Origin of the sequence: Methylosinus sp. Sm6 (assembly GCF_019802345.1) — a bacterium.
In the GTDB taxonomy this organism is placed as follows: Bacteria; Pseudomonadota; Alphaproteobacteria; order Rhizobiales; family Beijerinckiaceae; genus Methylosinus.
This window is the reverse complement of the sequence record NZ_JAINDZ010000004.1, coordinates 1-55,376: the sequence shown is the minus strand read 5'-3', so window position 1 is coordinate 55,376 and position 55,376 is coordinate 1. Positions and strand designations below refer to the sequence as shown.

The window sequence follows — 55,376 nt, the reverse complement described above, 5'->3', positions numbered from 1 at the left end:
GTGCTGTCATCTTTGCGCGCTCCGAGCTTCAGTGCGGCATTTACCCGAAACGCCACACCCAGGCGGGCAAAACGCTGCCGACGAATATCGCTGGGCGAGAAAGCACATCCGCTGCGAACAAAATAGCGCGCACCGAAAAAAAACGCCGTCAACATTCGCGCGCGCTTATCCGAACCTCTGGTCGAGGGCGTCACGGCTCTCGCAATCAGAGGAGATGAACGTTGCATTTCACGTCTTCCAAACTCAAATCCATAACTCTCCCATGTTGCACGATCGCGGCGATGGTCGCGCTCGGAATGTCGGAAGCTCACGCGCAGGCCGCCGGCCAGACACTCGGCTCGCAGGTGCAGAGCATCGCGAAGGAGTTTTCGACCGCGGGCGGCTTCGCGGGCTCGACCGCCATGTATGTCGCCGCTCTGGTGACGTTCGTCGCCGGCGTCTGGTTCCTGTGGCAGTCGCGTCAGCCGGAAAACCGCGAGAGCGGAAAGGTGGCCGCCGGGCTCACGGGTCTCGTGCTGACCGGCCTGTTCGTCGCGGGCGGCTCGTGGATCCAGAAGGCCTCCTACACGACCACTGGCGCGGGCGCGAAAGTGACCGATCAGGCGGGCGTCATCACCTTCCAGTGACGTCCAGCGCTCTCCTGTCCTTCGTTGGCGTAACGCAACGGAGGCGCAGGAGAAAGATGGCCCTCGCCGGTTGTTCGGTCGCAGAACCGAAGGCCGGCGAGGGCCCATCAGCCTCTAAGATCGGCGCGCCGCAATGCTCACCCTCTCACTATCGGCTATGCGCCATAGGATGTTGCCCGCTTCCGCAGCGATGGGGCCGCGCGCAAGAACATTCGTCGATCGCTGCCCGCATTGTGGATGCGGGATCGTGAGCTGTTCGGAAGAAGGGCCGGACACATGGCCGATGGACCCGCTCTCCAACGAGCAACCGTGTTGCGCTCTTTGTCACCTCGCGCAAAACCTCGAACGCTCCGAAATCGATCGCGAGGCGGTCCTGATCTGGGCGCCAGAATTCACGCAAGGCGCGCTCAACGCGCTCGTGCATTGCATCCATCGGATCGCCGCGACCCATGGGAAGCCCGTATTTTGGTCGCCCGATCCGCCTCCCGCGAACAGTCCCGAAGATCTGTTCGCCTCCAGCTCGGCCTATGCCGCTCTCGTCGAGCGCAGCGTGATCGCGAAGCAACGCCTGGGGACGTCGTCGCCACGCGATCTCGCCCAAGCTCTGTCGTTTATCTCGCCGAGCTCCTACGCCCGTCGTCGCGAGCTGCTCGGCGGAGTTCGCTTGCTGCCGCTCGGACGATTTTTTGTCGACGGCCGCGATGTCTATCCGCGCTTGCTCGCCAACAAGGGGCTCACTTCGATCTCCGCGATCAGCTCGCGCCGCAGCCCGACGATAAGGAGATAGAAGATGCTCCATTGGATTTCTCGCGGGCTCGCCGCGGTGTCGCTGATGGCTAAGCAGCCGCTCGCGAGCTTTTGCGATATCGAATCTTCTCACGGCGACGCGCTCGTCACCAAGCACGGCGACTATGTGAGCTTTCTTCGTCTCGGCGGGATGCGCCGAATGTCGACGCGGGCCGACATCGATCGCTTGGCCAACGCCATGCGCGTCGACATTTCGGGAACGCTGGAGAACAAGGGACATGCGATCGTCGGATGGTACGCCTCCGATCCCGATCTCGCGGCGGTCGAGATCGAGCGCGTCAATATGTCGGCCTGCCGGGAGATCGCCAGGGAGATCGGACTGGAGCTGGGCGATATCTTCGAGGAGCGCAAAAAGCTCTGGGCCGGCATGATGCGCTGGGAGGCGGCGTATTTCATCTTGTGGACCCGCGCGACGACGCTCACCAAGGAAGAGCGCAAGCAGATGAAGGAGGAGCAGGCGGCGCGCGCCAAGAAATGCCCGAACATCGGCGACGCTCAGAAGTTCTATCTGCGCAGCGACGTCATGGCGGCGCGTCACACCGGCTTCGTCTCGCGCGTCATGTCCTCGCTCAAAGGGCTCGATGTCGCCGCGACGGAGATCTCGGCGCATGACGCTCTCTCGGTCGCCCGCGAGGCCATGTATCGCGAGACTGTAGGATCGGCCTGGCGTCCGACCTTGGTTGGAGACGCATTTCGCCCGCGTTGGCCGGACGAGCCGGATGACCTTCCGATCCTGGAGACGCTGATGTGGCCGGCGATCCGCGATCTCTTCTTCGACTCCGACGCCGTCGTTCATGACGGGCAACGCGTGGAAATCGGCCTCTATGATTACGGCTGCGTCGATATGACAATGGGGCCGGAGGATCCCCGGCCCTTCGTCGAGCTGTCGTCGCGTCTCGGACATGACCGAATCCCATGGCGCGTATCCTTCGTGATCGAGGGCGGCGGCAATTCCGACATGCTGTTGAAAAACGCCGGCGCGCAGTTCTTGTGGATGTTCCCCGGCAACCGGGACATCACCCGCGCCTTCGAGCTTTTGAAGCGTGAACGCGAAAACAACAACCATATCGCCGTTCGCCTGCGGGCGTCCTTCGCGACTTGGGCGCCGTTCGGAGAAGTGGGCAAGCTGCGGCTACGACTGTCAACGCTCAAGCAGCGCCTCGAGGCCTGGGGCAATTGCCGGGGCACGACCGTCATCGGCGATCCGCTCGAAGGCGTCATGAGCAGCGTGCCGGGACTGGCGCTGGCCTCGACCGCGCCGCCGTCGGTGGCGTTGATCGGCGACGTTCTGGCGATGCTGCCTTGGGGACGAACGGCGTCCCCCTGGGACCGAGGCAGCGTGCTGTTCCGCCAGCCGAATGGGGCGATGTGGCCCTATGACCCCTCCGGCGGCTCGAAACGCCCGCAGGTCCTCGACACATTCGTCGCGCCGCCACGTTCGGGAAAATCGGTTCTGGCCAATACGATCAATCTCGGCCTCTGCCTCAGCTCCGTCGCGCTCGGGGCGATCGGCGCGAAGCTGCCTCTCATCGGCAAGGTCGATATCGGGGATTCGGCCGAAGGCTTCGTGCTTCTCATTCAAGAAGCCCTCGGGCCACAGCGCCGGCACGAGGCGATCTACACGCGCATGCAATTCGCGCCGGGCTTCGAGTTCAACGTCTTCGACCTGCAGGTCGGCTGCGAATATCCGCTGCCGCTCGAAAAAGCCTTCCTGCAGAATTTTCTGGCGCTGATCACGCTGCCGCCCGACCAGAGCACGCCATTCGAAGGCATGAATCAGATGATCGGCATCGTGATCGACGAAGCCTATCGGCTCTGCACCGATGTTCCGGGGGCGTCGCCCAAGCGCTATCGTCGCGGCGTCGAGCCTCTTATCGATGCGGCGATCGAGCGCCACGGCATCGATCTTCACCACGACGAGCCGCATTGGCGAGACGTGGTGAAAGCGCTGTGCGGGGTTGGAGATTATCGTCTCGCGGAAGTGGCGCAGCGGCATGCCGTCCCACTGTTGCAGGATTTGGTCGGAGCCGCGCGCACCGACCAGGTCAAGGACATGTTCGGCAAGCTCACCATCGTCATGACGGCGGAGCAGGCCTCGGACCTCTTCGAACGCTACATCTATGACGTCATCCGAAAGTTTCCGACATTGAACAGTCCGACGCGGCTGGATTTCGGCGCCGCGCGGATCATCGTCATGGATCTTGCGGAAGTCGCGCCGACCGGCTCGGCGGCAGCCAACCGCCAGACCGAGATGATGTATATGCTGGCGCGCCACATCATCGGGCGCAACTTCTTCCTGAAGCCCGACTATCTGCCTTTCGTGCCGGAAGAGGCGCGCGGCTTCCATCAGCCGCGCTTTCAGGAAATCTATGAATCGGTGAAGCGGCTCGACTATGACGAGTGGCATCGCACCCAGGGTAGTCCGCAGGTGCGCGCGCAGGCCGAGTTCGATGTACGCGAAGGCCCCAAGCACAATGTTCAGCTCGGCTTCGCCAGTCAACGCCTGAGCGACATGGGCGACGCGATCGTCAGTCAATCGACGGGCCGCTTCGTGCTGCGGGCCGGCGATGATGTGGAAGCCGAAGAGATCGTGCAGCGCTTCAATCTCTCCGAAGCGAGCGCCGACATCGTTCGCCACCGTCTCCATGGGCCGGGTCCGGCCGGGGCGCCGTTCCTGGTGGTGCTGCATGCGGACAACGCCAAATATGAGCAGATGCTCGTCAACACGCTCGGTCCGATCGAGCTGTGGGCGCTGTCCACGACCCCTGGCGACCGAGCCCTGCGCAATCGTCTCTATGACCGCATCGGGTTTCGGGAGGCGCTGCGGCGTCTCGCGAGGATATTCCCCGGCGGATCGGCGGAAAAGGAGATCGAGGAACGCAAGGCCAAGCGCATGCGACGCGGCGAGCTCGACGCGCGTGCAGAGACCGGCGTCGTCGACGAATTGGCGAACGAGCTGGCCGATGCGCGAGGGATCGGCGCGAAGCTGCGATATGAAGGCGGCGGCTCCGAACTCTCGGTCGTCGCGGCGCAGTAGGCTTTTCGGTGAGACTTTACCGGTTCGAGCGGCTATCGCCGTTAGCTTCCGGTCACGCTTGAAGGTAGGTTCGGTCCATGTCCAAAAGAATCGACACGTCGTGGGTGGTGTTCGCGAGCGTTGAGGACGACGAACACGGGAAGTGCGTCGATGTTTTTTATCGGCCTGATGGCACTTTTGGATTTGAGGAATTTCGGCGAGATGTCGAGGACGCTGGCGAGTGGACACCGCTCGGCTATTATTCGGGGTCGACCTATGCCTCATCAATGGCGGCATATGAGGCTGCCGAAGCCGCTGTTCCTTGGCTCGCTGACATATTGCGTCGCAATCCGGCCCTGCGGCGCCATCTTCGCCTGTAGCGAATGCCCGGTACGACGACAAACGAATCCGAGGAGCCGAATTCGACTGCCCGTCGCCTAAAGGGGCATGTTCACATGCGGTCGGCGGACTGACTTGGTAACCAATGGCTGCTTTCGGTCGAGAGCGAAAATTTAACCCGAGACCCGACCCGTCGCCAACATCGCTTTGAAGCCGGGCGGGAAAGTCGCCGCGGAAAATCCGCGCGCGTTCTCTCGCGACCCTGAAAGAGAATTCTTCCTCCCCAGCGAGTTGGCCGCACGCAGGCGGCCGTTTCCTGTCGACGCGGTGTTTGGCATTCGCGCACTGTCGCATCAGCATCGTCGAAGGGGATCGAATCGCCCTTCGAGAGGGAATGCCATGCCCAGCTTTCGTATCCAGCTTCGTCCGAGCGGCGTCGTCATGTTCGGCTCGGGGACGCGCGACGTCGCTCGAATGGAGCATCGCGGCGCCTTCGAGCTCGATAACGCCGAATCGGTCGCGATCGCCGAAGAGGCCGAGCTGCGGCGTCTCATCAAAGGTCGCGACAAGCGGCCGAGACTTCATCGTCATTCGCGCCGACGCCGAATAGCGTGATCGCGCAAAAATACGGAGCAGATCATATGAGCGCCAACCGTCCATGTCGCGGTCTCGTCTTACTATTGGCGTCGAGCATTCTGGGCGGCTGCGCGCATGATGTTCCGGCGACGGTCGATGTCGCGGGCATGCCGAATGCGGAGATCGCCCTTCGACGAAGCGTCGACCATGTCGACAAGGAGATGAACGAACTCGGTCGGATACGTCCGGCGCCGCGTCAGGGTCCGGCCGTCGTGCCCGCCGAGCTCCAAAAGATCGTCGCCTTCGAATGGGAAGGGCCGCTCGAGGGGGCGGTGGAAAAGCTCGCCGGCGAGGTCGGATACGATGTCGTCGTCGACTCCGCCTTCAACCTCCAAACGGTGTCGATCGGCATCAAATCGGGCCCGCGCCGCGTCTACGAGATTTTCCAGGCCATCGGCAGCGCCGCGGGCGACCGCGCGACCGTGCAGGTCGATGCGCAGCATCATCGCATCGAGGTGATCTATCATGTCTAAGCTCGCGCTCCGTAGGCTCGTCCCGACATTGCTGGCCTCGTCTCTGTCGGCGTCGTCTCTCCTGGCCTCGACCTTCCTGGCTCCGTCCGCCTTCGCCGCCGATGGCGGGATCAAGGTCTATCCGGTCCCTCCGGCTCCGTCCCCCGAAGAGATCGACGCGGCGGCGCATGGTCTCGGCAGTCCGCTGAACAAGCCGATCACCGGAGCGGCGCAGGAGCCGGCGGTCGTCGGAAGCGAACGCCCGCCGTCGCTCGAGGCGCTGCAGGCGGTGCGCGCCGGGCGCGGCGATCCCGGGGTCGGACTGGAGCCGGGGCGAGAGGAAACGCTGTATCAGGCGGCGCTGAGCTTCGGCGCGCAAGGCGGGCTAGCGGCGCGGTCCTTCGCGATCAACGACATGCTGCGCCGCTATGAGCCGACGCTCGACAGGAGCTATGACTTCAGCGCCGTGGTGCTGCCGCTCGGCGGCGGCCGAACCCTGCTGCGCCCGCCCGTCGTAACCCAGGGACAGCTCGCCTTCGCGCTCGGCGACAATGCGCAGGTCGCCCGAGAGACGGACTGCGTCTATCAGATCACGCGCGAAGCGCAGCTCGCCTCCGCCCCGCCGAATTGGCGGGCCTATCTGGTGCGAAATTGGAAAGCCGCGACGCGGCCGCATGACGCCGTGCTTCCGCGCACCGAGCAGGAGGCCGCCTATTGGAACAAATGGGTCGCCGAAGGGTGGACGCAGGGCGAGAAGCAGGCGGTGGAGATTTTTCTCTCCGACCTCGGCCGCTTGCAGCGCGACATCGTCGGCATGGCGCGGTTCCGGGTGCTGCTGCGCGCGGGTCTCGTCGAGCATCCAAAGGTCGCCTTCCAAAACAGTGTCGTCAACGGGGGGCGCGACGAGCTGCGCGCCGGCGATCGAATCGTCCGGATCACCGATCAGCCCGGCCTGCGAGCCGACACGCGCCGCTGGGCGCCCAAGCGCCGCGGGCCCTGCCCGAAGTAATCCCCGAGCGGACTCGTGAACGTCCGACGCAGGAGAAAATGGTGGTCGACGAACCTTGGGATAGGGCCGATCTTTCCTGGGTGACGGACCCGCGAAAGAGCGCGCCCGGCTTGGATTCTCTCCTGACCTGGGCCTATCGCTCGGGGGCGTCGCGCGTCTCGTTTCAGACGGGGCATTGTCCTTGGCTGAGGATCTACGGCCGCAATCGCAAGATCGGCGACACGACGCTGGACGAGGCCGAGATCGCGCAGATCGTCAATCACCTCTATGGCGCCGACGGCATGGCGCGTCTGCAGGGCTGCGCCGCGCTCGACACGACCTATGAGATCGCCGTGAGCCGCACCGAGCGGCTTCGCTACCGTCTCAATGTCACATCGACGCGCAGCAGCCGTCGGCTCGGCGTCAATGTGGTGCTGCGTCCAATCCCCGGATTGCCGCCATCGCTGGAGGAGCAGCTCGTCGAGCCGGGGATCATGGAGGCGTTCCGTCCGCGAAACGGCATGGTGATCGTGTCGGGCGGGACGGGATCAGGAAAATCCACGCTGATCGCCGGCATGACCATCGCCAAGCTGCTCGACCCGAACGGGCATTACGACATCGTCGAAGGCGCCGCCCCAGTCGAGTTTCTGCTCGATCGCGTCAAGAGCCCCAGCTCGACGATCAATCAGAGCGAGATCCCGCGCGATCTGCCGACCTTCGAGGAATTCATTCGCGGCTGCATGCGACGCGAGCCGACCGACATTATCGTCGGCGAGTGCCGCGAGACTGCGACGATGAGCGCAGCCATTCAGGCGGCGATCTCTGGACACACGCTGACGACGACGATCCATGCCAATGACGTCGCGCTGACGATGCAGCGCATCGCGAGCCTCTGCCCCTTGGCCGAGCGCGAGAATTTGATCGGCGCGGTGGCGCAGTCGCTTCGGCTCGTCGTCAACCAGAGGCTGACGCCGTCCCTGGACGGCAAGCGCACGGCGTTGCGGGAGTTCCTGGCGTTCGATCGCAAGCTCCGCAATCGCTTTCTGGAGACAGACCCGGCGCAATGGCCGGGCCTGACGCGCGGCGCCATCGAGGATCAGGGGCAGTCGTTCGCACAGGCGATCGACAAGGCGCTGCAGGATGGCCGCATCAGCGAGGAGACGGCGGCGTACGAATTGAGGGAGGAGGGCTGATGTGGCGAAGCACCGCTCTGCCGACACGGATCTTGCTTCTGGACGGGCGCGCCTGCCTGCCCCTGCTGGTCTTCGTCGTCTATTGGAGCTGGCTCACTTTCTACATAGCGATCGGCGGCGTGACCTTCTTCATCGTCGTCAGCTGGGCGGGGCTGACCGTGTCCTCGGTCTTGCGGCTCCTGCGGCGCATGCTGATCGGGCCGATCCGAACCGCTGTCCCGACCTGGAAGCGCAGGAGGGCGGCATGATCCTGGACATAGAGGATGTCGAGGCGGTGCTCGAAAACCTTCTGCGGAAGGGCGGACAGCCGGTGCTGTTTCATGGCGTGACCATCCCTTTCGATTGCGCGGTCGCGGCGGACGGATTGCTGCCGCTGTTTCTGCTGGCTGGCGAAGCCTTGTGGCGGGAGGTGAAAGGGGAAGGCTTCGGACTGACGACCGAGCCCGACGAAGGGGCCTTCCTCGGCTATCGCCTCGCGGTGATCAACCCCGGGTCTTTCACAATGGTGTTGCTGGCGACGATGGAGGCGATCTCGCAGGCCTGCGGGCCGAAGGGGATCGTGGTGGAAAAGCTCGAGGAGGTCTGGGCGGCGTCGAACGAACGCTTTCAGGCCGATCGACGCATGACGGGGCAAAGCCAATGAGACGCGCCCTCGCCATTCTCGCTGTCTCCCTCGTCGCGGCCTGCGAACCGGCGCGCACCGCCGACGATCTGGCGAAAGGAACCTTCGTCAAGGAGTGCATCGACGCGGCCGCGCACGCCCACTCGATCCCCGCCGAGGTTCTGCTGATCCTTCTGAATGTCGAGAACGGGCGGCTCGGCGCGGTGAGCCAGAATAAGAACGACACCGTCGACATCGGGCCGATGCAGGTCAACCAGATCTGGTTGCCGAAGCTCGCGGAACATTGGCGCGCGTCGCGAGCCGCTGCCTATCGCGCTCTGCGCGATGAATTCTGCGCCAATGTCGAAGGCGGGGCCTGGATTCTTCGACAGGCGCTCGACGAGGCGGATGGAGATCTCTGGGAGGGTATCGGGCTCTATCATTCGCACAATGAACGACACAAGACCGACTACCTCCGCCTGGTCCTGGCGCAGGGTAGGCGTCTGCAGCGGCAGGCCGTCGCCTCTGGGGAAAAGTAATGTCTGTTTCGCACCCTTCGCAGGGCAGTGTGAGCGACGGCGCCGCCTTTTTGATGAGCGTCGCCGTCTTCATTGTCGGCGTCGGCGTCGGCGGCTGGTATCTCTGGGACGAGCAGCACGCCGCGATCAGCGCGATCGTCATGCAGGGCCTGCACGGCCAGATGAGATTCATCCATCTGTTCACTGATCGCTACGACGTCGCCGACGCGCAGGTTATCGCGACCAATCCGGCGACGGTGAAATTTCCGCAGCTGCTGCGGCTCGCCCGCGAGGTCGGGCGCTTCTTTCTCCTGCCCTCGATCGGCGTCATTCTGGCTCTCGCCGCCATGTGCGCGAGCCGCGCCGGGGCGAAGCGCTTTTCCCGAGCACTCGATCTCGAAGCTTTGATGCGCGAGCAGCTTCGATCCTTTCGGACGCCCTCCGCCTTCGTGCGCAGGCGGTTGGGGCTGGTCGATATCGACCAGGCCAAGCCGCGTCCCGCCGATCGCGCTTTGACCCGCGCCGAATGGATCGAGCGCTGGGCGACAGACGACAAGGGCGCCTTCGTCGAGGGCCCGGCGCGGGCGGAGCTCACGCGTCAACTCGGCTCGGCGAGGCGCGAGCCGGAAGACGCGCCGGCGCATGTCCGGTGCATATTGGCGGCGCTTGCCCTGCATCGCGCCCGGCGCCGCGACGAAGCGCAGCGCTATCTCGGCGATCTCTCGTCGGCGCTGGGGATGAGCGGCAAGGAAGGGCGGGCAGGCCCCGATCGGGCGCTCGCCTTCCCGGACGCCCTCGTCGTGCGAGCCGATCATTGGCTGGGCGAACGAGATTTGCGCCAGCCTCTGGTCGAGACGATGGCGGCGCATGGGTTCACCACACCGGCCGCCATGAGCGCTCTCCTCGCGGCGCGGGCGGAAGGGGGCGTTTTCCCGCCGGCGCAATTCGGATTCCTGAAGCTCGTCGATCGACGGCTGTGGTACGCGCTGCACTCCTTGGGCTATCCGGCGGACATGTTCGACCCTCTTCTTCACCCGACGCCGCTCGTCGAAGCGATAGGGGCGCGCGACCATTGGGCTTCCGAATTGATCGCGGGCGCGCCTTTGCGCACGGCCGCGATCGACAATGCGCTCGCGGCGGTGCGGAAGGTCTGAAGCGCCTTCTCATTCGCGCGGCTCGGCACGAACATGAGGTTCAGGAAAGATCGAGGAGGCCCTGATGGACGAAGCCATTTCCACGCAAGAGACGAAGGCCGTGTCGGAGCCGCCGCATATTCACATCGACGTTCATGTGCATCTGGACGGCGCGATCGTCGCGACCTCGGCCAGCCAGCGTCACGCCCTCGGCGCCGAGATCGAACGTCGCAGCGCGTCCCCCTCGCCGACGAGGCGGTCATTGCTCACGACGCTGCTCGTCGGCTTCGGCGTGTCGGCCGTCGGCTATGTGGGCTTTCGGGCGGGAAGCGTCTCGTCTCAGCAAAAGGCGTTCGGCGTGAACCAGGCAGTGGCGTCGCCGGAGCCCGCCGCACCGTCTCCGACGTCATTGCCGGAGACGCTTGCTCGCGACCTGCAGCGGCCCCCGCAGATCACGCCCGCTCCGGGCGCATCGGCCGACGCCGGCCGATCCGGTCCCGCCGCCTTCGGGCTGCAGCAATGACACGAGCCCCATCGTCGCGGAGAGCGGCATATGATCCCGCGTGAGATTTCCGGACCGCAGGAAAGGTTCGAACGATCGGGCGCGCAAGCGCTGCGCGATCTGCGGCCGATGTCGACGCGCGTCTGGGGCTCGCTGATGAGCGAGTTTTCCGGCGCCGTTCTCTGCGTCGGGGCCGGACTCATGCTGCTGGAGCCTGCTTCGGTCGATCTGATTCTCCCGGCGGCGATCGGCTACGCGGCCCTCGTCCTGACGCGGCGAGTCGAGCTGCCGATGCGGCTTCCAAAGAGCGCCGGCGTCGCGGACTGGAACTATCCCGATCCCAAGAACCGCGCGCCGCGCATGGCGGCGGGCATCATCTATCTCGGACGTGACGTCTCCGGCCGGGAATTGTGGATCACCGCCGAGGACGGGCGACAGCATGCTACCATTCCGGGGACGACCGGCGCCGGCAAGACGACCGCGATTTTGGGCTTCGTCTCCAATGCGCTGACCCATGCGAGCGGCTTCGTTCTCGTCGACGGCAAGGCCGACCACACATTGTTCGGCGAGGTGATGGCGCTCGCGCGGCGGTTCGGTCGCGAGGACGATGTGCTGCATCTCAATCTCCTGGTCGCCAGCGGGAGCAAAGAGAGCAACAGCTTCAATCCCTTCGCAACGGGCAACGCCGACGCGATCCGCGAGATGGTGGTGAGCCAGCTCGGCGAGCAGGCCGCCAATGACTCGAACGGCGTCTTCCGCAGCCGCGCCGTCGCCTTGATCGGCGCGGTGATCCCCGTCCTGACATGGATCAGAGATCACGCCGGCATTCCGATCGACATCGAGAAGATCCGGGATGCGCTCGAGCTGCGGGTGATCTGGAAGCTCGCCGTGAAGGGTCACTATGAATTGCGCGACCCCGCGACCGGCAAAGCGAAGGACATTCCGCTCGATCTGCCGCAGGACGTGGTCTATCCGCTGCTCGCCTATCTCGGCGAGCTTCCCGGCTATGACACGGACCTCGATTACAACAAGCAGAAATCCGATGATCCGTCCAAGCAGCACGGCTATGCGCGGTTTTATTTCACGGAGATGTTCACGCAGCTCGGCGTGTCGCTCGGGCACATATTCAAGGTCGAGCAGGGCGACATCGACATGCGCGACGTGGTCTTGAACCGGCGCATTCTCGTCGTCTCCCTGCCGGCGCTGGAGAACTCCTCCGACACATTGGCGGGCCTCGGCAAGATCGTGGTGACGTCGCTCCGCGGAATGATGGCGCAAATGCTCGGCATGCCGAAAGAAATGCTCGGCATGGAGGCTCCCTATCATATCGTGCTGGACGAGCTCGCCTATTATGCGACGAGCGATCTCGACCGGATGATGGCGCAAGGCCGCAGCTTGAATATCGCCTTCTGGCTCGGCTTTCAGGAGGTTTCGGGGATCTTCGCGCGGCTCGGGGAGAAGACCTATACGCTGCTCGGCAACGCCAATCTGACCGCGGCGATGCGCCAGCAGGACGCCAATCGCACCCGCGAATGGATCGAGGAGACCTCGGGCATGACGGATGTGGCGCAGGCGACGAGCTTTCGCGGCGGCGACATCGGCGTCTATCATGACACGCGCCAAGCCGATGTGCGCCAGGTGTCGCGGGTGAACTGGCGAGACCTGCAGAGCCTCATCGAGGGCGAGGCGATCATGCTGTTCGGCGGCCGCCGGATCTACGCGAAGGTTTTTCACGCGAATGTCGACAATTCGGGCCCCAAGCGCCTCGTAAGGCGGATATCCCTCGCGCCGCCCGCCCACGCCGAACTGGAGGCGAGGCTCGACGCGATCCGCGAAATCACGGCCAGAATCGAGAATGGGATCGTCGCCGCCGGAGGCCGCGAGACCATGGCGCCGACGTTGAAGGCGATATTCGAAGCCTTTCGTCTCGCCAAAGCGAAGGGCGGCGACAGGGAGGCTTGCGTCGACGCGGCGATCCGCGCGGCGGGCGAGGTTCCGTTTGTCGCGCGCGAGGAGCGACAGGGCGCGGGGGGGCGCTTTTCTCTCATGCTGAAGTCGGCGCTGCACGGAACGAAAGGCGAGGCCACGGGGGACGTTTGGCCTGTCGAACCATTCGACAAGGCGCTCTTCGAGAAGGTCGTCGAAATCGAGGCGGCGATCGGCGAGGATGGAGCGGCGGCGCGAGAAAGGGCCGCGGCCCTTCTGGGTAAAATCGAGGCGGCGTTGCAGGAGACCGAAGGGACGTTGCCCACGCGGGAAAATCGGGAGAAGCTGCAGGCGGATTTGGCCACGGTCACGGCGGTGATCGTCGGAGGAGCCGAGGCCGCGGAAAATCCGGCGGCGCGGCGGCGGGCGGAGATTTCCCCTTGAGGGCGCCGGCGCGGATTGTCGACCTCGAACGTGTCGCGGCGCTGGCGCCGCTCTACGTCCTATCGAGCGCGCTCGCCGGCTGCGACGACAAGGAGAGATTCCCGCAGGCTCGACAATGGGCGCGCCGAAAGGAGACGCGATGAACGGCGATCGCGGCGCGGGGATCGGCAATTTTATCGAGGGGATATCGGGCGGCAATGGCGCCCTTCTGGTCGCGCTCGGCGTCCTCCTTCTGGCGCTTCTCGCGTTCATCGGCTTGGTCGACCGTCGGCCTGCCTATCGGCGTGGGCGATTTCTCACGGCCAATGAAAAACGGTTCCTGAGCGTCTTGGACGAGGCGGTCGGGGAGGGCTTTCGCGTGTTCGCGCAGGTGCGGCTCGCCGAGCTGGTCGACGTCGATCTTCGGGTGAGAAATTCGAAAAGGCGTGCGGCGATGAACAAGGTGTTCGGAAAGAGCATCGATTTCGTCATCTGCAATTCCAGCACCTTGGAACCCGTTGCAGCCATCGAATTGGACGACAGGACTCATGCGCTCCCGCATCGCAGGGAGCGCGACATATTCGTCGACGCGGTATTCGGGGAGATCGGAATTCCGCTACTGCGGGCGAGGGCGCGGCGCGCTTACTCCGTGGCGATGCTCGAACCTATGCTGCGAGAGGCCGGCGTCGTTAGAATGGCCCGACCCGATCTCAGATCGATCGAGCGAGGATGAGACGTCCACTCATCGGGGCGCGTCAAAATTCAGGGGAGCAATATCGAATGCCCTTCCGACAGTCGCTTTACGCCAGCGTCTTCGCTTTGGCGGCGCTCGGCCCCGCGATGGCGGCCGAACCGGTCGAGATCCATTTCGCCCCTGCCGAAAACCTGGAGCGCTTCGATGTGGCGCTGCTGCGCGCAGCGCGCTCGACCATCGATCTGGCCGCCTATGTGCTGACGGACTGGCCCGTCATCGACGCGTTGATCGACGCCCATCGGCGTGGCGTCGCGATCAGGGTCGTTCTCGACCCCAGCCAAGGGAGCGATCTCGACCGCCTGCGAGAGGTTTCGCAGAACCTTCGCGTCAGCCCGCCCGGTCCATTCATGCATCTGAAATCCTATTCGGTCGATGGCGCGCTGCTACGTTCGGGCTCTGCGAATTTGACGGCGTCGGGCCTCAAACAGCAGGACAATGATCTCCTCGTCATCCGCGATCGAGCGGCCGTGCAAGCCTTCGCGGCGCGCTTCGAGCAGATCTGGGCGGCGGCGAAGCCGGTGGGCGCGCCCAGGCCGGTTTTCGCATCGCGGTCCATCGGTTCGAATGCGGCGAAGGCAACGGCGCCGGCGAACTGCGAGATCAAAGGGAACATCAGTCGCAATGGCGAGCGGAGATTCCATAAGCCGGGCGAACAGTTCTACGACCGCGTCAAGATCGACCAGAACGCCGGAGAACAATGGTTCTGCTCGGAGCAGGAGGCAGTCGCCGCGGGCTGGAGACATGCCGTCGGACGTTGAGGCGTGCATGGGCGTGTGAGCCGCCGCTCGGAGCGGACCGCTCAAGCGCCATGCGACGGAGATGACGGACGCGCCGGAGTATTGGCCGTCGCCGTTTCTTCGATCGTGCGATGATCGGGGCGCTGCACGGAATGTTTGCGACGGAGCGCCGACTCGACGCTCGCCAACGCGTCGTCGAGAATCGCCGCGTTTCTTTTCGCGGCTTCCGCGATTGAGGCGATGTGAGGCGCAACTTCATCGGCTGCGATCTTCGAACGTATGCGTTCCCGCGCTTTTCGGCCGGGATCTTTGGCGTCGTCGGGGCGCCTGTGAAACGTGCGGCCCTGCTCGATGAAGGAATCGATCGACCGCTCTCGCGTGCGCCGGCAGGCCTCGACGAGATCGAGGGCGAGCGACTTATAGGGCTTGGAGGCCATATCGGCGGCGACCCGTTTCCAGAGGTCTTCCGCCTCGATCGGCTTGGCGTCGCCGAGCGCGCGGCTTCTCTTCTCGGCATCAAAGACGGCCGCTTCGGAAATCATCGTCCAGGTCGTCCCCCTGGCCCGGCTTTCCGCGACATAGGCTTTGAAGGCCGTGATGCCGGCGCTGCCCCGCGGCAGCGCGTCAATATGCTCGTCCGAGGTGACGCCTTGCGCCGCGTCGATCGTGAGCGCGTGGCCGAAGCCGAGCATCAGCCTTTTGCTCACAGGGTCGATCAGACGGCGCCACTCGACCTCGCCGACCTGGCCCTTGGCGTTTTGCAGGAGGAGGCCGCCGGCGGTCTTGCCCATCACCTTCACGACATGGCCGTTATAGCCGATCGGGCCGTCCTTGCCGTCGATCTTCGACCATGTGTAGCGATAGAGCCGCAGATGGTCGCCGGTGGCGATCGGCAGATCGAAGGCGTGCGGCTCCTTCGCGCCGCGCGGCGCGATCGCCTTGTAAATCGTCTCGTCGGCGCCGATCTCCCCGCGCCCCTTGAGCCGCGTCCGGATCGCCATGCTGATCGCGGCGGCGTCCTCATTGGTCGGAGCGGAAATGGTGATCCCGCGCTTCGAGCCGGCGGCGTTCAGAATGTCGCGCCGGCTCACATAGAAATCGGCGATCTTTGCGGCGACCTGATCGAAGTCTCCGCCGACCAGCATCGCGGTTCCATCGTCGCGTTTCATCGCGAGGGCGGTCTCGGCCTCGGAGTCACGGAACATGCCGGCGATCTGGCGGTCGTGCCGATCGACCTGACGGACGGCGGTGAGCAGTTCCGGCTGCGCCGACTTCGGCATGGCGCGGCGCAGGATTTCGATCGTATCCCCGGCTTCGATCGCCTGCGCCTGCTCGCGGTCGCCCAGAGCCTTGATGGTCATGCCGGTCTCGGCCTGCAGCTCGAGCAGCCGCAGCATCGGCCGCGGCGCGATCTGACTGATCTCGTCGATGACGAGGATCGTGTTGCGGGTGGGCGTGAATTCGCCGGCCTCGACGGATTTCAGCAATGGCTCGAGGGCGCTGGTCCGATCGATGCCGGCGTCCTGCAGCTGATCGGCCTGTCGCCACGCGGTCGAGACGCCGACGAGCTCGCGGCCCGCGGCCTCGTAACGCGTGTCGGCCTTCCAGGCGGCGACGAGGGGCCGCAACAGCGTGGATTTGCCCGCGCCGGCGACGCCGGTGAGGAGCGAGAGCGCGCCGCCCTGGCCGAGCGCATAAATCGCGGCCTTTTGAGCGGCTCCATGCTCCGGCTCGCTGTCGAAATCGAGGCCTGAAGCCTCGACGGCCCGCCGGAGGTCGCCGGCCGCCAGCGCGCCGGATGTGTCCAGCGCCGCGCGCGCGGCATAGCCGCGGAGGCCCTCCTCGACGCCGATTTGCGCGGAGTTGGTGACGCGGAGCACCTGTCGCGGCTCGTCCTCGGCATTCTCGCGCTTTGCCCAGGCGGCGACGAGATCGACATGCTCGCCGTGAATCTCGATCCCCTTGCGCTCGATCTGCTCGACGACCCTGTCGATATCCTTGACGCCACCGGCGACGCCGGCGCCGATCAATCCGCGGGCTGCGTGGACACGAAGCCGGTCATGGTCAATGACGGCCGCCGTGTGGAATTCCTCGGCGAGATGCTTCGCCGCGAAGGCGTAGGCCCGCTCGATCCGCTCCTCGCTCGGCAGCTCTGCGATCTTCGCGCCCTCCATGACGGTGACGTGTTCCCAGCCCATCGCCTCCGCCTGATCCCGCCAGATTTTGTGATCCGTCTTCTCGCCATGCTTGGCGAGGCGAGCGGCCGCCGCCGCCTCGCGGAGAATCTCGGCTTTCTTTTCCGCAGATATGTCGTCCCAATCGATCCCTTGGCCGGCCGCGAAGACCTTGGCGTTGCGCAGAACCTGATGCGTGCTCTTGCTGAAGGCCTCATTGGCGAATTGCGGGATGGCGAGAATGACGGCGGCCTGCTCCTTCTCGTCATAGGCGACGCGAATGCCGAGCGCGCGCAATTCGTCGGCGAGGACGGCCTGGGCGAAGGCGCCAAACTCGTGGACGCGGGCGTGCAGCCGCTGGGTGTCGAGCGATCCGATATGGCCTTCGCCAGTGACGACCAGATTGAACAGCGCATTATGGATGTGGTCGTGGGGGTCGCCCGCGATCGGCGCTTCGAGGAGATAGGTCGCGCCCGCGCGGCCGTCCTGGACCGGCAGGGTCGGGCGAGCGATGTAATGTCGGAAGCTGACCCAGCCGACAGCGCCCGGATCGGCGCCGTTCTCCCCCGCGCGCCCGCGCCGGGCCCAGCCGATCTCGCGGGCGACATAGCGCATCGCGGCGTCATTGGCGCGGTAGATGGCGTTGCGGATGGCGGCGGCCTCCGCTGGATCCTGCGCGAATTCGGCGGCGAGCGTCACGGATTTGTGGGGCGAGAAGGTGAAGTCGTAGCCGCTGATTTCTCGCTTGTGCTTGGACCAGGCCTCTCCCGTGTCGGCGCGCTTGCCCTCGAACAGCCGGTCGAGCTCCTCGTCCTTGGGCGCGTGATGAAAATTGATGCCGAGCGCGCGGGCGACGGAGAGGGGCATGTCCTGTCGCCAAGCCGGTCCGGCGTCGCGGCCGGTGTAGTAGCTGGTGAGGCGCGAACCCGGCTCCAGTTGCCGGCCGAGGGTCTCCGACGTCTGTTGCGCCTGCTGCGGGTCGAGCCTCGCCTCTGTGAAATACATGCGGACGAGCTTGCCGTCGGAAGCGGCGGCGAATTTGCGGAAGGTGATCATCGATCAGGCTTTCGAAAGGGACGAGAAGCGCTTTTCGAGAGCCTCGACGGTCTTGTCCGGAAGGTTTTGCTGCATGTCGACGAGGATATCGACGGTTTTCCGCGTGAGAATGAGCTGCTCGCGGTTCTGCGCGATCAGATGGGCGAGCAAGTCGCTCAAACTCGGCTCGCCGGCGTCGTCCTTGGGCGTGAGAAGCGCGATGATCTCGTCGAGGCGGGCGATGGTGATCCGGATCTGCTCGTTCTGAAGGCCGACCGCTTCGACGATCTGGTTGGCTTCGACCTCGACGCGGGCGAGCCCTTCTTTCAGTTCCTTGGACATGATTTCGCCTCCTCCACGGAGGCGGAGCGTCGCTGGACTCTGCGCGAATGGAAAACCGCCGAGTTCAGCGTCGAAGGCCACGCGCCGATTGCTGTCCCGAAAGGCGCCGTGAAGCTGGCGTCGTCGCCATCGCCCGAGCGATTATCTCGGCGCGAGACCATCCGTACCCGCAGCGCGCACGCGCGCACGGGCCAAGCCGACGATAGCGGATAGCGACGCACGAAATATCGGGCGCGAGCTGGCTTTTTGGCAATTGGAATCGCGGTCTCAAGACGGATCGCCTGCCGGGACCGTACGCGTCGGCGCCACCGCCAATTTCAGATGAGGCGCCGCCCGGAACGCGACAACCCGGCGCGGTGAGACGAGAACGGAGACGCCGGTTTTCGGATTGCGGCCGGGGCGGGCGTTCTTGGAGCGGACGCGGAAGGCGCCGAAACGGCGGAGACTTACGTCTTCTCCGCGCACCACGGCGCACAGTATTTCCTCGAGCGCGCAATCGAGCAGGGCCTTGGCGTCCGTGCGGGAGAGGCCGGGGAGGCGGGCGTAAATGGCGTGCGCGAGGTCGTCGCGGGTCACAGTATGCTTGGAAACAGTTGCGTCCAAAATCGTATCCGGCTTTTTCGCCGCTCCCTCGAAAACACACCGCAGCGGCTGCGGCGAGGAGAGCGAGCCAGAGTGCCGCAGCGAAATTCTACCGCGCAGGCATGGGGAAGACCAGCGCCCCCCGCGTCCGGTAGTTGGTCGGTATGGGGTTTCGTTCATGATCCGTGGCGACCGGATTGGAGGGAGCTGATTGCCCCAATTTCCCTGTTCGCCTATGGCAAGAATGCGCCACAACCAATCATCGCCCGGCCGCCTGTGCGACCCATGCGGGTCGTGTCCCCGCCGGTGGCGCAGCCTAAAATCTTGAAAAATGCCTCCAACGGAAGCTGTCCACGCCGAACCACAGAGTTTTTCAACGAAATCGGCCATCGAATGGCCTCCCGCGCCCTTCCGCTTGTCGGGAAACGCGGCGCAGGCGTCATGCAGCTTGGCGAGCAGTCGGTCGGGAATCGGCACCACCACCTCGAATCAGAAAGCCGAGTCTTCGAAAGTCGAAAAAATGCATCCCGGACAGGGCCATTTAGATTTGCTGTTCGTCCACATTGCCGAGCGACGCGCATAGTGATACGAGCATGACTCACGTCATTGCGTCCAGGCTTCTCCGTTCCGAACGAATTGCGATTTTCGTGGCCTGGGCGGGGCGAGGTTTCGAGAATGGTTTGGTTTCGCAGGAAACGCGGCGCTTCGGCGGAGCGCGTGGCAACGGCCGCCGTCACGCCGGTCGAGGTCGTCGCCTTAACGTCCACGCAGAGCTTTTCGACCGCCGACGTCCACTCCACCGCCGAATGCGATCTCGCGAGCCTCGCCGCTCTCTCGGCCATGGCGTCCGACGCCAACACCATCGTCGGCTGGGTGACGCACGACATTCGAGCCGTCGCCGAATCGGGCTCGACCATCTCCGAGGCCGTGGCGGCGCTCGCGGAATCGGTGTCGCAACTCGCCGACGCGGGCGTCGGCAGCGCCGCGGAGGCCGAGCAGGCGCGCCGCGCCACCGACGCCTGCGTGCGCAATTTCGCGCTCTTCGCCGGCTCGATGAAGGGCATCGCCGCACAGGTCGGCGAGATTCGCGAGCGGCTCGGCGTGCTCGAAGCGGCGGTCCGGCAGATCGCGGAGATGGCCGGCGCCATCGAGAAGATTTCGAGTCAGACCAGCCTTCTCGCCTTCAACGCGACGATCGAGGCCGCGCGCGCCGGCGACGCCGGCCTCGGCTTCGGGGCGGTCGCGAATGAGGTCAAGGCGCTCTCGGCACAGACTAGCGGCGCGACCGATTCGATCAGAGCGCGCCTCGCCGTGCTGCATTGCGAGATGGCCTCCATTCGCGAAGTCGTCGACGACAGCGTCGCCACCGTCACCGACGGCGACGCGCAGCTGCGCGACGTGGAACGGCAGATCGGCGCCGCGGGCGCCTCGATCTCGTCCATCGCCGAGCGGATCACGGAGCTCGCCGATCTCCAGCGTCAGCAGCGCTCGACCGTGCATTCGATCTCGCTCAACGTCACGCAGATAGTCGATAAGGCGAGCAAGACGAGCGGCGAGTTCGACGCCGTCATCGAGCTGCTGACGGCGGCGGAGAGAGACGCCGGGGAGATTCTCGACAAGGCCGAATCGCGCAGCTTTCAAGATTACTTGAGCCTGCGCTTCCCCGCCGACGCCGCCGCCTTCCGGCGCAGGCTCGCAGCCATGCTGGTCGGGCGCGCCCGCGCCGAGCCTCACGCGCTCGGGGGCGGCCGGCGCGGCGCCTCGACGGCTTTCGCCGCGAGCACTCTGGTGAAGGACCCGGCCTTCCGACGCCTGCTCGAGCGGGTCGATCTCGGCGCGTCCGTCATGGCGGCGCGTCTCGACGCGCGCGACCGGGCGGGCGCGATCTCCGCTTTCCGCGATGTCGAGGAGGCGTTGGAGGAAGCAGCCTCGCGCGTCGTTTTGCGCCGGCGCGGGGAAGCGCAGAGCGGCGGGCGCGACGAGTTTCTCCCGCTGTGAAGCGCGAGTGCGGCGGCTCCTCGCGGCCGTCGCCCACAGTTTTCGCCACGTCGCCGCAGGGAGATTTTGCCTTCCGTCACATTGGCGCCACTCGCCGACGCGCTGTTTCTGATGACGCACCACGGCATCTTCGGCATTCCGCGCGACATCGAGCGCGACGTGCGCACCGACGGCGAGCATATCTTGGGCGACATGTTCGCGAGGGCCGAGCGCGCCACCCTCGACGCACCTATTCTCGAGATCGCCCTCACCCATGTCCGCGCCTATGAGATTGTGCGCTGCGCCTCGCCCATGACGTGACGGTCACCAGCGAAAGCTTGCACTATCGAGCGGCGCATCGTTCGGGGGCGGCTCATCGATAGCGCCACCGGAGCTCCCCGCCGTGTTTCTTTTTAGCAACAAATCAGAAAAATAGTTTCTAATTTGTTACAATATTTCTAAACTGTGTCGCCGATCGATTGACGCCGCCCCTCCGCAAAACTACGCAGCAAACCTGTCCTTTGCCGTTCGTGGCTGAAAGGATCGACTGCGGAGCGGGAAGATGAGCGGAGTCGATACGTCGACCGGGAACGGGGTTCGTCGAGACAAAGGATCGCTTTGCGGCAATATAAGCGCGGCTCGCAGGGCTCTCCTGAGCTCGGCCGCCGCTCTGGCTCTGGCGGGCGGCGCTCGCGCCGAGCCGGCGGCGACAACGCCACTTCCGGCGGTGAGAGTCGATGCGCCTCAGGAGAAGGCGCGGCCGGCGCCTCGGCCCACTCCCCATGCAAACGTCCGGGCGCGCGCCGTTCGCCACGCCGCGCAAGCGCCGCGCGCGCCGGCCCAGCCGATCGCCCCCGCGCCTGTCGCGCTGCGTGTCGAGAAGACATTCTGGGACTCCGCCACGGCGAGCGGCGTCGTCCTCGGGCGTGGCCCGATCGGCGTCCAAGGCTATGTCGCCGCGGGCACGTCCTCGGCGACAAAGACCGCCACCTCGATCATGGACATCCCGCAGTCGGTCTCGATCCTCACCAAGCAACAGATGCAGGATCGCGGCAGCGTCAGCCTCGGGCAGGCTCTGACCTATGTGCCGGGCGTGACGGTCGTGCAGGGGGAAGGCAATCGCGATCAGATCACCATCCGCGGCCAGGACACGACCGCTGACTTCTACACCGACGGCGTGCGCGACGACGCGCAATATTATCGCGATCTCTACAATATCTCCGCGGTCGAGGTGCTGAAGGGACCGAGCGCGCTGATTTTCGGGCGCGGCGGCGGCGGCGGAGTCGTCAATCGCGTGACCAAGAAGGCCGACGGCGAGACGATTCGGGAACTCGGGTTCAGCACCGGAAGCTGGGGCCGCAAGCGCGCGACCGTCGATCTCGGACAGGCCGTCTCCGACACGGTCGCCTTGCGTCTCAACGCGCTCTATGAACAGTCCTACGGCTTCCGCGACTTCTTCGATCTCGAGCGCTATGGCGTCAACCCGACGCTGACCTGGCGTCCGGAGGAGAACACCTCTGTGACGCTGAGCTACGAGCATTTCCGGGATCATCGCACGGCCGACAGAGGCATTCCCTCGATCGGCGGCTCTCCGGTGGTTCCGGCCTATCCGGCCTCCACGCCGATCAATTCCTTCTTCGGCAATGCGGACGCCAGCTATTCCAAGGTCGACCTCAACCGCGCGTCGCTGGTCGTCGACCATAAGACGGACTTCGGCCTCGAGATTCGCAACCAGACCGTCTATGCCGATTATCAGAAGCGCTATCAGAACACATTCCCGGATCAGCCGGTGGCTCTCGCGACGGGGCTCGTCAGCATCGACGGCTATGTCGCCTCGAATCCGCGGCAGAACATCTTCAACCAGACCGACTTCACCTATAAATTTTCGATGACGCCGGACATCCGGCATACGCTTTTGTTCGGCGCCGAAATCGGCAATCAGAAGAGCGACGATTGGCGCGATCTGTCGCGGTGGAACGACCCATTCACAGGCCCCCGGCGTGTGAACACGCCGTTCTGGTTTCCGAGCGTCTATAATCAGGTCTTCTTCACCAATCCCAACCGCAGACGGCACACTGACCTCGACTTGGCGGCCGGCTATGTCCAGGACCAGATCGAGATCACCAAATATGTCGATGTCGTCGCCGGCGTGAGATTCGACAGCTTCGACCTCGCATTCGCCGACGGGCTCAACGGGCAGCAGTTCCGCCGCGCCGACAATCGATGGTCGCCGCGCGTCGGCCTGGTGGTGAAGCCGTTGGAGGAATTGTCGCTCTATGGCAGCTGGTCGCGCTCCTTCCTGCCGAGCGCCGGCGACCAGTTCAACGTGCTGAACGTCACCACTGCGTCGCTCGGGCCGCAGGGCTTCGAGAATTACGAGGTCGGCTTCAAGGCGCGGATTCTGCCGCGCCTCTATTTCACTGGCGCGCTCTATCAGCTCGATCGCACCAATCAGCAGCTCACCGTCGGGCCGATCGGCACGATCATCGGCGACACGCGGACGAGAGGCGGCGAGTTCGGGCTCGTCGGCAATGTCACCGACGAGTGGCAGGTCTCGCTCGGCTATGCGCATCAGGCCGCCGCGATCATGAGCGCGCAGAACGCGGGCGCGATCGGCAAGGTCGTTCCCTCCGTGCCGAGGGACACATTCTCCTTCTGGAATCGATATGACATCACGCCGATGTTCGGCGTCGGCGCAGGCGTGGTGCATAATTCGAGGTTCTACCCCACCATCGACAATGCCGTGATCGTTCCCGGCTACACGCGCGTCGACGGCGCGGTGTTCTTCAACCCCGGCAAGAATTTCTTCGGCCTCGGCGAGGAGATCAGCGCGCAGGTGAATATCGAGAATATTCTCGGCGCGACCTACTACGCCTCCGCGCATAACAACAACAATATCATGCCGGGAGCGCCGCGCTCCGCTTATGTGACGATCAACGCGAGATATTGAGCACGGTCGGCACGATATTCGCCTTGACATCGGTCGCCGGCAGCAGTGCCGGCGACCGGAGACGATCATCATGGCTGCGCCAAGCGAGAGCGGCGCCAAGGCCACGGTGCGGCGCGCATTCGCCAGCTTCTTTCGCTGTAAGGACATAGGCCAGGTTCGGCGTCGACGTCTCGCTAAAGGCGATCGCCGTCGAGCAGAAGGTTCTCGGCCTCGTCTTCGTCACGCGACCACTGAACCGGTGGAGGTTCCAGGGCCCGACGATCATGCTCGGCCACGCGAAATTCGAGCGCGAGGTCAAGGTGATGGACGAGAAGATGGGTCGTCCCCGCGTTTGCGTCCAGCGTCGCGTTCGCGCTGCTGTCGCTGCTGGCCTAGCCCCTCGCCGCCCTGTGGCGGCGCTGGCACAAGCGATCGTCGGGCCTGCCGGCCGCGGATCGCCGTCGGCTCGCTTTCGTCAGATCGTCGCTGCTCGTCGATCTCCTCGTCGTCAAGGCTCTCACCATGCTCGCCGTGCGCGACGCCAGCCTTTTGAACAACTCCGTCGATCCGGCGCTTATCACTATCTATGTTCTTGGCTGGCTCGACGTTATCGGAGCCGCGGTCGCCGTTTTCATCGACGTCGATTTCTGGCGCAGGTGGGTCGGCGGGACTTGGACACGTCTCCACCAGAGCGGGCTGGTGGCTACTGGGCTCGTCATCGCCTATGTCTTCCCGATCTTCCACACCGCCGGAACGACGTTGAATTGTTGAGAGCGAAGGCGCGTACCGGGTCGCGTCCATTGCCTTATCCGCCCGGTCCCCTGGATACCGCGCTGCAGCGAGATGGCCCGAGAACACGGGACGCATGGGCTTCAAATGTGGAATCGTCGGCTTGAGCGGCTTAGGGCGTCCAAAAGTCGACGCGAAGGTCGGACGGTCATAGTTCAATCGAAACCGTGACAACGGCAGCGAAGAGTCCATGCCTTCCCGAACGGGAAGGTCGCGCCAGAAGTGGACTCCTATGCGCCGGAGCAGCATCCGGCGGCGCGGCCATGCTCTTTCGCTTCCTGGATCGGCGGGCACGGCTCATCGCCGTATGAGCAAAAAACACAACAGTCTCCTGCCTTTGGCTCGAGAAGCACCCCGCAGCTCTTGCATTCGTAGAAGAACTGGCAGGCGTCGGTTGGCATCGTCTCGGCTGTTCGATGGCCGCAGTTCGGGCAGGTGATTATCGATTCGAGTTTCATTCAATGGCCTCGAACGAGCTCGTGCAGTACGGGGTCGATATAGCTCCAGCCTGCCGCCGCCGATACGATCGCCGACGCGCACAGGAGCAGCGCCAGCGTTGCGCGTGATCGCTCCGGCGACGCGCAGGACGAACCCGCGACGCATGTTACGGGATGCTTCCACCACCATGCGCCCCATCCTCCGATCATTCCCAAGGCGCTGACAGAGAGAAGCGGCGCGCGCCACGCTGCGACAGTTTCAAGGCCGCCCAGAACACCCGCGCCCGCGCCGAGCGCGGAAAGCCCGAGCGGAACGACGCAACATGACGAGGCGATAACCGCGCCAAGGCCAGCCATGAGACCCAAGGCCGCAAGCCATTTCGGCGCGGCGGGCGGGACGGGGGAAGCCGAAACGGCTGGCTTTGTTTCTGGTGCGGCGTCGTCGATGGTCATGGCTCGCCTTTCCTCGAAGGTCCGGTTATCCTGCACTCCGTAGTCACTACGGGCGCAAGAGAAAATTCCATGCGATCCTTGACGATTGGGCGGCTCGCGGCCGCGACGGGCGTCAACCTCGAGACTGTGCGCTATTACGAGCGCATCAAGCTTATGCCGCCGCCCGCCCGGACGCCGAGCGGACACCGTGCCTATGAACAGGCGCACGTCCGAAGGCTCGCCTTCATCCGCCGCGCCCGCGAACTCGGATTCAGCATCGAGCAAATCCGCGCTCTCTTAGCTCTCTCCGCTCCATCTCGCGCCTCTTGTGCCGAGGTGCGAGAGATTGCGCGCGCGCATCTCGACGAGGTGCGGGCAAAACGAGCGGACCTCGCCAAGCTCGAACATATCCTTGCCGAGACCGTGGCTGGCTGTTCCGGCGACGCCGCCCCGTCGTGTCCCGTCCTAGATATATTGAAGATGCCGGACGCCGAGGAATGGCCGATATGATCGGATCAACCTTCTAGGAGCACAAAAAGCCATGGGCAGCGGAAGCCAGCAGGCTCATTGGGACAGCGTTTATGCCGCCAAAGGCGAAACCGAGGTAAGCTGGTTTCAAGAGACGCCCTCCCCCTCTCTGGAATTGCTTCACCTCGTCGCTCGATCATCGTCCGCGGTCATCGACATCGGAGGCGGGGAATCGCGCCTTGTCGATAGTCTTCTGGCGGGAGGATTTGAGAACATCACGGTTCTCGACCTGTCAGCGAAGGCGCTCGCCGCAGCGCGTGCGCGCCTTGGCGATAAGGGCAATAAGGTCAAATGGATCGTAGGCGACGTAACAGAGTGGCGTCCGTCGGAAACCTATGACGTATGGCACGACCGCGCCGCCTTTCATTTCCTCACCGACCAAAACCAGCAGACTGCGTACATCCAGCGGCTCCAGGCCGCCCTGCGGCCCGGCGGCCACGCGATTTTTGGCACGTTCGCTCTCGACGGTCCCGAAAAATGCAGCGGGCTTCCTGTTACGCGCTACAGCGCGGAAAGCCTCAGCGTGCTTCTCGGGGCAGACTTCGTGCTGATCGACAGTCGCCATCATGAGCATTCAACGCCATGGCAAACCGTTCAGCGGTTCCAATTCAGCACCTTCCGCCGTTGCGCATAAGAGTATTGCTCGTCGGCGCGCCTGAATTTTCAGCCCGTTAGATCGAGCACAAGATATTGCGAAAGTCGAGCGTCATTTTAGCTCAGAGACAGCGGCGGTACGAGGGGATTGTGGACGCCCCGGCGTCCCGCGTTTTTGCAGTCATTCCGGCGCTGACCGCGACCGATGATCCCATCGTGCGCGCATTTCTGGCGATACGCGAGGCGCCAGCGCGACTTATGGGCGAGATTTCTTCCCCGCCCTTTGGAATGCATCGCTTCACCTTGCTCGCGCAAGGCGAAAGCGAGATGGTGTTCGGGCTCTGCGGGCGTTTCTGGAGGGCCGATTTCGGTATTGCGTCCATTCCAGACGGTGCGACGTTCAAGAGCTTCGACGAAGCGGGCGTTCCGAAGCTCGTGATGCGCTTCTGGATTAGAGGGGCGGACGAGGCACGGCTCGCCTCGTCACCGAGACGAGAATTCATTGCGCCGACAAGCAAGCGAAGCGCGCCTTCACGCCTTATTGGCTTGCGATCCGCGCGGCGAGTGTGCTCATCCGAAGACGCATGCTCTCGACCATTGCTCGACTGACGAATTCGTGTTGAGCTGCGTGCAGACCGTTCCGGGTAATTCTTTCGCGCTCACGGACGGCAAGGTCCTCCAAGGAGCGATCATTTGTCCGGTTCGATATTGAGCCTTGCCGGGATGGGTGCGGCAGAGCAGCATCCATCGTCTCGGCTATGTTCTTCCGCCACTTGAATCGGCGGACATGGCACATCGCCGTAAGAGCAGAAAACGCAACAATCCCCCTGCTTCGACTTGAGAAGCGTTCCGCATCCGTCGGCATTGCTTCAGTTGAGCGACGGCCGCAGTCCCGGCAGGTGATTGTCGAGACGAGTTCCATTCTATGGCCTCGATAAAACGTGAGCAGCACCGGGTCGATTTGGCTCCAGCTTACGGCCGGCAATAGGCCGACGCACTCAGAATTACCGCCAGAGCCGCGGGCCGCGCCGACTCTGCGCGCCACTGTGCGATAACATTTTTTTCGCGGTGGCGAATCTTTTTTCGGTTTCCCTCCCTCTTGTCGGTCGAGGAAGGATCCTCCGACTACGATGGGAGTGGAAAGATGCTGTATGCGAAGAATGTTCCCGGCTGGGAGCGCGTTGTCAGGGTGGCGATGGGCGTGGGGCGGCTGACCGCCTCCGTCGCCTATTTCGGCGCGACGCCGACTGGATGGGGCGTCGGCGCCATGGGACTTATGGCCGCGATGAGCGGGCTGCTGGGCTTCTGCCCTGCCTGCGCCATGGTGGGACGTCGGCTCGATCACTGAGGGGGAAAGCGATGGCGGCTTGCGCCCATGATCTCGTCGTCCGCGCCCAAGGGGGCGACGCCGCCGCGCTGGACCGGCTGCTCGCCGAATGCCGGTTCGACGCGCGCCGCTACGCCAGACGCCATTGCATGACCAGCGAAGTCGACGATGCGGTGCAGGAGGCCCTTCTCATCGTCGTGCAGCGCCTGCGTTCGCTGAGAACTGCGGCGTCCTTCGCCGGCTGGCTGTTCACGGTCGTTCGTCGCGAATGCCAACGGCTGTCGCGACGAATGTTCGCCCACGAAGAGCTCGACGAGGAAAGGATCGCGGACAGGATCGCGGCGCGCCCGATGGACGAGCTTCGGGTAGAATTGGCCTTCGCGCTCGAATCCTTGCCCGCGCATTATTTGGAGGTGATCCTTTTGCGTGATTTCGAGGAGCTGACGATCGCCGAGATCTGCGAGTGCCTCGACGTCAGCGTCCAGACCGCCAAAGCTCGCTTGCGCCGGGCCCGCTTGCTGGTCCGAGAATATCTCATCGGCACGGAGTCGTCGGCGGCCGATCTCGCGCCGGATCGCCTCTGACCGGCAGTATCGGTTGCGGGATTGGAGTTCCGCGCCGCGAATCGTTCGATACCCTGAACAGGCTCGATTTCGAGCCGAACCGAAGAGGAAATCACAATGAAGATGAAAGTCGTATGCGGAGCGTCGCTCGCCATCGCGGCGGTCGCCCTGGCCGTCACTGGCGCTGCGACAAGCCCTGCGCTTGCGAAGAAGGCGGCGAACTCCGTGCATTGCGCGGGCATCAATTCCTGCAAAGGAATGAGCGCCTGCAAGACTGCGAGCAACTCATGCAAGGGCATGAACTCTTGCAAGGGTCAGGGCTGGGCGCCCGCGAAATCAGCCAGGGCTTGCGAAGCGCAAGGCGGCACGATTGCCGAGATGTGACACCCGGGACCAGCCGATCGGCCCCAGTCCCTCTCATCGCCGCAGTAGCCGGGCGTTGTCTTGCGCGACCGCCCGGCCTCCGAATGTGATCGTCGCTGCTCGGCTGCTCCTCGCCGTCATGGTCGCCAGTCTTGTCGGCGTTGTGATAGCGAGTTCCGCGAAAGCCGGATCGGAATTAGACGCCGCGCCTCCGCTCACATCGGTCACGTCGCAGTTCATCGAGCTCAGGCCGCTGGTTATGGCGCCGCCCCTGACGTTCGAACGGATCGATGGCAAGCTCACCGATCTCCGCTCGCTTCGCGGAAAGGTCGTGCTGCTGAGCTTCTGGGCGACATGGTGCCCGCCATGCCGTCGGGAACTGCCAATGCTGGAACATCTATCGCGCGTCGAAGGGGCCCATGTCGAAGTGGTGGCGGTGTCAGTCGATCCGCTGGGCAGGTCGGCTGTCGCGCCTTTCCTCGACCGTCTCGGCGTCACGCATCTCCTTTCGTTCCTGGATCCCGAGGGGCGCGTCGCCGCGCCGCTGTCCGACCCGCAAAAGGCGCCCTTCATCCTCTACGGAATGCCGATTTCCTTCGTGATCGACCCTCGGGGGCGCATCGCGGGCTACATAATCGGCGAAGTGGATTGGCGCTCGCAGGACGGAGTTGCGCTCTTGCGCCATTATTCCAAAGCCCGATGAAGGAGCCGGCGGTCCGCGCGTCCAAATGGCGGCCGCTTAGACGATGATGATGGAGAGCAATTCCGGATAAACGAGGCAAGTCGCAATGATCTACTCTGTCAATTCTGTCAGCGCGAACCCAGAACTACGAACTTCGGATCCTGCGTCTCCGGGGCCCACGAGGATCGCCTGGGTGGATCATGCGAAGGGCTTCTGCGTCACTCTGGTCGTCATGATGCACTCCACCTTGGGGGTGGGCGAAGCGATGGGGGCCGAAGGGTTTCTCCACACCTTCGTCGCATTTGCAAAACCGTTCCGTATGCCGGACTTTTTCATGATCGCGGGACTGTTCCTGTGTCGAACGATCAATCGGGACTGGCGGACGTTCATCGACCGCAAAGTGGCGCATTTTGCTTATTTCTATCTGCTGTGGTTCGCCATCCAGTGGATCTTCAAGGGCAGACTGCTCGAGGGACCGAGCGCGAGCGCCGCCATCGATCGTCTCGCGCTGGGCCTGGTCGAACCCTTCGGAACGCTCTGGTTCATTTATCTCCTGCCGATTTTCTTCGTCGTGACGAAGTTGCTTCGGCATGCGCCGGCCACCGCAGTGCTTTTCGCCGCGGCGCTGCTCGAAACAGCGCGCATTCGAACCGGCTGGACGATTCCCGACGAGTTCGCTGCACGATACGTCTACTTCCTGTTCGGCTATATCTTCGCGCCACGCATTTTCGCCCTTGCCGAATGGGCGTCTTCGAATCCGGCGAAAGCCACTGTCAGTCTTTTCGTTTGGGCCTGCTGCAACTCGGCGCTTGTATTTTCGCCCGCACCATTGCCCGACTATCCGAATCTCGCCGATTTGCCGGTCGTGAGTTTAGTCGCGGGCATAGCCGGCGCCGGCGCCGTCGTGGTGTTCGCAACCCTGCTTTCTCTCGTCGCTTGGAACTCGTGGCTGGAATATTGTGGCCGAAACTCGATCGTCATCTACCTCTCCTTTTTTCTTCCCATGGCCGTGACCCGCACCGCGATCACGACGTTTCATCTCGTCTCGGATGTCGGAACGGCTTCGCTCCTCGTAACGCTCGCTGGCGTGACGATTCCCATCGTCCTTCATCGGCATGTCAGGAACGGACGGCTGCGATTTCTCTTCGAGAGGCCAGAGCGATTCAGCCTGAGCTCGCTCAAAGCCATTTCAACCACCTTGTGAATCTGGAGGGTTATGTGAGGTCCGCGGCGCAATGTTTGGTCTGCCCGGAAGCGGACCTCACATAAGCCGGATTGAACGAAGGCGCGGGTCGTTAGCCACTATGGGGAAAGCGCGTCTCGTCGCCGATTGGCGCAGGGCCGCGGTGGGGCCGCTGGCGCTCGTAGCAGGAGCCGAGAACTCGGCGGACCGGCGGGACGCGATCGCTGGAACCGTGGTTCGTGGTCTTCTGACGTGAGATCGGCGTCATCATCATGAACAGTGTCGCGCTCGGGACGCGAGACGGCCTCCCGTCGGCACATGGTGCGACGAGCGAAACGGGGTGCTGTCCGGAGCTCTGGGCGGGAGACGATGGCCTGGTTCATGACGTGTCGCAATGGAACGGGCGCGCCCTCGCGGGCGGAACGGCGCCGATGCGGCGCATGAGCCCGCCGCAGTCGGGGCACGGGAAAACGTGCGCTGCGGCGGTGGAGGGGTCATCGCATGGGCGGACCTTCGGCTCGACCGGATGATCGACGGCCGCGGCGGCGGCGGAGAGACGACGACAGAGCGCGAGCCGCTTCTCGCGATCGCCCCTGGCCAGAAGGCCGTAATGGCGGATGCGGTGAAAGACGTCGGGGAGCACATGCAGCAGGAAGCGGCGAATGAACTCGTCCGGCGAGAGGCGCATGGTCCGACGGCGCCCCTCGCGGCGGTAGTCTTTATAGGAGAAGGCGACCTCGTCGTCGTCGGCCGCGACGAGCCTCGAATTGGCGATCACTGCACGGTGAGTGTAGCGCGCGAGATAGGCGAGCACCTTTGCTCGGGACCGCCGAAAGGCGGCTTGGCGTAGACGATCCAGTCCATCTTTCGCAGCGAGCCGATGCGCTCGGCGAAAGCGCGCCGTTCGCCGAGTGGCGCCAGTTCGCCGAAGAAGCGCAGCTCGCCTTTGCCGAAGGCCGCCTCCAGGGCGGCGAGGAACAATCGACGGAAGAGGCGCGCCAGTGCTTTCACCGGCAGGAAGAAGCCAGGCTTGCAGGCGATCCAGCGCTCGCCATCGAGCGAGAGGCCGCCGCCGGGGACGACGCAATGGACATGGGGATGATGGGTGAGCGTCTGACCCCAGGTGTGGAGAACCGCGAGCATGCCGATCCTGGCGCCGAGGCGCTTGGGATTTTCAGCGAGCGTCATGGTCGCCTCGGCGGCGGCGCGCATCAGCGCAGCGTAGACGAGCCTCTTGTTCTGGAAAGCGATCTCGGCCGCCGCCGGAGGCAGGGTGAAGACGAGGTGGAAATAGGGCGCGGGCAGCAGCTCGGCCTTGCGCGCGTCGAGCCAGGCGGCGCGCGCCGCGCCCTGGCATTTTGGGCAATGCCGGTTGCGGCAGGAGTTGTAGGCGATGCGACTCGCGCCGCACTCGTCGCATTGCTCGACATGGCCGCCGAGCGCCGCCGTCCGGCACGCCGTGATCGCGGCCATGACGCGCCGTTCGCTGCGGCCAAGACGCCCGGCGTGATCGCGAAGATAGGCGTCGCCATGGCGACGGAAAATGTCGGCGAGCTCGATCGCCGGCTTCGCCACGCCCATCACTCGGGCGGCGTCACCTCCAAGGAAAGACGGTCCAGCGGACTCTTCGTCGCGCTGATCAGTCGTGTCGAAACCCGCGTGTAGAGCGCCATCGTCGACAGATGCTCGTGGCCGAGCAGAACCTGGATGATGCGAATATCGACGCCGCTCTCTAGGAGATGCGTCGCGAAGCTGTGCCGCAGGACATGGACGCTCACTCTCTTGTCGATGCCGGCCGCGGCGCGCGCCGAACGGCAAGCGGCGTGCAGCACGGTCTGCTCGATCGGCTTGTCCTTGTCGCGACCGGGAAACAAGAAGCTCTCGGGCCGCGCGAGTCGCCAATAGCTGCGCAGGATGCCGAGCAGATGCTCAGACAGCATGACGTAGCGCTCCTTGCCGCCCTTGCCGCGCACGATGCGAATGACCATGCGGTCGCTGTCGATGTCCGCCGCCTTCAGTCCGATCACCTCCGACACGCGCAGTCCCGCGGCATAGGCGGTGGTGAGCGCGACGCGCGCTTTGAGGCTGGACACGGCTTCGAGAAAGCGGACCACTTCGTCGGCGCTCAACACCGACGGCAGCTTGCGCGGCTCGCGCGCATAGGCGATCCGCTCCGGGATCGTCTCGCAACCGAGCGTCACGCCGTAGAAAAAGCGCAGAGCGCAGACGGTCTGATTGAGCGACGCCCAGGATATGCCCTTCGAGACCAGATGCACTTGGTAGGCGCGGACGTCCTCCAGTCCCAGGCGCTCGGGCGAACGCCCGAAATATCGGCTGAACTTCGCGACCGCGTGGATGTAGGATTGTTGGGTCGCCGGCGAAAGATTGCGGACCGTCATGTCCTCGATCATGCGACGACGCAGAGGGCTGATCTCGGCCATCTGAACCTCCTGTTTGAGAGTGGGCTGCAACACCCAAATCCTCTCAGACAGGAGGCCAATCACGCGACCTCGCCGCTCCCGCCGCGATAGCGGCTTCGTTCAATCGTCGGCGCCGCCGAAGTGGCCGCATCATAGGGAAAGAATCGCCTCCACTCTATGGCAGTTGACGCCCCTCGATGCGTCGCCGAATGAAATTCCGGACTTTCGGACTGTTTTTTCGATCTTGCGAACATGGGACTTCCTGCCGACAGGGCATCGAGCCGGAAATACGATCACGACGTGGCTGGTCGAGCTCCATATGGCGAATCTGTTTTGCTTTTCGTACCGCATTTTTGTTTGCGTGTTCGGGCTCCTCATCGTCATGCTGACAGTCACTGGCGTGTTCATTTGGTGGAAGAAACGGGTTGCGCATTCCGAGACTCGATCTCGCATGGCGCGTAACAGATCGCGCTGACAAAAGACGAGGCGCCAACTCCTGAACTGTCTCGCCGCATCCAAGTTCGGGACTGCGCTTTACGGAGCGCAATAGGGGTGCATTCTCGTCGGCCGATCCGCCCGGGCCTCGAGCACGAAAAGCGGAGGAGCAAATAGCGCCCGCGCTATGAAAAGCCCAACCTATCGGCGTCTCTGCCGTCGATCGGCGACATGGGTCCCTGAAACGGGGAGCTCGCGTCCAGGCTCTCGAGCCGACTCGAGCCTCAGTGACAAACCGAAAAGATTGGGTTATCTTTCACCTATGCCGACGATCCTACGCCTCGGCGGTCTCAGGATCGTCATCTACCCCAACGATCACCCGCCCGCCCATGTTCACGTCATCGGACCGGGGTGGGAAGTCGTCATCGACGTCGTCCGGTTGGAACTACGCGAGGCGATCGGATGCACGGAACGCGACGCCCGGCAGACTTTGCGGCTCGTTGCCGAACATAGAGACGATCTGCTGGAGGCATGGAGACGGATACATGACTGAGCTGACCAAGCAGCAATTCGACGCGGCGTCGGCGCGCGGCGAGGCGCGCCTGAAGGGGCCCCGCGCCGAAAGCGCTCATTACGACGCCGGGCGCAACCGAGTAGTGATCCGCCTTACGACGGGACTCGAGATCGGTTTTGCGCCCCGACAAGTGGAAGGATTAGAGCGCGCGAAGGCCGAAGATCTCGATAAGATCGAAATCACTCCAGCCGGGCTCGGGGTTCATTTCCCGAAACTCGACGCGGACTTGTATATTCCCGCGTTGCTCGACGGCGTTTTGGGTTCCGCGAGCTGGATGGCGGGCCTAATGGGACGCAAGGGCGGCAAATCCCGATCTCCCAGCAAGGCCTCGGCTGCGCGTGAAAACGGGAAGCGTGGAGGTCGCCCGCGCAAGACGGCTGCCTGACACGAAGAGCGCGCTACCGGAGCCCCTCTGAAAGGAAGACGCCCGAGCAGCGCCGACGGCGCCGAACATAAAGGCCCGCCGGGACGGTGCTCGCGCTCGTTGAGTAGACCGCTAACCCTTTAATGTTCCTCATTCTGACTTCGCGCTGGATTATTGGATTCAAGTCATTGGACTTTTTGCGTTCATTCGGTGGACTGCGGGGCGCCTACGCGACTGCGCCTAAGTGAACCCGGAACCGACATTTTCTCACGTGCATGGGCGTGCCGGTCGCGGCGCTTCCTCGAAACGTCGATAGCGGACGGCGTCGGGTCTCCGTTCCCCCGCCGCGTCCGTTGGCCGAATGCCTCCGTCTTGCCCGTGAGATCCTCTCGGATCCCGAGTGGACGATAGCCGCCGGGGCCCCGCGTCGTCAGCAGGAGCAAATTGTGTCGCGATTGATGGCCGGAATTGCCGCGCGACAATCAAGGTGAGAGTCCAGCGTCAATCAGGATGAGAATCGCGGGGGTGTCGGCGTGACGAAGGGAGGGCGGAGCCCGAGCTTCGTCACGCCGACACCCCCGCGCGCGCCAAAGAAACGGCCTGTCTGCCGGTCGCGGGGCTGGGTGAAGGGTCGGTTTTCCCCTCGGGAGGACCGATTCGTTGCCCGGCCGCCATGTCACCGACCGCCAGATGAGGCTGTTCATGCAGTTCAGAAAATCCGATCCCGCCGCCGTCGCCGCGGCGAAAACCGGCTTCAGCCCGGCGACCGCCTATCGCCTGGAGATTGATCCCCGGCTTCCCTCCCAAAAGAAGGCGCCGCGCGACCGCCGACGGCCAGATCCGCTCGAAGACGTGTTGGACAGCGAAGTCGTCCCCATGCTGAAAGCGGCACCCGGATTGCGGCCGATCGGCGTGTTCGAAGAGCTTCGCCGCCGGCATCCGGCGCTCGACTCCAGAATGCGCCGCACGCTGGAGCGGCGCATTCGTAACTGGCGCGCCCTCCATGGTTCCGAGCAGGAAGTGATTAGCATCCGCCGGGCCGCATGGGGCTCTCGGATTTTTGCGACATGCACGATCTCGAGGTCTCCGTCGCCGGCGTTGCGCTCGAGCATCGGCTCTATCACTTCCGCCTGCCGTTCTCGGGCGTCGAATCCGCCCATGTCGTGCTCGGCGGCGAGAGCTTCGTCGCCCTCGCCGAAGGCTTGCAGAACGCCTTGTGGACGCTCGCGGCGCGCCGCAGCAGCATCGCAGCGACAGCCTCTCCGCCGCTTTCCGCAATCTCGACGCCGACGCCAAGGAGGATATGACGCGCCGCTACGAGGCGCTCTGCGCCCATTACGGCATGACGCCGACCCGCAACAACAAGGGCGTCTCCCATGAGAACGGCTCGATCGAAAGCGCCCACGGCCATATCAAGGCCGCGCTCGAAGACGAGCTGCTGCTGCGCGGCTCGCGCGACTTCGACGATCTCGCCGCATGGCGCAAGTTCGTCGACGAGCTCGTCGGTCGGCGCAACGCGCGCAACGCGCGCAACGCGCGCAACGCGGCGCGCATCGATCTCGAACGCGCCGAGCTGAAGCAGCTGCCGCCGCGCAAGACGTCGGACTTCGAGGAGGCGCGCGTCACGGTCACCTCGTCCAGCGCCTTCACCCTGCGCAAGGTCTTCTACACCGTGCCGTCTCGGCTGATCGGCCATAAGCTCCTCGTGCGCCTCTATGACGATTGGCTGGAGGTCTTTCAGGGGTCGACGCATTTGTTCGATCTGCCGCGCGGCAGGCCCGGGCCAGGCGGCAAGCATGGTCATGTCGTCGATTATCGGCACGTCATTAACTCTCTGCGCCGAAAGCCCATGGCGCTGCTCAATCTCGTCTATCGCGAGCAGCTCTTTCCTCGCCGCGCCTATGCGCGCGCTTTCGATGCGCTGCTCGCCGAGACCGGAGAAAAGGCGGCCTGCAAGACCATGGTCGGCTTGCTCGCCCTCGCGCACGAACGCGCCTGCGAGGCCGAGCTCGCCCTCGCCATAGAGGAAGGGCTCGACGCTGGGCGTCTGCCGAATCTCGCCGCGCTGACCGAGCGCTTCGCGCCCAAGATCGCCGCGGCGCCAAATGTGATCGTTGCGCTGCCGGAACTCGCCGTCTACGACGCGCTCGCCTCTCTCGAAGGAGCGGTTGCATAAAGGCGAACGACAAAGTCGACGCCGCTCGCGTCGATCTTCTTCTCGCCGAGCTGCGCCTTTCCGGCATCAAGCTCGTCTGGAGCGCGCTCGCCGCCACGGCCGACAAGGAAGGCTGGCCGGCCGCGCGCTTCCTCGCCGCGCTCGCCGAGCAGGAGCTCGCCGACAGAGGTCAGCGCCGCTTCGCCCGGCATCTCGTCGAGGCGCGCCTGCCGCCCGGAAAAACGCTCGCCGCTTTCGACTTCGACGCCGTGCCGATGATCTCGAAAGCGCAAGTCCAGGCGCTCGCGGCCGGCGACGCCTGGCTCGAAAAAGGAGCCAATTTGTTGGTTTTTGGTCCACCTGGGGTCGGAAAGTCACACTTGGCGGCGGCGCTCGGCCTGGCGCTCATCGAAAACGGCTGGCGCGTTCTCTTCGCCAGAACGACGGACCTCGTCCAGAAGCTGCAAGTCGCGCGACGCGACCTCGCTCTCTAAGCCGCGATCGACAAGCTCGACAAATATCACCTCCTCATCCTCGACGACATCGCCTATGTCGCCAAGGATCAGGCCGAAACCAGCGTCCTCTTCAAGCTGATCAGCGCCCGCTACGAAAGGCGCTCGCTGCTCATCACGGCAAATCAGCCCTTCGGCGAGTGGGGGAAAATCTTTCCAGACCAAGCCATGACGCTCGCCGCCATCGACAGGCTAGTCCATCATGCGACGATCTTCGAGATGAACGTCGACAGCTATCGACGGAAAGCGGCGCTCAAAAAAGCCGCTGGTCCAGGCCGGCCTTCGGCGCGCACGGCAATCAAAACCTCATCCTGATTGTCGCTCCGCGTCAATCAAAGCGCACACCCCTGAAAATCTCGCTTGCCTTGTTGTCGCTCCGCGACAATCATCTCGTCACCGCGACCGAAGAATCTCATCCAGATTGTCGCGCTCTTCTCATCCTGATTGTCGCGCCATATCAGACAGCATCGTTGCCGCCTATCGGGCGATTTTCGTCATGGGCCTCGTAGACCCGTTGCGCATACCGTTCGAGCGATGCCTCGCAGGCGCTAAGGCGCTCCCCTGCTTCGATGGCCAGCGTCGCGCCGTAGAAGTCCAGCTTTTTGATTTTATCCAACCACCCCTGAAGCTTCTTCAGGTCGGTGTCCTCTTCCTCCAGCTCGGCATACGTGAATTTGTTGATGGAAAACTCCTTGACGATCTCGGCTTCAAAGCCCGCGCAGCGGCCGAGAAACTCACGATATTGCTCGTCTCGGTCTGCATTGAACCGGGCGACGACCTTTTCCCTTTGGGCCTGATCGAGCGCGACCGTTTCAAGCAGCACCGACTCGCCGCCCATCTCGGCGATATCGTTTTCCAGCATCTTCAATTGGCGCACATGGTCGTCGGTCTTAGGCAGCAGGCAAACGCCATTTTGCAAGTAAATCGCGCCGATGCTCTTGAGCCGCCGCCAAAGGGCTACCCGCTTTGCCGGCGGATCCGCAGGAACCTTGTAGGTGAGGAGAAGCCATTTCAATTCCACCATCGTTGCAATCTATTTGTAACTATGGTTACATGTCAAGCGAAACAGGATGGTGATTTTAGAACCCGTGGAGGACGTAGCGCGCGAAAAAATGGAACAAGAACAACATATAACGGGCAATGTAAGCGATACGCTGGGGCTGCGCCACGACCTTGCGGTCCGCTGTCGTGGAGTGACCAAGACCTACGGCACGGGCGATGCAAAGGTTATGGCGCTGCGCGGCGTCGACCTCGAAATCCGCTGCGGCGAGCTGCTCATGCTCGCCGGCCCATCGGGGTGTGGTAAGACGACCCTTATCTCTATCATCGCGGCAATCCTCGAGCCGGATTCCGGCATGTGCGAGGTGCTGGCTCATGATCTGCAACATTTGAGCCAGAGCGAACGCGCACACTTTCGCGGTGTTGCGATCGGCTTCGTCTTTCAGCTCTTTAACTTGCTGCCCGCGCTCACCGCCGTCGAAAACGTCGCTGTACCCTTGCTGATCAATGGCGTCTCTCGCAGGCGTGCCGAAGCCCGAGCGAGAGAGGTTCTGGAAGCGGTTGGGCTCGGCGAGCGTCTGAGCGCACTTCCGGCGCAGCTCAGCGGCGGCCAGCAACAACGCGTGGCCATCGCCCGGGCGCTGGCGCACGACCCCAAGCTGATCGTCTGCGATGAGCCGACAAGCAATCTCGATCACGAAACCGGGCGCAACATGATGGAAATCTTAAGAAGAGTGGGGAGGAGTCCTGACAGAGCGCTCATCGTCGTCACTCACGACACGCGCATCTATGAGTTTGCCGACCGCATCGCACGCATGGAGGACGGGAAGGTCGTCGAGATCGTCGAGGGCGCGGAAAGCGAGCATCTGCGATGATTGGCCGCTACGTGCTCTCCCTCCTCGCGTTAATAGGGCTCGCCGTCGCTACCGGCGCCGTTATGGAGCGCAGTCAAAGCGCGCCTATCGCTCCTCCCGCAGTTCAATCGCCGAAGGTTCCTTTCGCGTCGTATATGGCTGGCGCTGGCATGATCGAGGCGAGCACCGAGAATATCGCTATCGGTACGCCAGTTTCTGGCATTGTGACCGCAATCTACGTCAAGTTGGGTGACCGGGTGAAAGCCGGAGCCCCCCTCTTCAGGATCGACGATCGTGATCTTCAAGGCAGACTTTTGGTTGCGGTCGCCAAGGTCAAGGAAGCCGAGGAAACCCTCGCGAAGAAAACGAGCATCCTCGATTTCTCTACCCGCTTGGCGGCCGGGATCGGTTTCACTAAGTTGGAAATAAAGACCCGCCAATTTGACGTGGCCATTGATGAGGCAACACTCGCCTTGGCCAAGGCCGATGTCGATCAGATAAAGATCGAGATCGAGCGCCGCACGATCCGTGCCCCGGTCGCGGGCAGCGTCCTGCAGATCAAGACGAGACTGGGCGAGTTCGCGCAGGGCGGCGTGCTCATTACGCCGCTGATGCTGTTCGGCGACACGGACCGTTTGCACGTTCGCGTCGACATCGATGAGAACGATGCGTGGCGCGTTCAGCCGGGCGGTTCGGCGCTGGCCTTCGTGCGCGGCAACCCCGAACTCAATACATCGCTGCGGTTTGAGCGCTTTGAGCCGTATATCCTTCCGAAAACGTCACTGACCGGCCAGAGCACTGAACGGACCGACACCCGCGTCCTGCAGGTCATCTACAGTTTTGATCCTTCGGCGGCGCCCGTCTTTGTCGGCCAGCAAGTGGATGTATTCATCGAGGCTCCGCCGATCGGCAGGGCGCGCGCTCAGACAGATGCTTCGAGGGAGATGCGATGAAGTCACGCTCGAGATTCTCTGTGCCCCGCAAACTCCGACCGAGGAAACCCTGAATGCTGCGCGTGGCCTTGAAGATGCTCATAGGCGACCGCGTCAAATATGTGGGGCTGCTCTTTGGCATCACGTTCACCACATTCCTCGTCACCTTCGCTGCGTCATACTTCTGCGGCTTCATGACGCGTGGATTCGCTCTCGTCGCCGAGAACGGGGCGGCCGACGTGTGGGTCATGGACCCCGCCGTGGCTTCCGTCGAGCAGACCTCCAACATGGCGGCGTCGGCGTTGGGCCGCGTCCGCAGCGTCGAGGGGGTCGCATCCGCTGTGCCGCTGGCTCTCGGCACGGCCGAGGCGCGTTTCCCCAACGGGCGGTTTCAGCCCTTTCAGGTGATAGGCGTGGACGACGCCACACTCTCCGGCGTTCCTCCTTTGGAAAATGGCGCGTCGTCTGCAGCGCTCCGCGCTCCTGATGCAGCGATCGTCGATCCGGGCGGCACGGAAGATAAGCTCGAAACGCCCCTCCTAGAGGCTGATCAATGGCCTCCCGAGCCGCACCTCGATGCGCCGACCCGTCCACTGGCCGCCGGTGACGAGCTCTTGATCAATGACCGCCGTGTCAGGATTGCCGGAAGATCAAAGGCGTTGCCGCGGTTTCCGCCGCGACCTCTGCTCTACACGACGTTCTCCAACGCCACTCGAATCCTGCTTCCAGAGCGGCGGCGGCTGACTTTCGTGCTCGCGACCGCCACGCCCGGCGTGATGCCGGGCGAATTAGCGGCGCGCATCCACGCGCGGACGGGCCTCAGGGCGCGCGCTTCAGATGACTTCAAGGCCGACACCGTGCGCTGGTTCCTGACCAACTCCGAAGATGTGGGCGATATCGCCGCAATGCTTTCTGTGGCCATGTCGGTCGGGTTCGGGGTAACCGGCATCATGCTCTACATGTTCACGCATGAGAATTTGAAGCAGTATGCGGTGCTGAAGGCTATGGGCGCGACCTCGAAGCTATTGCTGGGGATGATCGCCGTGCAGACCGGACTGTGCGCGCTTGTGGGCGCCGGGCTTGGACTTGGCCTATGCGCGACCCTTGGCCGGTTCGTGGCGGAAACCGCCGACTTCCCCTTCCGCATGATGTGGTTCACGCCATTGCTTGGTGGGGGAACCGTTGTGCTGGTGAGTGTCGCCGCCGCCGCGATCAGCGCCCGTTCCGTTTTAAAGCTCGAACCCGCCATCGTCTTTGCGGGGCGTTAGATCAGCCGGGTCTGGAGCGCGATCGGTCACGCCGATATGCGTCGCGGCATGCTGGGTAATTGTAAGCATTCGCCGTGGGCCGCAGGACCGTCGCGTCAGCGCTCTTGAGGCGACTTCATCTCTTTGTGGATTTTGATGAGCTCGACGAGGTTTTCGACGCCGAAGTCGGTGAAGGCCAGGATCTCGAGGTCGCCGAGGCCATAGACCCAGATCTCGCCATCCTCGGGCTCCATTTCATCGGCGAGGTCATGGAGGAAGTCGACACTTTCGCCGAGCTGCGCAGCGATGCGATCAATAGTCGTGACGTGGGAGACCTTGTTGACGTGCATGGTCAGTGACCTGCCCCTGAAAAATCCCACCAGCATCGATTAGAGTCCGGCCGATTGCAGGACGGACACGATGAAGAAGAAACGGTTCACGGAAGAGCAGATCATCGGGATTTTGCGGGAGCAGGAAGCCGGCGCGAAGGCGGCGGACCTCGCGCGCAAATACGCGGTTTCGGAGACGACGCTCTACAATTGGAAGGCCAAATTCGGCGGGATGGACGTTTCCGAGGCCAAGCGGCTGAAGGCGCTGGAGGAGGAAAACGCGCGTCTGAAGAAGCTCTTGGCCGATCAGATGCTCGATGCGGCGGCGCTTCGCGAGCTCCTGGCAAAAAAATGGTAGGGCCCGCCGTCAAGCGCGAAGCCGTCGCGCACCTTCAGGCCGTCATGGGCCTGTCGGAACGTCGGGCCTGCCGGATCGTCGCGATCGATCGCAAGACGGCGCGCTACACGTCGACGCGCCCGGCCGACGCCGAGCTTCGCGCCGAGCTGCGCGATCTCGCCAATGCGCGTCGGCGCTTCGGCTACCGGCGTTTGTTCATCTTGCTTCGTCAGCGGGGCGAGCGCTCGGGCAAGAACCGCATCTATCGGCTCTACCGCGAGGAAGGTCTGACGGTGAGGAAGCGCCGCGCGCGCCGCCGCGCCGTGGGAACACGGGCGCCGATTCTCGTCGAGGCGAAGCCGAATGCCCGATGGTCTCTCGACTTCGTGCACGACCAGCTCGCCAGCGGCCGACGGTTCCGCATCCTCAACATCGTCGACGACGTAACGCGTGAATGCCTGGCGGCGATCCCGGACACGTCGATTTCCGGCAAGCGGGTGGCGCGCGAGCTGTCGGCGCTGATCGAAAGGCGCGGCAAGCCTGGCATGATCGTTTCCGACAATGGGACGGAGTTCACCTCGAACGCCGTCCTGTCCTGGTCGGAGGCGAACAAGGTCGAATGGCATTTCATCATGCCCGGCAAGCCGATGCAGAACGGTTTCTGTGAGAGCTTCAACGGCCGCATGCGGGACGAGCTGCTCAACGAGACGCTGTTCTTCGGGCTCGAGCACGCGAGAGAGAAAGTCCGCTCTTGGGTTCACGATTATAACCACCGGCGCCCGCACTCTTCCCTCGGCTATGCAACCCCGGCGGACTATGCAGCCGCGCTCACCGCAACAGGCGATCGGCTGCGCAACCCCGACCAGCTCCGCCGATCGCCTGTTGCTCACCCCACGCCCGCGGGCGTATCAACCGACGGGACTCAACTCGCCGCTGGATGAAACTTCGGGGGCAGGTCAGAACGACGAAAATCCACGCGCTGACCGACGCACTGTGTCGACCGATCGCATTCATGCTCACGGGCGGCAACATCGCCGACTGCACGGCTGGCGCCGACCTTCTCTCGCATCTTCCGCCGTGCGAAATCCTCCACGGCGACAAAGGATACGACAGCAACGCCATCCGTCGAAAGGTCGAGAGCAGCGGGACCCATGCCGAACATTCCGCCCAAAGCCAATCGCAACTGGAAGAACTGCTTCTCACCTTTTCTCTATCGAAACCGCAACGCCATCGAGCGCATGTTCTGCCGCTTGAAGGACTTTCGCCGAGTTGCGACGCGATACGATCGAAACGCCGCGAACTTCCTCGCCGCCGTCTGCATCGCTGCGACCGTCAGCTACTGGTTATGAGTCTGGGCCCTAGGTGAGCAAGGGCTGTGCGAGATCGAGGAGGCGCTTGGCTGAAGCCTCTGCATGACTGCTTTGGATAGCCAAAACAGCCATGACCTTCTCAAGACGGATTTGAGAAGTGGTGAGATTTTCGAAGCCGCAAACTCAAACTGAGACACTACCAAAGCCTTGACTTTATGCCTGCCTCACATGTTTACTGATGGAGATGGTTCCCTTTGGGGATCAAAAGGGAACGCGGTGCGCGCTCTTGCGAGCGTAATGCCGCGGCTGCCCCCGCAACTGTAAGCGGTTAGCCGAGACCGATTGAGCCACTGGGGCGCACGCTCCCGGGAAGGCGGTCTTTGTGCCTCAACCCGCGAGCCAGGAGACCTGCCATCATTCGTGGTCACGCGCGAGAGCGTCGGGCGGGGTGCCCCGGCGCGGCCGAAAGCTGTCGCTCGACGCATGTGCGCCGGACGGGCTCAGACCTTCGCAGTGACGGTCCACGTTGCAGCGAGCCCGCTTCATGCCGCCGAGATTCGCCCGAGGAGCCGAGAACGGCTCAATCACTAGTTCCTCCCGCCTTTTTTATCTTTCGCAAAGTGTCTGCGCAATCGCGCTGCTCGCCGTCGCGTCGCCCCTCTTGGCGCGAGCTCAGGAAGCCCTCCCGGAGATCGAAATCGGGGCGGACGCTCCGCGCTCGACATCCGCCGCCCTCCCTTCGTCGCACACGACGGCACCCGACCAGGCCCGAAATTCGGACGAGGCAGCGAGCGTCAGAACCTTCACAGGCGCCGAGGTCAACGCCACACCGATCACCCGTCCCGGCGAGGCGCTCGAGGTCGTCCCGGGACTGATCGTCTCGCAGCACAGCGGCGAAGGAAAGGCGAACCAATATTTTCTGCGCGGCTTCAATCTCGATCACGGCGCCGATCTGGCTCTCCATCTCGACGGCATGCCTATCAACATGCGAACGCATGGACACGCCCAGGGCTATGCCGACGCCAATTTCCTGATCCCGGAACTCTTGTCTTCCGTCGTCGCGCACAAGGGCCCCTATTTCGCGGACGACGGCGACTTCGCCTCCGCAGGCTCCCTGCATCTGCAATATGTCGACAGGCTCGACAAGGGCTCGTGGTCCATGACGGGCGGGAGCTTCGGCTATGGACGCGCGCTGAGCGCCAAATCTTTCGATGTGAACGGCGCGGACCTGCTGACCGCCGTGGAGACGAGCATCTACGACGGTCCTTGGACACGCCCCGACGAGGTGCGAAAGATCAACGGCGTCATGCGCTGGAGCCGAGGGTCGCAAGACAATGGCGTCTCCATCACCGGCATGGCCTACGCCAATCGCTGGTATTCCACCGATCAGATTCCTCAGCGCGCGGTTCTCGGCGGCGCCCTCCCGCTATGGGGCGGCATCGATCGGACCAATGGCGGCGACACGACCCGATTCAGCCTCTCGACCCGCTGGAGCGAGACGGACGGCAATCGCGCGTCACGCGTCGAGGCCTATGTCGTGCGCACGACGCTCGATCTCTACAACAATTTTACATATTTCCTCGGTCATCCCGGCATAGGCGATCAATTTCGACAGTTCGACCGTCGCTCGCTCTTGGGCGTCAATGCAACCCACAAGGTCGCATATGAGATCGCGCAGTTTCCCGTCGAGACGCGCGTCGGTTTTCAGGGACGCTATGACGACATACGCCTCGGGTTGCAGGAGACCGCGCAAAGGCAACCCCATGACGCAATTCGCAACGATCATGTCAATGAAGGCGGTTTCGCCTTCTGGACAGACAGCACACTGTTTTGGACGCCCTGGCTGCGATCGACGGCCGGCGTCCGCGTCGATTATGTCCATGCCGACGTGAACTCTCTACAGACGCTGTTCGACGCACCTCGCGTGTCGGACAGCGCCGGCAACATCGCGGCCGTCCTGTCGGGTCCGTTCAACAGCGGCTCCAAAGGCGCCGCCGTCGTCAGCCCCAAGGCCGGACTGGTGCTCGGCCCCTTCCACAAGACCGAGTTCTTCCTCAACTTCGGCGAGGGATTTCATTCCACCGACTCAAGAGGAACGGTCCAGAGCTTCGACACGACCGCGCTCTCGGACACGGACGGTTTCGCCCAGGTTGCACGCATTCCATTGCTCGTGAAATCGCGAGGCGCGGAAATCGGAGCGCGCACCAGGATCATCGATGGCCTCGCCTCGTCCATCAGCCTTTGGTGGCTCGACTTCGACTCGGAAAACCAGTTCGTCGGCGATACCGGAACCACGACCTTCGGTCGTCCAAGCCGTCGGTATGGGCTTGAGATCGCCAACCATTACTCGCCTGTCCCGTGGTTGCATTTCGAAGGCGACGTCGCGCTGACGCATGCGCGTTTCCGCGGCGTCGACCAACTGCAAACGCTCGCCTGGCTCGATCTGGTCGCGCCTGGTGCCATCGGATACGGAGCCTTTCTCGGCAACGCGCCCGGCAATTATCTGACCAATGCGCCGAACATCATCGCCTCTCTCGGGCTCGAAGTCGGCGAAAGCTCCGGTTGGTTCGCGGCGCTGAAATACCGCTATCTCGGCGTTCGCCCTCTGACCGAGGACGGCTATTTCAATTCGCCGTCGACGGGCGTCTTGAACCTACGAATCGGCTATCGGTTCGAGAACGGCTGGCGAATTCAGGCCGACGCCTTCAACGTCACGAACTCGCGCTCGGATCAGATCACTTACGCCTACGGATCTCTGCTGCCGGCCGACGCCCTCTACGGGCTCTGCGCGGGCGGCGTCGCTCCTGGCGCCGTCTGCTCTGTCGGAGTCATGGACCGTCACTTCAAGCCGGTCGAGCCGCCGGCAGTGCGCGTCACCGTCGGAGGGACCTTCTGACGCACGCTTCCCTCCCTCCGCGCGATCGGCGAACCCGCTCATCGCGCGGCCAAGGGCTCATGGCGACACCTGTCTGTCGAGCGCGGCGAGCTTCATCTCGGTGCCGTCGCGGGAGTGGTTGGAATGGTTCTGGTGCAAACGGCGTGAGCGGGGCATAATCCGTGAGGGCGGAACCGGACGCTGGAGAAATCGGTGATGCTGAGTGCGGAAGAACTTTTCAAAGGCCGCCATTTCGACCGCGAGATCATCGTTCTCTGCGTGCGCTGGTATCTGCGATACAAGCTCAGCTTTCGCGATCTCGTGGAAATGATGGCCGAACGCGGCTTGTCTTTGGCTCACACGACCATCATGCGCTGGGTTCAGCGCTACGTTCCCGAGTTCGAAAAGCGGTGGAACCGCTTCGCGCGCAGGGTCGGCGGATCGTGGCGTGTCGACGAGACTTACGTCAAGATCAAGGGCCGCTGGACCTATCTCTATCGCGCAGTCGACAAGGCGGGAAAAACGGTGGACTTTTTGCTGCGCGCCAAGCGAGATGTCGGCGCCGCCAAAGCGTTTTTCCGTCGTGCCTTCGCAAACCATGGAGGCTTCCCGTGCAAAATCACGCTCGACGGATATCAGGCGTCACATCGTGCGGCGCGCGAACTTCTCGCACAGACTCGAGGCGCGCACGGACGCGAATTCGATCTTCGAAATACCTGAACAATCTCATTGAACAGGAATACCGATCCATCAAGCTTCGTTTGGGACCTATGCTCGGTTTCAAGCGATTCCAACATGCGGCGATCACCATCGCCGGCGTCGAACTCATGCATCGCATTAGGAAGGGTCAATTTGCACTGAGCAAATTTGGAGCCGCTGGGACAACTGCGCCCGAAATCTGGCGTGCGGTGCTCGAGGCCTAATCCCAACGAAATTTCGGCCCTCATCGCACGGCGAGCGGCAAAAAATTGCACCGCAACCACGTCGCGAACCCGGCGGCTCTCATTCTCGCATCGCATAATGTCCCTGCGGCGGAAACAGCCCCTTAACCATGATGATGCTCTCCGGAGGAGGCCAAAGCATTGTGCCTATTGCCGGCATCGCTGACGCAACACATCTCCGCACGAGCGCTTCATTCGACGGGATTTGGAACGCTTCGATGCGCTCTGATTCTCTGGGATGTTGAACACGACATGCTTCCTCTGGCGCCGACGCTGTTCTCGTTCTCCGCGTTCGTGCTCTTGCTGTTGAGCACGCTCATGTATCTCATCTGGCGTAGAGATAGGGAGCCTGAGGAACTCTTTTGGTCCGCTGCGTTCTCCATGGCTGGTAGCGCGTTTGTGTGCTTTGCGTTTCGAAACGTGAACGAAACAGTCTCTATTGTCGCCGGAAACGCTCTGGCGTTGTGGGCGTGTGGACTTGTCTGGACAGGAGCCGTGATTTTCAGAGGGAAAGCCGTTCATCCCCTTCTGTCTTTCGCTGGCGGCCTGATGTGGTTGGCGGGATTCTGGAGCGCCGGCATTCATCTGCGGATCGTGGCGTTCGCGATTGTCGCCGCGATCTACGAAACCCTGACAACTTATGAACTTTTTTCCTACAATCGAGCGAAAGACAAGCCGCTGCTGATGTCGAAGGTGGCGGGCTGGATCGTCGGCATCCATTCTGGGGTGGATATTATCGTGGCGATATCCGGCTCATTCGTCGAAGTCGATCCCGGTAGCCCGTTCACTGACAGTTGGGTTCTCAAATACCGTTGGTTGGAACTGTCGAGCTACTTGGCGATCCTCGGGTTCGTCCTCATAGCTCTTTCGAAAGAACGGATCGCGATCCGCCAGGAGAGCGCGGCGATGATCGACGCACTCACCGGCCTGGCGAACCGCCGCGCCTTCGATCTGGCAATCGAAAGAGCGGAGAGATCGGCGACAGGTAAAGATACGACTGCGCTGCTCGTTTTCGACCTCGACAATTTCAAGGTGATCAACGATCGCTTCGGACACCCGGAAGGAGACCGCGTGTTGGCGGCGTTCGGCGCGACAGCGGCACGCAACATTCGGTCGGGCGACGTGCTGGCGAGGATCGGTGGAGAGGAATTCGTTATTTTGATGTGTTCGGTTGACCGTGGGACTGCGCTCTCCGTAGCGGAAAGGATTCGCTCGGCCTTTGTCGAGGAGGCGTCGTTTCTGGTCGATGGACTTGCTACCGTGAGCGTCGGTGTAGCGATCATGGAGAACCGGACGCCAGATTTCTGGAAGATGACGCGAGCGGCAGACAGAGCGCTGTATGACGCCAAGGCCGCAGGGCGGAACCGGGTCGTTTTTGCTGGACAATAGCGAACGACCAAACATCACCGCAACTCGCGTTTCGGCCTGTGAAATGAAATTTCTTCGAAAAGGACAATCGGAGCGATCCGACGGCCTGCATCGATTTTCGGCGTGGTCGCCGGATTGCTGCAGACGAACGCGAAAGTCATCCTCGCCTATTCGACGCTCAGCCAGATGGGGCTGATAGCGACGGTTCTCGCGAGCGCGATGAGCGCGCCCGGCACCGCCCGCGCGGCGATCGACGCCGCGTCGCTCTACACGCTCCATCATGGTCTCGCCAAGGCGGCGCTGTTCATGACCGTCGGGCTCGCGGCGCGCAACGTCTCGCCGAGCCGGCCGGTGATGTTCGTCTCCGTCTTCACCGCGCTCGCCATCGCCGGCTTTCCGCTCTCGGGCAGCGCCTTGGCGAAGCTGGCCATAAAGGGCTCGCTCGGCGAAGGAATTGTCGCATCGCTCGTGACGCTGTCGGCGGTCGGAACGGCTATGCTGATGCTGCGCTTTCTCAGGGCGCTCGGCCGATTGCCCGCGCGCACGCCGAGCGAAGGCCGCGCCTTCGGCCTGCTCGCGCCCTGGCTCGCCATGGCGGGCGCGGCGCTCGCTCTCTCGCGGCTGCTGTTTCCGATGCTCTCCGGTCATTCCTGGTCCTATGCGGCCTCGCTCGCCAATCACTTGTCCGCGCTGTGGCCTGCGAGACGATCCCGGAGCGGATCGCCTATTCGCATCATCCAGGTTCTGCTCGGCCATGAGCATCTGTCGACGACGGCGCTCTACACGCGGGTTTCGACACGACTGATCAGCGCGACGAAGAGCCCGCTGGACCGTCTTTCCTTGCAGGTGACGCCGCCCGAGTGACCGGGCGTTTCGATGCCCGATCGCGAGAAGCGGCTCGCGCTCTGTCGTCGTCTCGCCGCCGCCGATCATCCGGTCGAGCCGAAGGTCCGCCCATGCGACGCCCCCTCCACCGTTGCAGCGCACATTTTCCCGTGCCCCGACTGCGGCGGGCTCATGCGCCGCATCGGCGCCGTTCCACCCGCGAGGGCGCGCCCGTTCCATTGCGACACGTCATGAACCAGGCCATCGTCTCCCGCCAAGAGCTCCGGACAGCACTCCGTTTCGCTCGTCGCACCATGTGCCGACGGGAGGCCGTCTCGCGCCGCGAGCGCGACAATCGTCATCATCATGAGGCCGATCCCGCGACAGTAGGCCACGAACTCCGGCTTGTTCGATCGCGTCCCGCCGGCCCGCCGAGTTCTCGGCTCCTGCTACGAGCGCCAGCGGCCCCACCGCGGCCCTGCGCCAATCGGCGACGAGACGCGCTTTCCCCATAGTGGCTAACGACCCGCGCCTTCGTTCAATCCGGCTTATGTGAGGTCCGCTTCCGGGCAGACCAAACATTGCGCCGCGGACCTCACATAACCCTCCAGATTCCCGAATCAGCGAGAGCCTGATTCCTTAACGTCATGAGCATGACGGAGGGGAAGATGGCTCGGGCCTACAGCCAGGATTTGCGTGACCGGGTGATCGACGCCGCGTTGAAGGGCCTTTCGGCCCGTCAGGCGGCGTCGCGTTTCGGGGTCGGGGATGCGACCGCGATCGTCTGGGTTCGCCGCGCGCGTCAGACCGGCGAGCGCGGCGCGCGCAAACAGGGGCGGCGCGAAGGACGACGTCGGTCGATATCGTGCAGGCGTTGTTCGATCTTTGGGAGCGCGAGCTGCCGCGTATCTCCGGCAAATCGAAATTGGCCGAGGCGATCCGTTATGCCCGTTCGCATCGAGCGGTCCTCGGACCCTTTCTCGACGACGGCCGCGTCGAAATCGACTCCAATATCGTCGAGCGGGCGATCCGGCCTCAGGCCATTACGCGCAAGAACTCACTATTCGCCGGCTCCGCTGGCGGTGGGCGGACGCGGGCTTCTATCGCCACCATGCTTCAGACTTGCAAAATGAACGGCGTCGATCCCTACGCCTGGGCCCAGCAGACCCTCGAACGAATCGCCGACCGATGGCCCAACAAGGACATCGAGGCGCTCATGCCCTGGAATTTCAAGCCCACCGCGTGAACGGCGCCGAGCGTGCGCTTACGGCGCTCGGCCTGGCGCTCATCGAAAACGGCTGGCGCGTTCTCTTCGCGAGAACGACGGATCTCGTCCAGAGACTGCAAGTCGCGCGACGCGACCTCACTCTCGAAGCCGCGATCAACAAGCTCGACAAATATCATTTGCTGGTCCTCGACGATCTCGCCTACGTCGCCAAGGATCAGGCCGAAACGAGCGTCCTCTTCGAGCTGATCAGCGCCCGATACGAGCGACGCTCGCTGCTCATCACCGCAAATCAGCCCTTCGGCGAATGGGGAAAAATCTTTCCAGACCAAGCCATGACGCTCGTCGCGGTCGACAGGCTCGTCCATCATGCGACGATCTTCGAAATGAACGTCGACAGCTATCGACGTAAAGCCGCGCTCAAAAATGCCGCTGGTCCAGGCCGGCCCTCGGCGCGCGCGACAATCAAAACCTCATCCTGATTGTCGCTCCGCGTCAATCAAGACGAACGTCACCAAAAATCCGCTTGCCTTATCGTCGCTCCGCGACAATCATCTCGTCACCGCGACCGAAAAATCTCATCCAGATTGTCGCGCTCTTCTCATCCAGATTGCCGCGCCATAGGGAAGGTCGCGCCAACAGCGGACGTTCTCGAAACACTCGCAAAAAGCTCTCGCAAGCGGATGGCATACCACTCGCCCTTTGGTCAGACGCACTGATCAATGTTCAGGCGCAGTTCTCGGCTCAGTCTAGCCGGGGCAAGGCCCATTTTGTGGATTCTCTATTTCGAGAAAGTTCGATTTGGCCCACGGTGCCCGGCTCTATTGGGAACGGGCTGTGGAGGAACGTGGCTTTGCGATTCGGCTGTGCTCCCGAGGTGGTTGGCGCGCAACTCCGCTAGCAGGTTTTCGCGATCATCGGACATACGCCGTAACAGAGGCGTCGGTGCGTCGGTCTCCTCATGCTTCGTCGCCCAAAGAGCCATTTCAAAAAGTAGCGGAGCAAGATCCAGCCCCTTGTCAGTCAGTCTGTAATCCACCCTGCGCGCATCTGTTGGATGGACCGACTTAGTGATGATTTGGTTTTCCTCGAGCCTCCGCAGCCGGTCCGACAAAATATTGGACGCGATTTTCTCCTTAGCGGCGAGATAGTCCTTGAATTCGTACCGCTGCTTGAAGAGCAGATCGCGGACGATGAGCAGCGTCCATCGGTCTCCGAAAATTTCGAGACAGACATTCAGAGGGCAGTTCGAGCGTCGCGGCGCCGTGGCGTTTCGGGTCATCCGCCCAGCTTTATGAAAGTTACTTGCAATGCACAAGCGATTTTGCAATCACTTGTGAACTGCAATTGAATGAAGGACGAAGTGCGCCGACGAGCGGCGCTCTCGAAAGGAACATCATGGAAAACATTAGCTTTCGACGCATAGGTGCTGTTTGCGCTATCGTGGGAGCGCTCGTGACAGGCGTTTCGAATGGTATGCACCCGGAACTCGCGGAACCAGCCGGAATCGTGAGAAATGCCGCGACCTCGTCTGGCTGGACACTCGTCCATTGGGGCCTAATCACTGGCATGGTGCTCATGCAACTCGGATATTTGGCGCTTGCGACGACGCTTCGCATTTCCGGGTCAGATAACGCCAGCGATTGGGGATCGCTGAGCGTTCACATGCTGACTTTGGGACTCGCTCTTTGGCTCTGCGTGTTTGCCGCTGAGGCGTCACTCACGCCGCTCGCGGAAACGACGAGAGCCGGGAGCGGTGGCGGGGCTCTCGCTGTTGCGGGTTTTGTCGAAGCTACGGCCACCGCGGCGACCTTCGTATATTGGCTTGGGGTCGCGCTGCTCGGCGGCGCGCTATTCTTGTCGCAGCGCTATCCTCGCTGGATCGGGGCGACAGGTGTCGCGTTGGGCGCGTCCATATCGCTCAGCGTCGGCCTTCTCAAAGCGTTTTCGGGAGCGAGCGCCTGGACCGAGCGCTATGGCTTCCAGACACTCGCAACATTGTTTCTCCTCTGGACGCTCGCCCTCGGTCTGCTTCTTTGGCGAGAGCCGTTCCGCTTCGCCCAGCCGCGAGGCGGAGAGTAGCATTCACGCGACATGGCGGGAGGGAAGGAGAGCATGATGTCGGGCAGAAAAGACTTTGAGCGTCCGAGCCTGCGCGAATATCTCGCCATCGCGATCGTCATCGCGGCAGGCGTAGTCCTCGTCAGGTGGGCTTCAACTCTGGCGCCAACGCCGGCCGAACCGCGAGAAATCGTTGTTCCTATGACCGCGATGTTCGCTCTGACCGGCGCAGTCTGGCTGCTCATGGTGATCTCCCGCAATGTCGCCGTGCTGCTGGGAGCCGCGTCGGTGAAATATTTCCGAGACTATGGCGACGGCGCGCCGGACGAATGGATCGAGCGCCCGGCTCGGGCCTTCGACAACCTGATGCAGGCGCCGACGCTCTTCTACGTCGTGGCGCTCCTCGCGATCGCTCTTCACGGTGTCGACGCCCCCCAAGTCTCTCTTGCATGGATCTATGTGGCGAGCCGAGCCGTTCACGCGACGATCTACATAGTCTTCAATTACGTACCGCTTCGTTTCGCGTTCTATGCCGTGAGCTGCATTACGCTTGCAGTCATGTGGGCGCGACTTGCGCTGAGCTTATAGAGTCGCGCCTTGGCTGGGAAAGCGAATGACCGCAATGGGTCAAAGACAGACATATTCTGACTCCCTTCGGGCTATGTCATTCCCCGAACCGAGCTTCATTCAGGAGTGGATGGCGCGCGGCATAGACCACGCGTTTCACCTTCGGCTTCGTTGGTTCATCGTTCATCCCCACATCCCCCGCATCTTCCCCCGCACATCGACCCGCAGCCTACCCCCTGCGAGACGCTCGCCCACGGCCGCGGCGGCTGGCCAACTGACGCATTCGAAAAACCGCAGCATATCCGCCGGAATGAAACGCGTGCGCGCCGCATAGATGTGCCGGTCACCCTGCGCCGGCTGGCCATGGGTGAAAAAGCGCTGCGGCGTCACAAGGCGCAGGCTGTCCTTCGCGCGCGTCATCGCGACATAGAGCAGCCGGCGCTCCTCCTCTATCTCCGCCGCCGTTCCCGTCGCGAGATCGGAGGGGATGCAGCCGTCGACGGCGTTCAGCACGAAAACGGAACGCCACTCCTGTCCCTTGGCCGAATGGATCGTCGAGAGGATCAGATAATCCTCGTCGCGCAGAGGCGGGCCGGCCTCGTCGCTGGTCGCGTCCGGAGGGTCGAGCGTCAGCTCGGTGAGGAAGCGCTCGCGCGAAGGATAGGTTGCGGCGATCTGCTCGAGCTGGACGAGATCAGCGAGACGGCTCGGCGCGTCCTCGTGCAGGCGCTCGAGATGCGGCTCATACCAGCGGCGCGCCGCTTCCATTTCCGCCGGCCAGCCCTCTTTCGCATGCAGAATTTGCAGCGTCGTGACGAGGCCGCTCCAATCCTCGCCGGCGCGCGGCGGCGTCGGCGCCTCGGCGAGGCAGGCGAGCGGGTCCGGGCGCTCGATGAGGAAGTCGAGAATCTTCTGCGCGGAGGAGGGGCCGACGCCGGGCAGGATTTGCAGAGTGCGAAAGCCGGCGACGCGATCGCGCGGATTCTGCGCGAAGCGCAGCAAAGCGAGAACATCCTTCACATGGGCGCTGTCGAGAAACTTCAGCCCGCCGAATTTGACGAAGGGAATGTTGCGGCGCGCGAGCTCCAGCTCCAACATGGCGCTGTGATGCGAGGCGCGGAACAGCGCCGCCTGCTGCTTCAACGTCATGCCGGCTTCGCGCGCCTCGAGCACGCGCTCGGCGATGAAACGCGCCTGATCGCTCTCGTCGCGCACAATGACGAGCTGCGGCCGCTCCGCGGAGCGCCGCTCGGTCCAGAGATTCTTGGCGTAACGCTCGTCGGCGAGCGAGATGACCGCGTTGGCCGCGGCGAGGATCGGCTCGGTCGAGCGATAATTGCGATCGAGCGTGACGATCTCCGCCGGCGGCGTGAAGCTCTTCGGAAACTCCAAAATGTTGCGCACAGTGGCGGCGCGGAAGGAATAGATGGATTGCGCGTCGTCGCCGACGACGGTGAGCCCCTCGCCCTTCGGCTTCAAGGCGAGCAGGATGGAGGCCTGGAGGCGATTGGTGTCCTGATATTCGTCGACGAGAATGTGATCGAAGCGGCCGCCGATTTCCTCGGCGAGCGCTTCGTCCTGCATCATCTGCGCCCAGTAGAGCAGGAGATCATCGTAATCGAGCACGTTCTGCGCCTGCTTCGCCTCGACATAGGCGGCGAACAATCGGCGCAGCTCCCCGTGCCAGCGCGCGCACCAGGGGAAGGCGCCCAGCAGCGCCTGCTCGAGCGGGATTTCGGCGTTCACGGCGCGGGAGTAGATCGCAAGGCATGTGCCCTTGGTGGGGAAGCGGCTCTCGGTCTTGGAGAAGCCGAGCTCGTGGCGAATGAGATTCATCAGATCGGCCGAGTCTTCGCGATCATGGATGGTGAAGGCTGGATCGAGGCCGATGGCGCCGGCATATTCGCGCAGAAACCTGGCGCCGATCGCGTGAAACGTACCGGCCCAGGCGAGGACATCGCCGCCGCCCTTGCCGCCCAGCGCCTCGGCGCAAATGCGCTCGACCCGCCGCGTCATCTCGGCGGCGGCGCGGCGGGAGAAGGTCATCAGCAGCATGCGATGCGGATCGGCGCCCTGGACGATGAGATGCGCGACCCGATGGGCGAGCGTGTTCGTCTTTCCCGAGCCGGCGCCCGCGATGATCAGCAGCGGGCCGCCGGCGGGAGCCGACGAGCCGTCATGGAGGCCGTGCTCGACGGCGCGGCGCTGTTCGGTGTTGAGCTTTTCGAGATAGGCGACGGCGGTCATGGCGAATCGGCAGGGTGAACGGGCCCGCAGACTGAACCATGATTCTTGTTTTGTTCGCAATGGCGGCTTTTCTCGGCAGAGTTGAAAGCGAAGCTGGCGGCCCAGTTCGAATTTCCGTGAGGCGCCATAAGCGGTCCTTGATCCGAAGGCTAGACGCCTCTTACTCACCATTTGGTCGGCGTCCTGCAGCGCGAGCCTATTGCGATAGTTC

53 protein-coding genes, 8 pseudogenes and 1 riboswitch are annotated in these 55,376 nt (G+C 63.3%); of the genes and pseudogenes, 48 read left to right on the top strand and 13 right to left on the bottom strand.

Features of this window, described 5'->3' with window-relative positions:
• The first annotated feature begins 296 nt into the window (after positions 1-296).
• The 16 genes from K3F48_RS04230 (at position 297) to K3F48_RS04155 (ending at position 14,672) form a co-directional block, all read left to right on the top strand.
• Entirely contained in the window at positions 297-626 is a 330-nt protein-coding gene (locus tag K3F48_RS04230; RefSeq protein WP_155931332.1) for a hypothetical protein, read from the top strand.
• Between the two features lie 247 nt (positions 627-873).
• Positions 874-1,413, top strand: coding sequence for a hypothetical protein (locus K3F48_RS04225; protein WP_222574172.1), 540 nt, complete (start codon positions 874-876; stop codon positions 1,411-1,413).
• A gap of 3 nt (positions 1,414-1,416) precedes the next feature.
• Positions 1,417-4,470, top strand: coding sequence for an ATP-binding protein (locus K3F48_RS04220; protein ID WP_222574171.1), 3,054 nt, complete (start codon positions 1,417-1,419; stop codon positions 4,468-4,470).
• A gap of 77 nt (positions 4,471-4,547) precedes the next feature.
• The gene (locus K3F48_RS04215) at positions 4,548-4,829 is read left to right on the top strand and encodes a hypothetical protein (RefSeq protein WP_222574170.1); all 282 of its coding nucleotides are present in this window, start codon (positions 4,548-4,550) and stop codon (positions 4,827-4,829) included.
• A 358-nt stretch (positions 4,830-5,187) separates the two neighbouring features.
• Entirely contained in the window at positions 5,188-5,403 is a 216-nt protein-coding gene (locus tag K3F48_RS04210; protein ID WP_222574169.1) for a hypothetical protein, read from the top strand.
• A 26-nt stretch (positions 5,404-5,429) separates the two neighbouring features.
• Positions 5,430-5,897, top strand: coding sequence for a DotD/TraH family lipoprotein (locus K3F48_RS04205; RefSeq protein WP_222574168.1), 468 nt, complete (start codon positions 5,430-5,432; stop codon positions 5,895-5,897).
• Positions 5,890-6,885: a type IV secretion system DotC family protein gene (locus tag K3F48_RS04200; protein ID WP_222574167.1), complete on the top strand. Its 996-nt coding sequence runs from the start codon at positions 5,890-5,892 to the stop codon at positions 6,883-6,885. Before K3F48_RS04205 ends, K3F48_RS04200 begins: the two co-directional genes overlap by 8 nt.
• 38 nt (positions 6,886-6,923) lie before the next feature.
• On the top strand, positions 6,924-8,057 hold the full coding sequence (locus K3F48_RS04195) for a type IV pilus twitching motility protein PilT (RefSeq protein ID WP_222574166.1): 1,134 nt from the start codon (positions 6,924-6,926) through the stop codon (positions 8,055-8,057).
• Entirely contained in the window at positions 8,057-8,305 is a 249-nt protein-coding gene (gene icmT / locus K3F48_RS04190) for an IcmT/TraK family protein (protein ID WP_222574165.1), read from the top strand. Before K3F48_RS04195 ends, icmT begins: the two co-directional genes overlap by 1 nt.
• The gene (locus K3F48_RS04185; RefSeq protein WP_222574164.1) at positions 8,302-8,700 is read left to right on the top strand and encodes a hypothetical protein; all 399 of its coding nucleotides are present in this window, start codon (positions 8,302-8,304) and stop codon (positions 8,698-8,700) included. Before icmT ends, K3F48_RS04185 begins: the two co-directional genes overlap by 4 nt.
• Positions 8,697-9,197: a lytic transglycosylase domain-containing protein gene (locus tag K3F48_RS04180; protein WP_222574163.1), complete on the top strand. Its 501-nt coding sequence runs from the start codon at positions 8,697-8,699 to the stop codon at positions 9,195-9,197. Before K3F48_RS04185 ends, K3F48_RS04180 begins: the two co-directional genes overlap by 4 nt.
• Positions 9,197-10,330: a hypothetical protein gene (locus K3F48_RS04175; RefSeq protein WP_222574162.1), complete on the top strand. Its 1,134-nt coding sequence runs from the start codon at positions 9,197-9,199 to the stop codon at positions 10,328-10,330. Before K3F48_RS04180 ends, K3F48_RS04175 begins: the two co-directional genes overlap by 1 nt.
• A gap of 64 nt (positions 10,331-10,394) precedes the next feature.
• Positions 10,395-10,832, top strand: a complete 438-nt coding sequence (locus K3F48_RS04170) for a hypothetical protein (RefSeq protein ID WP_222574161.1) — start codon at positions 10,395-10,397, stop codon at positions 10,830-10,832.
• Positions 10,833-10,862: 30 nt separating this feature from the next.
• On the top strand, positions 10,863-13,181 hold the full coding sequence (locus K3F48_RS04165; RefSeq protein ID WP_222574160.1) for a type IV secretory system conjugative DNA transfer family protein: 2,319 nt from the start codon (positions 10,863-10,865) through the stop codon (positions 13,179-13,181).
• Between the two features lie 115 nt (positions 13,182-13,296).
• Positions 13,297-13,893, top strand: coding sequence for a DUF2726 domain-containing protein (locus K3F48_RS24800; protein ID WP_370631350.1), 597 nt, complete (start codon positions 13,297-13,299; stop codon positions 13,891-13,893).
• Positions 13,894-13,940: 47 nt separating this feature from the next.
• Positions 13,941-14,672, top strand: a complete 732-nt coding sequence (locus K3F48_RS04155; RefSeq protein ID WP_222574158.1) for a phospholipase D-like domain-containing protein — start codon at positions 13,941-13,943, stop codon at positions 14,670-14,672.
• Between the two features lie 41 nt (positions 14,673-14,713).
• Here the strand turns inward: K3F48_RS04155 and mobF are convergent, their stop codons facing one another.
• From mobF to K3F48_RS24795, 3 genes are all read right to left on the bottom strand, one after another.
• Entirely contained in the window at positions 14,714-17,881 is a 3,168-nt protein-coding gene (mobF, locus tag K3F48_RS04150; protein WP_222574157.1) for a MobF family relaxase, read from the bottom strand.
• A 3-nt stretch (positions 17,882-17,884) separates the two neighbouring features.
• Positions 17,885-18,202 carry a hypothetical protein gene (locus K3F48_RS04145; RefSeq protein WP_222574156.1) on the bottom strand — a complete coding sequence of 106 codons (318 nt, stop codon included), beginning with the start codon at positions 18,200-18,202 and terminating at the stop codon, positions 17,885-17,887.
• Positions 18,203-18,469: 267 nt separating this feature from the next.
• Entirely contained in the window at positions 18,470-19,261 is a 792-nt protein-coding gene (locus K3F48_RS24795) for an integration host factor subunit alpha (protein ID WP_370631349.1), read from the bottom strand.
• 240 nt (positions 19,262-19,501) lie between these two features.
• Here K3F48_RS24795 and K3F48_RS04135 point away from each other — a divergent pair, with 240 nt between their 5' ends.
• The 3 genes from K3F48_RS04135 to K3F48_RS04125 all read left to right on the top strand — a co-directional run bounded on the left by K3F48_RS04135 (position 19,502) and on the right by K3F48_RS04125 (position 23,711).
• Positions 19,502-20,782, top strand: coding sequence for a methyl-accepting chemotaxis protein (locus tag K3F48_RS04135; protein ID WP_222574155.1), 1,281 nt, complete (start codon positions 19,502-19,504; stop codon positions 20,780-20,782).
• A 66-nt stretch (positions 20,783-20,848) separates the two neighbouring features.
• Entirely contained in the window at positions 20,849-21,082 is a 234-nt protein-coding gene (locus tag K3F48_RS04130; RefSeq protein ID WP_222574154.1) for a hypothetical protein, read from the top strand.
• 406 nt (positions 21,083-21,488) lie between these two features.
• On the top strand, positions 21,489-23,711 hold the full coding sequence (locus K3F48_RS04125) for a TonB-dependent receptor (protein WP_370631348.1): 2,223 nt from the start codon (positions 21,489-21,491) through the stop codon (positions 23,709-23,711).
• Here K3F48_RS04125 and K3F48_RS04120 read toward each other — a convergent pair.
• On the bottom strand, positions 23,695-23,976 hold the full coding sequence (locus K3F48_RS04120) for a hypothetical protein (protein ID WP_222574152.1): 282 nt from the start codon (positions 23,974-23,976) through the stop codon (positions 23,695-23,697). The genes K3F48_RS04125 and K3F48_RS04120 overlap by 17 nt on opposite strands.
• 236 nt (positions 23,977-24,212) lie before the next feature.
• On the opposite strand from K3F48_RS04120, the gene K3F48_RS04115 reads away from it, so the two are divergent.
• Positions 24,213-24,461, top strand: coding sequence for a hypothetical protein (locus K3F48_RS04115; RefSeq protein WP_222574151.1), 249 nt, complete (start codon positions 24,213-24,215; stop codon positions 24,459-24,461).
• A 248-nt stretch (positions 24,462-24,709) separates the two neighbouring features.
• Here K3F48_RS04115 and K3F48_RS24160 read toward each other — a convergent pair whose 3' ends face one another.
• The gene (locus K3F48_RS24160; RefSeq protein ID WP_255608218.1) at positions 24,710-24,937 is read right to left on the bottom strand and encodes a GDCCVxC domain-containing (seleno)protein; all 228 of its coding nucleotides are present in this window, start codon (positions 24,935-24,937) and stop codon (positions 24,710-24,712) included.
• Positions 24,938-25,369 (bottom strand): mercury transporter MerT, encoded by a 432-nt coding sequence (locus tag K3F48_RS04110; RefSeq protein ID WP_222574150.1) that lies wholly within the window; start codon positions 25,367-25,369, stop codon positions 24,938-24,940.
• A 69-nt stretch (positions 25,370-25,438) separates the two neighbouring features.
• On the opposite strand from K3F48_RS04110, the gene K3F48_RS04105 reads away from it, so the two are divergent.
• The 3 genes from K3F48_RS04105 (at position 25,439) to K3F48_RS04095 (ending at position 27,079) form a co-directional block, all read left to right on the top strand.
• Positions 25,439-25,858, top strand: a complete 420-nt coding sequence (locus tag K3F48_RS04105; protein WP_222574149.1) for a helix-turn-helix domain-containing protein — start codon at positions 25,439-25,441, stop codon at positions 25,856-25,858.
• A gap of 31 nt (positions 25,859-25,889) precedes the next feature.
• Positions 25,890-26,510: a trans-aconitate 2-methyltransferase gene (locus K3F48_RS04100; protein WP_222574148.1), complete on the top strand. Its 621-nt coding sequence runs from the start codon at positions 25,890-25,892 to the stop codon at positions 26,508-26,510.
• A 110-nt stretch (positions 26,511-26,620) separates the two neighbouring features.
• A complete protein-coding gene (locus tag K3F48_RS04095; RefSeq protein ID WP_222574147.1) occupies positions 26,621-27,079 on the top strand; it encodes a hypothetical protein in 459 nt (152 codons plus the stop codon).
• Positions 27,080-27,159: 80 nt separating this feature from the next.
• Here the strand turns inward: K3F48_RS04095 and K3F48_RS24790 are convergent.
• Positions 27,160-27,288, bottom strand: a pseudogene (locus K3F48_RS24790) (hypothetical protein); the annotation flags it as partial.
• A 326-nt stretch (positions 27,289-27,614) separates the two neighbouring features.
• Here K3F48_RS24790 and K3F48_RS04090 point away from each other — a divergent pair.
• From K3F48_RS04090 to K3F48_RS04070, 5 genes are all read left to right on the top strand, one after another.
• Positions 27,615-27,818 (top strand): DUF2892 domain-containing protein, encoded by a 204-nt coding sequence (locus K3F48_RS04090; protein WP_222574146.1) that lies wholly within the window; start codon positions 27,615-27,617, stop codon positions 27,816-27,818.
• A gap of 11 nt (positions 27,819-27,829) precedes the next feature.
• The gene (locus tag K3F48_RS04085; RefSeq protein WP_222574145.1) at positions 27,830-28,381 is read left to right on the top strand and encodes an RNA polymerase sigma factor; all 552 of its coding nucleotides are present in this window, start codon (positions 27,830-27,832) and stop codon (positions 28,379-28,381) included.
• 96 nt (positions 28,382-28,477) lie between these two features.
• Positions 28,478-28,744 (top strand): hypothetical protein, encoded by a 267-nt coding sequence (locus K3F48_RS04080; protein ID WP_222574144.1) that lies wholly within the window; start codon positions 28,478-28,480, stop codon positions 28,742-28,744.
• Positions 28,745-28,862: 118 nt separating this feature from the next.
• Entirely contained in the window at positions 28,863-29,426 is a 564-nt protein-coding gene (locus tag K3F48_RS04075; protein WP_370631358.1) for a TlpA disulfide reductase family protein, read from the top strand.
• Positions 29,427-29,598: 172 nt separating this feature from the next.
• A complete protein-coding gene (locus K3F48_RS04070; RefSeq protein WP_370631347.1) occupies positions 29,599-30,609 on the top strand; it encodes an acyltransferase family protein in 1,011 nt (336 codons plus the stop codon).
• 358 nt (positions 30,610-30,967) lie between these two features.
• Here K3F48_RS04070 and K3F48_RS04065 read toward each other — a convergent pair.
• Both K3F48_RS04065 and K3F48_RS04060 read right to left on the bottom strand, forming a co-directional pair.
• A pseudogene (locus tag K3F48_RS04065) lies at positions 30,968-32,169 on the bottom strand (IS91 family transposase).
• Complete coding sequence (locus K3F48_RS04060; protein ID WP_222574138.1) at positions 32,169-33,029, bottom strand: site-specific integrase; 861 nt, start codon at positions 33,027-33,029, stop codon at positions 32,169-32,171. Before K3F48_RS04060 ends, K3F48_RS04065 begins: the two are co-directional and overlap by 1 nt.
• Positions 33,030-33,048: 19 nt before the next feature.
• Here K3F48_RS04060 and K3F48_RS04055 point away from each other — a divergent pair, with 19 nt between their 5' ends.
• The 5 genes and pseudogenes from K3F48_RS04055 to istB all read left to right on the top strand — a co-directional run bounded on the left by K3F48_RS04055 (position 33,049) and on the right by istB (position 37,363).
• Positions 33,049-33,483: a PepSY domain-containing protein gene (locus tag K3F48_RS04055; RefSeq protein ID WP_370631346.1), complete on the top strand. Its 435-nt coding sequence runs from the start codon at positions 33,049-33,051 to the stop codon at positions 33,481-33,483.
• A gap of 147 nt (positions 33,484-33,630) precedes the next feature.
• Positions 33,631-33,996, top strand: coding sequence for a DUF4160 domain-containing protein (locus K3F48_RS24785; protein ID WP_370631345.1), 366 nt, complete (start codon positions 33,631-33,633; stop codon positions 33,994-33,996).
• A complete protein-coding gene (locus K3F48_RS04045) occupies positions 33,989-34,402 on the top strand; it encodes a DUF2442 domain-containing protein (RefSeq protein ID WP_222574134.1) in 414 nt (137 codons plus the stop codon). The genes K3F48_RS24785 and K3F48_RS04045 overlap by 8 nt, the downstream gene beginning before the upstream one ends.
• Before the next feature lie 669 nt (positions 34,403-35,071).
• A pseudogene (istA, locus tag K3F48_RS04040) lies at positions 35,072-36,557 on the top strand (IS21 family transposase).
• Positions 36,554-37,363: pseudogene (gene istB, locus K3F48_RS04035) on the top strand (IS21-like element helper ATPase IstB). Before istA ends, istB begins: the two co-directional pseudogenes overlap by 4 nt.
• 142 nt (positions 37,364-37,505) lie before the next feature.
• Here the strand turns inward: istB and K3F48_RS04030 are convergent.
• Entirely contained in the window at positions 37,506-38,072 is a 567-nt protein-coding gene (locus tag K3F48_RS04030; RefSeq protein WP_222574131.1) for a Chromate resistance protein ChrB, read from the bottom strand.
• Between the two features lie 46 nt (positions 38,073-38,118).
• On the opposite strand from K3F48_RS04030, the gene K3F48_RS04025 reads away from it, so the two are divergent.
• Genes K3F48_RS04025 through K3F48_RS04015 form a run of 3 tightly spaced genes read left to right on the top strand, consistent with a single transcriptional unit; the run spans position 38,119 to position 41,101 of the window.
• Positions 38,119-38,922 carry an ABC transporter ATP-binding protein gene (locus K3F48_RS04025; protein ID WP_255608196.1) on the top strand — a complete coding sequence of 268 codons (804 nt, stop codon included), beginning with the start codon at positions 38,119-38,121 and terminating at the stop codon, positions 38,920-38,922.
• Positions 38,919-39,854, top strand: coding sequence for an efflux RND transporter periplasmic adaptor subunit (locus K3F48_RS04020; RefSeq protein ID WP_222574130.1), 936 nt, complete (start codon positions 38,919-38,921; stop codon positions 39,852-39,854). The genes K3F48_RS04025 and K3F48_RS04020 overlap by 4 nt, the downstream gene beginning before the upstream one ends.
• Before the next feature lie 53 nt (positions 39,855-39,907).
• Positions 39,908-41,101 carry an ABC transporter permease gene (locus K3F48_RS04015; RefSeq protein WP_222574128.1) on the top strand — a complete coding sequence of 398 codons (1,194 nt, stop codon included), beginning with the start codon at positions 39,908-39,910 and terminating at the stop codon, positions 41,099-41,101.
• A gap of 95 nt (positions 41,102-41,196) precedes the next feature.
• Here the strand turns inward: K3F48_RS04015 and K3F48_RS04010 are convergent, their stop codons facing one another.
• Entirely contained in the window at positions 41,197-41,466 is a 270-nt protein-coding gene (locus K3F48_RS04010) for a hypothetical protein (protein WP_255608193.1), read from the bottom strand.
• 34 nt (positions 41,467-41,500) lie between these two features.
• Between K3F48_RS04010 and K3F48_RS04005 the strand changes: the two genes are divergently transcribed.
• The 10 genes and pseudogenes from K3F48_RS04005 to K3F48_RS03970 form a co-directional block, all read left to right on the top strand.
• A protein-coding gene (locus K3F48_RS04005) for an IS3 family transposase (RefSeq protein WP_222574126.1) occupies positions 41,501-42,687 on the top strand; the annotation gives its coding sequence in 2 pieces (ribosomal slippage) (positions 41,501-41,753 and positions 41,753-42,687; 1,188 coding nt in all).
• Positions 42,684-42,914 (top strand): annotated as a pseudogene (locus K3F48_RS24155) (transposase); the annotation flags it as partial. The gene K3F48_RS04005 and the pseudogene K3F48_RS24155, both read left to right, overlap by 4 nt.
• A complete protein-coding gene (locus K3F48_RS24150) occupies positions 42,898-43,095 on the top strand; it encodes a transposase (protein ID WP_255608191.1) in 198 nt (65 codons plus the stop codon). The pseudogene K3F48_RS24155 and the gene K3F48_RS24150, both read left to right, overlap by 17 nt.
• Positions 43,096-43,284: 189 nt before the next feature.
• Positions 43,285-43,487: riboswitch (cobalamin riboswitch) on the top strand.
• Positions 43,488-43,600: 113 nt separating this feature from the next.
• Positions 43,601-45,952 carry a TonB-dependent receptor domain-containing protein gene (locus K3F48_RS03995; protein ID WP_222574124.1) on the top strand — a complete coding sequence of 784 codons (2,352 nt, stop codon included), beginning with the start codon at positions 43,601-43,603 and terminating at the stop codon, positions 45,950-45,952.
• Positions 45,953-46,147: 195 nt separating this feature from the next.
• Positions 46,148-46,854 (top strand): IS6 family transposase gene (locus K3F48_RS03990; RefSeq protein ID WP_255608187.1). Its coding sequence is split into 2 segments (ribosomal slippage): positions 46,148-46,564 and positions 46,567-46,854, totalling 705 coding nucleotides; the frame shifts between segments, so codons are not numbered across the junction.
• A gap of 270 nt (positions 46,855-47,124) precedes the next feature.
• Entirely contained in the window at positions 47,125-48,261 is a 1,137-nt protein-coding gene (locus K3F48_RS03985) for a GGDEF domain-containing protein (protein WP_222574123.1), read from the top strand.
• Positions 48,262-48,363: 102 nt separating this feature from the next.
• Entirely contained in the window at positions 48,364-49,104 is a 741-nt protein-coding gene (locus tag K3F48_RS03980; RefSeq protein ID WP_222574121.1) for a proton-conducting transporter membrane subunit, read from the top strand.
• A gap of 608 nt (positions 49,105-49,712) precedes the next feature.
• Positions 49,713-49,829 (top strand): annotated as a pseudogene (locus K3F48_RS24145) (hypothetical protein); the annotation flags it as partial.
• A 65-nt stretch (positions 49,830-49,894) separates the two neighbouring features.
• Positions 49,895-50,311, top strand: a pseudogene (locus tag K3F48_RS03975) (transposase); the annotation flags it as partial.
• A gap of 29 nt (positions 50,312-50,340) precedes the next feature.
• A pseudogene (locus K3F48_RS03970) lies at positions 50,341-50,772 on the top strand (ATP-binding protein); the annotation flags it as partial.
• Positions 50,773-51,071: 299 nt separating this feature from the next.
• Here the strand turns inward: K3F48_RS03970 and K3F48_RS03965 are convergent.
• A complete protein-coding gene (locus K3F48_RS03965; protein ID WP_222574119.1) occupies positions 51,072-51,572 on the bottom strand; it encodes a helix-turn-helix domain-containing protein in 501 nt (166 codons plus the stop codon).
• A gap of 116 nt (positions 51,573-51,688) precedes the next feature.
• Here K3F48_RS03965 and K3F48_RS03960 point away from each other — a divergent pair, with 116 nt between their 5' ends.
• Both K3F48_RS03960 and K3F48_RS03955 read left to right on the top strand, forming a co-directional pair.
• Positions 51,689-52,372 (top strand): hypothetical protein, encoded by a 684-nt coding sequence (locus K3F48_RS03960; RefSeq protein ID WP_222574118.1) that lies wholly within the window; start codon positions 51,689-51,691, stop codon positions 52,370-52,372.
• A gap of 33 nt (positions 52,373-52,405) precedes the next feature.
• Positions 52,406-52,939, top strand: coding sequence for an MAPEG family protein (locus K3F48_RS03955; RefSeq protein WP_222574117.1), 534 nt, complete (start codon positions 52,406-52,408; stop codon positions 52,937-52,939).
• A 162-nt stretch (positions 52,940-53,101) separates the two neighbouring features.
• Here K3F48_RS03955 and K3F48_RS03950 read toward each other — a convergent pair whose 3' ends face one another.
• Positions 53,102-55,165: an ATP-dependent helicase gene (locus tag K3F48_RS03950; protein WP_222574115.1), complete on the bottom strand. Its 2,064-nt coding sequence runs from the start codon at positions 55,163-55,165 to the stop codon at positions 53,102-53,104.
• Positions 55,166-55,376 lie beyond the last annotated feature (211 nt).

What these genes read in the sequence shown, in the direction of transcription:
- K3F48_RS04230 (WP_155931332.1), top strand. Translation starts at nt 297, where the DNA reads ATGTCGGAAGCTCACGCGCAGGCCGCCGGCCAGACACTCGGCTCGCAG.
- K3F48_RS04220 (WP_222574171.1), top strand. Translation starts at nt 1,417, where the DNA reads ATGCTCCATTGGATTTCTCGCGGGCTCGCCGCGGTGTCGCTGATGGCT.
- K3F48_RS04215 (WP_222574170.1), top strand. Translation starts at nt 4,548, where the DNA reads ATGTCCAAAAGAATCGACACGTCGTGGGTGGTGTTCGCGAGCGTTGAG.
- K3F48_RS04210 (WP_222574169.1), top strand. Translation starts at nt 5,188, where the DNA reads ATGCCCAGCTTTCGTATCCAGCTTCGTCCGAGCGGCGTCGTCATGTTC.
- K3F48_RS04205 (WP_222574168.1), top strand. Translation starts at nt 5,430, where the DNA reads ATGAGCGCCAACCGTCCATGTCGCGGTCTCGTCTTACTATTGGCGTCG.
- K3F48_RS04200 (WP_222574167.1), top strand. Translation starts at nt 5,890, where the DNA reads ATGTCTAAGCTCGCGCTCCGTAGGCTCGTCCCGACATTGCTGGCCTCG.
- K3F48_RS04195 (WP_222574166.1), top strand. Translation starts at nt 6,924, where the DNA reads ATGGTGGTCGACGAACCTTGGGATAGGGCCGATCTTTCCTGGGTGACG.
- icmT (WP_222574165.1), top strand. Translation starts at nt 8,057, where the DNA reads ATGTGGCGAAGCACCGCTCTGCCGACACGGATCTTGCTTCTGGACGGG.
- K3F48_RS04185 (WP_222574164.1), top strand. Translation starts at nt 8,302, where the DNA reads ATGATCCTGGACATAGAGGATGTCGAGGCGGTGCTCGAAAACCTTCTG.
- K3F48_RS04180 (WP_222574163.1), top strand. Translation starts at nt 8,697, where the DNA reads ATGAGACGCGCCCTCGCCATTCTCGCTGTCTCCCTCGTCGCGGCCTGC.
- K3F48_RS04175 (WP_222574162.1), top strand. Translation starts at nt 9,197, where the DNA reads ATGTCTGTTTCGCACCCTTCGCAGGGCAGTGTGAGCGACGGCGCCGCC.
- K3F48_RS04170 (WP_222574161.1), top strand. Translation starts at nt 10,395, where the DNA reads ATGGACGAAGCCATTTCCACGCAAGAGACGAAGGCCGTGTCGGAGCCG.
- K3F48_RS04165 (WP_222574160.1), top strand. Translation starts at nt 10,863, where the DNA reads ATGATCCCGCGTGAGATTTCCGGACCGCAGGAAAGGTTCGAACGATCG.
- K3F48_RS24800 (WP_370631350.1), top strand. Translation starts at nt 13,297, where the DNA reads ATGGGCGCGCCGAAAGGAGACGCGATGAACGGCGATCGCGGCGCGGGG.
- K3F48_RS04155 (WP_222574158.1), top strand. Translation starts at nt 13,941, where the DNA reads ATGCCCTTCCGACAGTCGCTTTACGCCAGCGTCTTCGCTTTGGCGGCG.
- mobF (WP_222574157.1), bottom strand. Translation starts at nt 17,881, where the DNA reads ATGATCACCTTCCGCAAATTCGCCGCCGCTTCCGACGGCAAGCTCGTC.
- K3F48_RS04145 (WP_222574156.1), bottom strand. Translation starts at nt 18,202, where the DNA reads ATGTCCAAGGAACTGAAAGAAGGGCTCGCCCGCGTCGAGGTCGAAGCC.
- K3F48_RS04120 (WP_222574152.1), bottom strand. Translation starts at nt 23,976, where the DNA reads ATGATCGTCGGGCCCTGGAACCTCCACCGGTTCAGTGGTCGCGTGACG.
- K3F48_RS04115 (WP_222574151.1), top strand. Translation starts at nt 24,213, where the DNA reads ATGCTCGCCGTGCGCGACGCCAGCCTTTTGAACAACTCCGTCGATCCG.
- K3F48_RS24160 (WP_255608218.1), bottom strand. Translation starts at nt 24,937, where the DNA reads ATGAAACTCGAATCGATAATCACCTGCCCGAACTGCGGCCATCGAACA.
- K3F48_RS04110 (WP_222574150.1), bottom strand. Translation starts at nt 25,369, where the DNA reads ATGACCATCGACGACGCCGCACCAGAAACAAAGCCAGCCGTTTCGGCT.
- K3F48_RS04105 (WP_222574149.1), top strand. Translation starts at nt 25,439, where the DNA reads ATGCGATCCTTGACGATTGGGCGGCTCGCGGCCGCGACGGGCGTCAAC.
- K3F48_RS04100 (WP_222574148.1), top strand. Translation starts at nt 25,890, where the DNA reads ATGGGCAGCGGAAGCCAGCAGGCTCATTGGGACAGCGTTTATGCCGCC.
- K3F48_RS04090 (WP_222574146.1), top strand. Translation starts at nt 27,615, where the DNA reads ATGCTGTATGCGAAGAATGTTCCCGGCTGGGAGCGCGTTGTCAGGGTG.
- K3F48_RS04085 (WP_222574145.1), top strand. Translation starts at nt 27,830, where the DNA reads ATGGCGGCTTGCGCCCATGATCTCGTCGTCCGCGCCCAAGGGGGCGAC.
- K3F48_RS04080 (WP_222574144.1), top strand. Translation starts at nt 28,478, where the DNA reads ATGAAGATGAAAGTCGTATGCGGAGCGTCGCTCGCCATCGCGGCGGTC.
- K3F48_RS04075 (WP_370631358.1), top strand. Translation starts at nt 28,863, where the DNA reads ATGGTCGCCAGTCTTGTCGGCGTTGTGATAGCGAGTTCCGCGAAAGCC.
- K3F48_RS04060 (WP_222574138.1), bottom strand. Translation starts at nt 33,029, where the DNA reads ATGGCCGAGATCAGCCCTCTGCGTCGTCGCATGATCGAGGACATGACG.
- K3F48_RS24785 (WP_370631345.1), top strand. Translation starts at nt 33,631, where the DNA reads ATGAAAAGCCCAACCTATCGGCGTCTCTGCCGTCGATCGGCGACATGG.
- K3F48_RS04045 (WP_222574134.1), top strand. Translation starts at nt 33,989, where the DNA reads ATGACTGAGCTGACCAAGCAGCAATTCGACGCGGCGTCGGCGCGCGGC.
- K3F48_RS04030 (WP_222574131.1), bottom strand. Translation starts at nt 38,072, where the DNA reads ATGGTGGAATTGAAATGGCTTCTCCTCACCTACAAGGTTCCTGCGGAT.
- K3F48_RS04025 (WP_255608196.1), top strand. Translation starts at nt 38,119, where the DNA reads ATGGTGATTTTAGAACCCGTGGAGGACGTAGCGCGCGAAAAAATGGAA.
- K3F48_RS04020 (WP_222574130.1), top strand. Translation starts at nt 38,919, where the DNA reads ATGATTGGCCGCTACGTGCTCTCCCTCCTCGCGTTAATAGGGCTCGCC.
- K3F48_RS04015 (WP_222574128.1), top strand. Translation starts at nt 39,908, where the DNA reads ATGCTGCGCGTGGCCTTGAAGATGCTCATAGGCGACCGCGTCAAATAT.
- K3F48_RS04010 (WP_255608193.1), bottom strand. Translation starts at nt 41,466, where the DNA reads ATGCTGGTGGGATTTTTCAGGGGCAGGTCACTGACCATGCACGTCAAC.
- K3F48_RS24150 (WP_255608191.1), top strand. Translation starts at nt 42,898, where the DNA reads ATGCCGAACATTCCGCCCAAAGCCAATCGCAACTGGAAGAACTGCTTC.
- K3F48_RS03995 (WP_222574124.1), top strand. Translation starts at nt 43,601, where the DNA reads ATGCCGCCGAGATTCGCCCGAGGAGCCGAGAACGGCTCAATCACTAGT.
- K3F48_RS03985 (WP_222574123.1), top strand. Translation starts at nt 47,125, where the DNA reads ATGCTTCCTCTGGCGCCGACGCTGTTCTCGTTCTCCGCGTTCGTGCTC.
- K3F48_RS03965 (WP_222574119.1), bottom strand. Translation starts at nt 51,572, where the DNA reads ATGACCCGAAACGCCACGGCGCCGCGACGCTCGAACTGCCCTCTGAAT.
- K3F48_RS03960 (WP_222574118.1), top strand. Translation starts at nt 51,689, where the DNA reads ATGGAAAACATTAGCTTTCGACGCATAGGTGCTGTTTGCGCTATCGTG.
- K3F48_RS03955 (WP_222574117.1), top strand. Translation starts at nt 52,406, where the DNA reads ATGATGTCGGGCAGAAAAGACTTTGAGCGTCCGAGCCTGCGCGAATAT.
- K3F48_RS03950 (WP_222574115.1), bottom strand. Translation starts at nt 55,165, where the DNA reads ATGACCGCCGTCGCCTATCTCGAAAAGCTCAACACCGAACAGCGCCGC.